The organism is Actinomadura parmotrematis (assembly GCF_019458805.1).
Classification (GTDB): Bacteria; Actinomycetota; Actinomycetes; order Streptosporangiales; family Streptosporangiaceae; genus Spirillospora; species Spirillospora parmotrematis.
The window spans coordinates 217066-271973 of record NZ_JAIBOA010000009.1; the positions used below are offsets into that span (position 1 = coordinate 217066).

Genomic DNA, 54908 nt, shown 5'->3' on the forward strand with positions numbered 1-54908 from the left:
GCAGGTCGTCCATGGTCATGCCTCCTCGCTCATCGGGTCGGTGCCGCCGAGCGCGGCGCGCACCTTGCGGCGGGCCCGGTGCAGCCGGGACCGGACCGTCCCGACCGGAACGCCGAGGGCCTGCGCGGCCTCGGCGTAGGACAGGTCGCCCCACGCGACGAGCAGCAGCACGTCGCGGTCGCGGCGCGGCAGCGCGGCGAGCGCCGCGGCGAGCGCCGGGCGGGACGCGCCCGCGGTGACGAGCGCGGCGACGTCGTCGGCGGGCGACTGCACGTGCGGCTCGACGGGGCTGCGGCGCAGCGCCCGGTAGCGGGCCGCTTCGCCGCGGTGGTGGCGGGAGACCAGCTTGGTCGCGATGCCGAACAGCCAGGGCCGCGCGTCCGTGTAGGCCAGGTCGTAGCGGTGGCGGCGGCTGAAGGCGACCAGGAACGTCTCCCCGACCACGTCCTCGGCCGGCTCGGGGCCGAGGCGGCGGGAGACGTAGCGGTAGAGCATCGCGGCGTAGCGGTCGAACAGCGCGGCGAACGCCTCGGGCTCTTGCAGCGACCGTTCGATGAGCCGGGCATCGGACTCGGCGGTGCCCAGGTCGGGGGGTGCGGTCATCGCGGACACCATGGCATGCGGACCGGCCTTCCCATGCGAGAGACAGTGATATGACGGACATGTCTCGCCACTCGGCCGCATTCGGGTTCACGCCGGCCCGCTTTTCTTGATCTCCAATTCATAACAAAGCGAACTTTCCGGCTAAGCTGCGCATCCTTCGAGAGGATGCGGGGGTCTCTTCCCGGGGCTCCCGGGTGAACGGACCGCCCCGCCCCCCGCCCGCACCGTCCGCGGTGGTGAACCACCGCGTTCAGGTCGTATCGGGCCGCAACCGAGCCGCAGAGCCGAGGAGGTCGCCGTGCGCGAACCGGGTTCCACCGATCCGTCCCGGTCCGGGGACGAGCCGCGGGAGCACTCGCGGACGGTCGAGTTCGGCGTGCCCGAGGGCGATCCCACCAAGACCTCGCAGGACATCAGCCCCTGGTTCACCCCGCGCCGCAGGCCGGCTGCGGCCGAGCCCGCGCCCGCCGAGGCCGAGGCGACCCCGCAGGCCCCGCCGAGCGCGCCCCCCGGGAACCCGGCCGACGCGACGGACCCCACAGACGCCGACGACGCGGCACGCGAGGACGACCCGGCGGACGAGGCCGGGCGACCGAACATCGAACTGCGCCTGGAGCAGCCGTCGGCCCCCGGGACCACTGAGCCCTCTGAGTCTGAGACCGCCGAGCGTGGCGACGCCGAGGAAGACCCGGCGCCCGCCGCTGAGCCCGCTCCCGAACCCCAGCCCGGCGACGGCGCGGAGAGCGTTCAGCACGAGCAGCCGGAGCCCGGCGAGGAGCAGCCCGGCGGAACACCCCGCGAGCCTCAGAACGAGCGGACCACACGCGAGAGCGACGAGCCCCAGCAGCAAGAGCAGCAGGCGGACGCCCCCGAGCAGCGCGCGCCGCTCGCCCAAGAGGACGCCCAGCAGTTTGGGCAGGAGCCGCATCCCGCCGGCGAACCGGCCACGAGAGCGGGTGCCGAGCGCCAAGCTGACGCTGAGCAGCCCGCACAACAGCCGGACGAGCACGCACAGCGCGCCCCGGCAGAAGACGCGCGACGCCCCCAGCAGGGACCGCGAGCCGACGAAGACCCGGTCATGCCGCAAAGCGACAAGAACGGCGCCGAGCCGCAGTCCGCAGATGAGCGGATCGTGCCACCGTCGAGTGACGAGCCTGAGCAGCCGGAGCGAGCGGACGGGCGTGCGCAGCGCGAGCCCGAGGAAGACGCGGCTACGCCGCAGCCTCAGAGTGGAGCGACCCGGCCGCACCGGCTTCCCGAGGAAGACGGCGCGCAGGAGCAGCACGCCGCAGACGCGCGGACGCCGCGTGGGAGCGAACCCTCAAGGCAAGACCAGCCGACCGACGAGCGCGCGCAACATGACCCTAGGGAGGGCGCGCAACGTCCCGGGCAAACGGGAACGCCAGGCGACGCGCTCCAACAAGGACGTCTGAGCGAAGCCAAGACCCCGCGCGAAAGCGAAGAGCCTCGCGCGGGCGAGCAGGAGCAGCGCGGACCCGAGGAAAGCGCGCAGGAGCGGCCTGCGCGCGAGCAGGACACGCGCGAAAGCGGGGAGCATCGCGCCGCGCCCCGGCCGCAGCAGCCGCACGGCGGCGAGCGTGAGCGCGAGCCTAGTGAGGGCACGCAGGAGCGGCGGCCTGCTCACGAGCAGGACACGCGCCAAAGCGGCGAACACCGCGCTGCCCCTCGGCCGCAGCAGCCGCACGCGGGTGAGCGTGAGCGGCGCGGGCCTGGGGAAGGCACGCAGGAGCGGCGTCCCGAGCAGGGACGAGAGCCGCAGCAGAGTGGAGAGCACCGCGCTGAGCCTCAGCGGCGTGAGCCGAGCGGGCCTGCGGGAGGTGCGCGAGAGAGGCGTCCCGAACAAGGGCGCGACGTGCGCCGGAGCGGGGAATACCGCACTGAGCCTCAGCAGCCGCCGCGTGACGGCGAGCAGCGCGGGCTTGGGGAAGGTGCGCGGGGGCGGCGGCCTGCACGTGAGCAGGACGCGCGCCAGAGTGGGGAGCATCGGGCTGACTCCCGGCCGCAGCAGCCGCGCGAGGGTGAGCGGCGCGGCCCCGGGGAAGGCGGGCGACGTCCCGGGCAGGGGCAGGCTTCGGGTGATGCGCTCGGACAGGGACGTCCGGGCGAGGCCAGGGCTTCGCGTGAAAGCGGGGAGTACCGCGCTGAGGCTCAGCGGCGGGGGCTTCCGGAGGGTGCGCAGGAGCGGCGGCCTGGGCAGCGGCAGAGCGGGGAGTACCGCGCCGGGTCTCAGCAGTGGCCTCGTGGGGGCGAGGGTGAGCAGCGCGGGCCTCGGCGTGGGGATGATGCGGCTGCGCGGCAGGGCCGGGAGTCACGGCCGTCCGCGGACGGGCGGGGCGCGCACGACGGTGGTGAGCCGCGGCGGAGTGGGGAGTTTCCGCCCGGGGCTCCTTGGGCCGCGCGGCGGGACGACGACGGACCGCGGGTCAGCGGGGAGCACCGGCAGCGGGGTCCGGAGCGCGGCCGGGAGGGGACGACCGAGTTCCAGGCGCAGCGGGACGCGACGCGGGAGGAGCTGCAGCGGCCCTGGTGGGAGATCGAGCAGGCCGCGCCTGGGAACGGGGCCGGGGACGACTGGGTCAGCTGGCGGGAGATGGACACCGGTCCCGCGCGGGAGGTGGTCGGGCGGCCGCATCCCGAGCGGCGGGCCGAGCGGGCCGAGACGCGCCTCGATCTGCCGCTGCCGCAGCGCGAGGACTCCGGCACGCGGACGCGCGAGGATCTGCCGCTGCCCGAGTTCCCGCTCGAACTGAAGCTGCCCAAGGCCGAGATCCCGACGTCCCGGACGTCCGGGCAGTGGAGCGTGCCGTGGGAGCAGCAGGAGCAGGGCGCGCACGCGCCGCAGGCGGCCCAGGCTCAGGCCCAGACCCAGGCGCAGGCCCCGGCGGAGGAGAAGCGGCGCGGCAAGCGGTGGCTGGTCGGGGTGCTCGTCGCGGTGCTGCTCGTGGCGGCCGTGGCCGCCGGGCAGTGGTTCCGGCCGGTGCCCGATCCCGAGCTGCGGATGGCGCTCGCCGCGCGCACCCACACGTTCGCGGGGACGGCGCCCGTGCTGCCCTGGTCCGGGCAGGGGCAGGCCGCGGTGTACGTGGACGGGCTCGGCACCATGGGGTCGTCCGGCGGCGCCGCGCCGACGCCGACCGCCAGCGTCGCCAAGGTCATGACGGCGTACGTGTACCTGAAGCAGCACCCGCTGCGGAGCGGTGAGGCCGGCGCCGACCGCACGGTCTCCGCGCAGGGCGTCGCCGAGCTGCCCGCCCGCAAGCAGCGCGGCGAGTCACTGCTCGGCATCACCGCCGGGCAGCACCTCACCGAGCGCAAGGCGCTGGAGGCGCTGCTCCTCATCTCCGCCAACGACGTCGCGCACGAGCTGGCCCGCTGGGACTCCGGCACCGACGCGGCGTTCGTGGCGAAGATGAACGAGGCCGCGCGCGGGCTCGGCATGGCGAGCACCACCTACACCGACCCGAGCGGCTACGACGCCGGGACCGTCAGCACCGCCGCCGACCAGGTGAAGCTCCTCACCGCGGCGATGAAGATCCCCGCGTTCGCCGAGGTCGTCAAGAACCGGGCGTACGTGCCGGACGGCGGCGGCGAGGCGCGGCCCGCCGGGAACCTGCTGCTCGGGCAGTACGGCGTGGTCGGCGGAAAGACCGGCTACACCGACAAGGCGGGCGGCAACTACGTGTTCGCGGCGAAGCGGCGCGTCGGCGGCGTTCCCACGATGATCGTGGGGGCGGTGATGGGGCAGCACTCCCCGAGCGCCGTCGGCGCGATGAGCGTCGGGCGGCGGCTGCTGGTCGCGGCCGAGCGGGCGCTCACCGCGGAGACGGTGGCGCCGGCGGGCGCGGTCGTCGCGAAGGTGGACGACGGGCTCGGCGGGACGACGCCGCTCGTCACCAGGAGCGCGCTGAACGTCGTCGGCTGGCCGGGCCTCACGGTGAACCTCGGCGTGGCCGGGGACCCGCCGGCGACGGCCGCGGCCGGCACGGCCGTCGGGCAGGTGGACGTCGGCGCCGCGAAGGTCCCGCTGGTGCTGCGGGGGGCGCTGGACGCGCCGTCGCCCGTCCAGCGCCTCACCCGGCTGTCCTGAGGGCCCGCTAGCCGGAGTAGAGCGCCGACAGGAAGCGGATCAGCAGCGCCTCGCGGGTGGCGGGCGGCAGGCCGTCGAGGATGGCGTTGACGGTCGCCATCCCGCCGCCCTCGCCGCCGACGGCGCCGAGCAGCCCGGCGAAGTCGGCGTCGGTGAGGGCGTCCAGGTCGAGGCTCTCGACGAGCCCGGCGGGGACGTCGGGCGGCCCGGCGGCGACCGCGTCCTCGGCGGACGCGGCGAGCGCCTCCAGGATGCCCGGCACCGACGACACGCTCGTCACGGTGAAGTGCAGGTTGGCGGGGATGCCCTGGTAGGCGAGCTGCGGCTGGAAGAACCAGCCGCGCTCGCGGGCCTTGTCGGCGAGGACGAACACGTCCAGCGCCGGGTCGGTGGAGGCGATCGCGACGAGCGGCGCGGCGGGCGCGCCGAGCACCGCGAGGCCCGGGATGCCCGCGACGCCGGCGACCAGCGCGTCCGCGGCGGCCTTGGCCTCGGTGGCGAGGGCCCGGTAGCCGGTGTCGCCGAGGGCCATGAGGGTCGTCCAGGCGGCGCCGAGCGGGCCGGCGCTCTTGCTGCTCTGCACGCCCGAGTTGATCACGGTGTAGCCGGGCCACTCGGCGGACGCGAAGTAGGCGGCGCGCCGCAGGTCCTCGCGCCCGTACAGGACGACCGAGGCGCCCTTCGGCGCGTAGCCGTACTTGTGCAGGTCGCAGGAGAGCGAGGTGACGCCGGGCACCGACAGGTCGAACGGCGGGACGTCCGGCAGCCACGGCAGCACCCAGCCGCCGACGCAGGCGTCCACGTGGCAGAGCACGCCGCGCGCCGCGGCGAGCGCGGCGATGTCGGCGACGGGGTCCAGGACGCCCTGCGGGTAGGACGGGGCGGACGCCACGACCAGCGCCGTGTCGTCGGTGATCGCGGCGGCGACGGCGTCCACGTCGGCGCGGAAGCCGGCGTCGACGGGCACCTGGACGACCGTCATCCCCAGGTAGTGGGCGGCCTTGTGGAACGCCGGGTGCGCGGTGATCGGCGCGACGATCGCGGTGCGGCCGGTGGTGTCGCGGGCCGCCTTGACCGCCAGCATGATCGACTCGGTGCCGCCGGAGGTGAAGATCCCGGGGGTGTGCGGGCCGCCGCCGAGCCGGGCCGCGACGGCGGTGACGATCTGCCGCTCCAGCGCGACGATGCTCGGGAACGCCGTCGGGTCGAGGCAGTTGACCTCCAGCATCTCCCCGAACGCGCGGGCGGCGCCGTCGTGGATCTCGGCGCGGCCGGTGTCGTAGACGTAGGCGGTGACCTTGCCGCCGCGCACCGGCAGATCGTCCGCGCGGAGACGGGCGAGCTCGGCGAGCAGGTCGGGAACCGGGCGCCCGTGTTCGGGAAGTCCGTTCTCAGGAAGCATGTGCGTGGGTGTCCTTCAGCTTTCGGTAGGCCAGCAGCAGCGGGACGCTCGCCAGCAGCAGCAGGGCGGGGACGAGGGTGAACCCGGCGGTGAGGCCGGTGAGGGCCGAGCCGGGCTGGTGGACCGGGTGGTCCAGGTCGGTGGAGCGGAACGCGGCGGCGGCGAGGATCAGCGCGAACAGGCCGGGTCCGAGGGCCAGCGCGCCGGTCTCGGCGGCCGTCCAGAGGCCGGTGAACGCGCCGGACTGGGCGTGGCCGGTGCGGGCGGCGTCGGCGTGCACCGTCTCGGGCAGCAGCGACAGCGGCAGGAGCTGGACGGCGGCGTAGCAGACGCCGACGGCGGCGGTGAGCGCGAGGACGTAGGGCGTCCCGGCGGCGATCGCCGGGTACAGCAGCGCCGCCGCGACCGCGAACGCGACGACGGCCGCGAGGTAGCAGGGGACGGCGCCGTGCCGGCGGGCGAGGCGCTGCCAGAGCGGAACGGCGAGCGCGCTCGGCCCGACCATGCAGACGAACATCGCCGAGGTGAGGCCGTAGGCGTCCAGCCGGTAGGTGGCGACGTAGGGGGCGCCCGCGAGCATCACCGCGACCGCGAGCGACTGCACCGCGAAGGCCCCGAGCAGCGCGAAGAACGGCCGGTTGCCGCGCGCGGTGCGGAGCGCGGCGGCCAGGCCGAGCGGGCGCGGCCCCGGCCGCGACGGGATCCAGCGGGTCGCGAGGGCGCTCGCGAGCATCGCCGCGAGGATGCAGGCGCCGACCGCGACGCCCATCACCGCGTAGCCGCCGCGCCCGTCCCCCGCCGCCTTGACGATGACGGGCGCGAGGCCGCCCGCCAGCAGGATGCCGACGGTGAGGCAGACGACGCGCCAGCCCATCGCCCGCGCCCGCTCGGCGGGCTCGGCCGAGATCTCGGCGGGCAGCGCGACGTACGGCACCTGGAAGCAGGCGAACGCGGTCGCGGCGAGCAGGAACGCCAGGCCGGCGAGCAGCGGCGACGGCGCGGCGAACATCGCCGCGAACAGCACCGGCAGCGCGAGCGCGCCGGCCAGCAGCAGCCGCGTCCGGCGGCCCGTCCGGACGGCCTCGCGGTCGCTGGCCGCGCCGACGACGGGGTCGAGCAGCACGTCCCACGCCTTCGGGACGACGAGGACGGCGCCGGCGAGCGCGGCGGGCGCGCCGAGCACGTCGGTCAGGTAGTAGAGCAGCAGCAGGCCGGGGACGGCGGAGAAGACGCCGGTGCCGACCGACCCGACGCCGTAGCCGAGCAGGCGGCCGCGCGTCACGGCGGGGGCCGCCGCGGGCGCGGCGGGCGTGGCGGAGGACGTCATGGGTGGCTCCAGGGCCGGGCTCAGAGGCCGAGCATGCGCTCGACGAGCTGGTGCAGGTGGGCGCGGAAGCGGGCGACCTCGGCGGGGTCGTCCAGGCGGCGGCGCTCTCCCCCGGCGGCGGGCAGGCCGCCCGCGCCGAAGCCGTGGGTGACCCAGATGACCGTCATGACGGCGTACTCGACGTCCACGCCGGCCGGGACCGCCGGGCCGATCGCCGCGATGATCGTGTCGATGAGGGGGCGGGCGTAGCGGGCCTCCAGGTCGGCGACGTCGGCGGCGTCCGACAGCCAGCGGTGCATCCAGAGGGCGGGCACCTGGGGGTGGGCGACGCAGAAGTCCAGGTAGCCGTCCACCAGGGCGCGCACCCCGGCGGCGTCGGGGGTGAAGGCGGCGAGGGCGCCCGCGAGCGCCTCCTGTTCCAGGCGGTGGGCGCGCTCCATGACGGCGAGGTAGAGCTCGCGCTTGCCGCCCGCGTGGTAGGCGACGGTCGCGACGTTGAGGCCGGCGGCCTCGGCGATCAGGCGGGTGGAGGTGCCGTCGTAGCCGAGGGCGGCGAACAGGCGGGTGGCGACGTCGAGGACGCGCTCGCGGCCGGACGCCGCGGCGCCGCTGCCGCCGTCCGGCGGCCCGGCGCCGTGGATGCTGCTGCTCATCGCCTCACGCTAGGCGCCGCCCGCCGCCTCCGTCAATCGTTTGATGGAGAACGAAATCACCCCCGCCTCCTCGTTGACTTGCGGCGTGTTGCGCTGCGGGAGCGCTCCCGCAGCGCAACACGCCACAAGTCAACGAGGGGTGACCGGGGGGTCAGGCGTCGGGGGCGGGGGCGGCGGGGCGGGCGCCGTCGAGGGCGATGACCTCGCCGCGGCGGTCGGCGGCGCCCTCGGGCTCGCTCAGCCAGACGGTCAGCACCATCTCCATCTCCAGCCGCGACTCGGGGTCGTAGAGGGCCTCGCCGAACAGCTCCTCCAGCTGGTGCAGCCGGTAGCGGACGGTCTGCGGGTGCACATGCAGGCGGCTCGCGACCTCGGTGGCGTTGAAGCCGCTCTGCAGGCAGGCGAGCAGGGTCCGCATGAGGCGCTCGCGGTGGCGGGGGCGGATCGCCTTCAGCGGCGCGAGGCGCAGGTCCGCGACGGCCCGCACCAGCTCCTCGTCCTTGAACACCACCAGCGTCGGCATGTGCTCGGAGCAGCGGATGAGGCCCTCGGCGGGCAGGATGCCGCGGCGCGCGAGCGGCAGCGCCTCGCGCGCCCAGCGCAGCGACTTGGCGGCGTCCTCGGTCCGCACGGTCGGGCCCATCGCGGCGACCCACTCGCGCAGCGCGCCGTCGAGGACGCGGGCGCGGCCGGGCCCGTCGGGGTCGGGCACGACGAGGCAGGGCTCGCGGCGGTTGACGTCGGCGAGGACGTCGGGCGGCAGCACCGGGTGCGCGAACCGCTCGGGGCCGCGCTCGGCGAGGACCACGACGGCGAGCGAGCGCGGCACCCGCCACTGGGCGAGGCGGGCGAGGTCGGCGACGGCCTGCGCGGCGGCGGGCGGCTCGGCGAGCATCAGGTCCAGCAGCCGGCGGCGCCGGTGCTCCAGCTCGCCGGCCTCCTGCTCGCGGGCCTTGGTGTAGCCGTCGGTCGCGGCGCGGGCGATCTCGTCCAGGAACGCGAAGATGGCCTCGGCGAGGCTGGCGAGGGTGGCGCGGGAGATGTTGTACCGGTCGGACTCGGCGGCGAGGCGCCGCCAGGCGACCCGGGCGCCGAGCCGCAGCGAGGTCTGCAGGACGTCCAGGCTGCGGCCCTCGCGGGCCTCGGCCCAGCCGATCTCGCGGTAGACGGCGGCGACCTGGTCCCAGGAGGCGTCGGGGTCGACGATGAGGTCGACGAACTGGGTGAGGGCGCCCTCCACGGCGAGCCGGACGAGCCGCGCGTACTCCTCGTCCTCGGGCCGGGCGTACTCGGGCACCCCGGCGAGGATCTCCTCGATCATCTCCTCGGCGAGGCCGTCCAGGTGCGGGCGGAAGACCTCGGAGATCTCCCCGGGCACCCCGGCCCACGGTTCGAGGGGCGGCCGCTCCCCGGCGGACGTGGACATCGCGCGTCACCTCCCGCCCCGGGCGGGCTGCCGTTCGGGGCGTTCCCGGAAGTTACCGCCGGTCGATCGAGAACACTGCTGGTTCACCGCAGCAATCGGCGGCCCCCGTTGTCACCCACTTGACAAGGTTCCCGGTGCGGTTCACCACGACGGGTCAGCCGAGCGCGGAAGCACTACCGTCCAACATGGGCAGGCGAGTGCGCGGGTACCGCTCGGGCGGAGAGCGCAGGCGGGTTCGTCAGCGCAGGTTCCCAACAGCGACCATGAAGAAGAAGGCACTGAGAAAAAACCCGCTCACCCACCACAACGCGCTGCGGTGCCCCCAGTCGTCGCGGCGATCGCGACCCCATTGGACGAGCAGGGCGACGGCCGAGCAGAACGTGATGACGCCTCCCACCCACGGGAAGATCTCCATCCGTTGAGCCCCTTCTGAGAGTGCATCGGATCCGCGACGACGAATATTCGGAAAGCGCCCCGTCCAGGCTGATCTTCAGGAACTCAACGCACCCCACACCGCACCGCCGACACCACCGATGACGCCACCGACCAGGGCCCCCTCTGGTCCCACTATTCCACCGATCGCAGTACCGATACCACCATAAGTTCCGGCACCCTTGACCATTCCACTATCTGTGATCTTACCAAAGAGCGACTTCTCGCCCCCTCCGGGGACGCTATCCTTCAAATCGTCTTCGACCTTCGACAGCGTCTTCTTGAGATCGGCGGCCACCAGTTTACTGTGCTTCAGGTCATCGAGTGCCTTGATCGCCGACCAGCCGCCTTTCTTTCCCATGTACAGCTCCTGGAGTTCGCCGGCCGCCTTGCGCTGGGCCTCCTGAACCTTCGCATCCACCTGCCTGCTCGCTTTGGCCTGCTCCTCGCGCAGCGCCATCTGCGCGGCGGCCGGGTTACCGCCGAAGTTACTGAGCGCAACCGTACGGTTCAGCTGATCGATGCGGTCATTGAGCTCTTTCTGCAGGTAGGACAGATGCAGCGCGAGTCCATCGATGACATCCGCCACCCCTCCCTCGAAAGCGGCGAGCTTGTCGGCGAACTGCGTGTCCTCGTCCCAGGCGTCCCGGAACGCCTGTGCCGTTTTTCCTTTCCAGCCCGCATCTTCGGCGATATCCGCTATAGAGTCGTTCACCGAAGCGATCACCGCCTCAGCAGCGGGTCCATAACGGTAGAGCACACCGGCCAGATTCGACAGCGCGATGAAATCAACGCCTATGGACCACTGCGGGTCGGAATGATTGACGGCTAGCAGGGAAGGCTGCTTCGCGTGGCGTTTCGGCGCCATCGGTTCTCACCTACTCGATCGCTTCCGGATTGCTGAGCGTTTTGGCCAGCCGAGCCACGAGTTCCTTGTTCTTCCGCTCCGTGTGCAGATAGACGTCGTGAGCGTGCTGCAGTTTGAGAGAATGTCCCTCCATACTCGACGCCACTGCGTCGTGCATGACGCCGATGGCCCGCAATACCTGCGGAAGCACCTTTGCCAGCAAGGGTTCGTTGACATGCGGAACCGGTGGTCCATCTTTGGGGGCGATGTCGCCGAAATCCTTGCCTCGAACATGAAATGCCTTCGATGCGCGGAGCAGATCCCTGAAGACGACCTCAAAACCGCCGCTCATACACCCCTCCCGTTCCGCTTCTTAAAGTTCTCGATGAAAACCGCCGAAATTTCTGCATTCCAGCGATCGGCGGCACCGTCGATGACAGGGTCCAAAACCAACTCCGGGCGACCGTCGATCCGCAGGAGGGATTGAACCTCTACTTCGACCCAGGGCTGTTCGTCGCCCAATTGGACAATGAGATCGTTCAAAGTAGAGAACACCGGAAGGACGGGAACACCGGCCTCTGACTCACGGATCTCATAGATCGGCACGGTCGCACCGTCCTGTACACCTGGATGGGCCGGAGCGAAAACCCATGCCGGCGCGGGGACCGCTCCGCGATCCCCGCCTTCTGGAGCGGCAGGGGCAAGCGAGTCGCCACGATCGCCTGCAGGAGGACCACCTCGCCCGCCGCTGCCCGACAGATGCACCAGTCCGTCAGGGTTCAGCAGCGAATCGATCCGATTCTTTTTTCTGGGAAGACAAGCCTCATCGACCGACTTATGTCGACAACAGAAGATCAGCAACAGTCATGTAAGCGGCCAGCAACAGTCATGTCAATATCTGTGCCCGACGATGTGAGAACCATCGGTGAAGCGGCTGGTCAGGTGTGGCGTGCTGAGGGGGTCGCCAGGAGGGTGAGGGCGCCGAGGGCAAGGTACACGAGGGCCGCCGCGTAGCCCTGGCGGCGGCGGAAGGACGGGCGGGCGCGCAGCCATCCGCCCAGGGAGTCGGCGGCGAGGGCGTAGACGACGTCGCTCGCCAGGCCGATGAGGGCGGTGACCAGGCCCATCGCGGCGATCTGGAGGGGGACGGCGCCCGCGTCGCGGTCCACGAACTGCGGCAGGAACGCCAGGAAGAACAGGATGACCTTCGGGTTCAGCACGTTGACGAGGACGCCGTCGAGGTAGACGCGCGGCAGGGACCGCGGCGCGAGGTCGGGCTCCTCGCCGCCGCCGCCGCGGAAGCTGCGGTAGGCCAGGTAGAGCAGGTAGGCGGCGCCCGCGTAGCGGACGGCGCCGAAGGCGGTCGCGGACGCGGCGACGAGAGCCGACAGGCCGGCGGCGGCGAACGCGATGTGGACGAGGGTGCCGGTCTCGATGCCGAGCGCGGACGCCAGGCCCGCGCGGCGTCCCTCGCCGATGCTGCGGGCGGTGATGTACAGGTGGTTCGGCCCCGGGATCGCGACGAGCGTGAGTGCGGCGAGCAGGAAGAGCAGGGGGTGCGTCATGGGCGCGACGCTACGGCCGTCCGCGCGGACGGCGACAGGTCCAAAACCGGCCCGCCGCCGGGGTCCACTCAGGCGGTGGTGAGGGCTCCCGCGAGGACGAGCCGCCCGGCCGTGCGGACCATCGACGCGACCTCCTCGACGGGCCGCCGCAGCGAGGCGAGGCTGACGAGGGCGGCGAGCAGGACGTGGCCGAGGACGACCTCGACCTCGTCGCGGTCGGGCAGCGGGTCGCCGATCGCGGCGGCGAGGCGGTCGCGCACGAACAGGAACAGCACGGTGCGGGCGTCGTCGACGCTGGAGTCGTCGGAGGTGACCGCCTGGATGATGGCCGAGGTGAGGGTGAGTTCCTCGGCGGCGACGAACACGATGCGCTCCAGCATCGCGGTCAGCCGCTCGGTCGCGGTGTCGCCGACGGCGAGCGCGTCGATGTCGGCGGTGACGCGGTGCGCCCAGGTCGCGGCGACCTCGGTGAGGAGGTGGTCCTTGGTGGCGAAGTAGCGGTAGACGGTGGCGCGCGCGACGCCGGCCCGGTCGGCGACGTCGTGCATGGTGACGGCGGCGTACCCGCCGTCCAGGGCGAGCACCCGGGCCGCCTCGATGAGCCGCTCCCGGCGCGCCTGCTGGTCCTTGCTCAGCGTGCGCGTCACGGTGATGCGGATGTCCCCGCTCAACGGGCCTCCTTCGTCAGCTGGGCCCATTGTCGCGCAGATCCGCGCCGCGGGACTCGTAGTCGGGCAGCCCGGGCAGCCGCCCGGCGGCGAGCGCGGCGCCCCGCTCGGCGAGGCCGGGCGCGTAGGCGGGGTGGGTGAGGACGAGGAAGCGTCCCGTGGCGATGGCGTCGACGACGGCGTCGGCGACGTCGGCGGGCGGGATGCCGCCCGCGACGGTGTCGGCGATGAGGCCGTCCACGAACGCCTGGTCGTCGGACGGCGCGACGGGGCCGCCCGGCCGGTTGCGGCCGGACTCGTGGATGCGGGTGGCGACGCCGCCGGGGCAGAGCGCCGACGCCCGCAGCTTCGCTCCGGTCAGCGCGAACTCGTGGGCGAGGACCTCGGTGGCGGCGTAGGCGGCGAACTTGGAGACGGTGTAGGGCCCGGAGAACGGCGCCCCGAACACCCCCGACACCGAGCAGGTGTTGACGACGTGCCCCTCGGTGTCCTGCGCCAGCATGCGGGGGACGAACGCGTGCGCGCCGTGCAGCACGCCCCACAGGTTCACCCGCAGCACCCACGCGAAGTCGGCCGCCGGGCGCGTCCACATCTGGCCGCCGCCGAAGACGCCGGCGTTGTTGCAGAGGACGTGGACGGCGCCGAACCGGTCGAAGGCGGCGTCGGCGAAGGCGTGCACGGCGTCCTCGTCGCCGACGTCGACGGCGCGGGTGAGCAGCTCGGCGTCCGGCAGCAGGGCGGCGGTGGCCGCGAGCGCGTCCGCCTCGATGTCGGCGAGGGCGAGGCGCATGCCCTCGGCGGCGAAGCGCAGCGCGAGGGCGCGGCCGATGCCGCTGCCCGCTCCGGTCACGACGGCCGTCCGGCCGGTCAGCTCGCGCATGGGGTGCCCGCCTCCCGATTTGTACCTACCGCTTGCTTGGTTGCGACGTTAGCCTAGACCGGTGTCGCGTACCCCCCGGATGGACCTGCACGAGGCTCTCTACACCACCCGCGCCATGCGGCGCGTCCGCCCCGACCCGGTGCCCGCGGACGTCCAGCGCCGCATGCTGGACGCCGCGATCCGCGCGCCGAGCGGCGGCAACCAGCAGAACTGGCGGTTCCTGCTGGTCGACTCCCCCGACGTCCGGGCCCGCCTCGCGCCCCTCTACCAGGACGCGATGGCGCAGCTCTACGCCACGATCTACAAGGACGCCATCGCCGAGGCCGAGCGGACCGGCGACCGCCGCGCCCTCGCGGTCTTCAGGTCGGCGCAGTGGCTCGCCGACAACTTCGCGTCCGTCCCGCTGCTGCTGTTCGGCTTCGCCCAGCACGACCCGACGGGCGGCTCGATCTTCCCGGCGGTCTGGAACGCCCAGCTCGCCGCGCGCGCCGAGGGCGTCGGCAGCTCCCTCACCGTCGTCCTCGGGATCTTCCATCCGGAGGAGAGCAACGCGATCCTCGGCGTCCCGCCGGGCGAGGGCTGGGTGCAGTCGTGCTGCGCCACGTTCGGGTACCCGCTCGGGCGCTGGGACGTGGCGCCGCGCCGCCCCGCGCACGAGGTCAGCCACCGCAACGCCTGGGGCGAGCCGGTCGGCTTCGAGATCGACGAACCCCTCTGGAGGCCGTGACATGGGAGCACTCGACGGGACCGCCGCGCTGGTCACCGGCGGCGGCAGCGGCATCGGCCTGGCCTGCGCGCGCCGCCTCGCCGCCGACGGCGCCGCCGTCACGATCTGCGGCCGCTCGGCGGAGCGGCTGAAGGGCACCGGCCTGCGGTACATCGCCGCCGACGTCACCGACGAGGAGCAGGTCCGCGCGGCCGTCGCGCACGCCGCCGCCGAGGGCCCGCTCCGCGCGGTCGTGCACAGCGCGGGCGGGACGACGTCGGTCGGGCCGGTGCAGGAGCTGGACGCCGACGCCTGGCGGGCCACGCTGGAGCTGAACGCGACCGGCACGATGCTCGTCCTCAAGCACGCGGCCCGCACGATGGCGGGCACGGGAGGCGGCGCGTTCGTCGCGATCTCCTCGATCGCCTCGTCCACCACCCACCGCTGGTTCGGCGCCTACGGCGTGTCCAAGGCCGCCGTCGACCACCTGGTGAGGCTCGGCGCGGACGAGCTCGGCGGCGTCGGCATCCGCGTCAACGGCATCCGGCCCGGGATCGTGCTGACCGACCTCGTCGCCGGCATCGCCGACGAGGGTCCCGTCCTGGACGACTACCTGGCCTGCATGCCGCTCGCCCGCCCCGGCGAGCCGGCCGACATCGCCGAGGCGGCCCGGTTCCTCGCCGGGCCGGAGTCGTCGTGGGTCACCGGCCAGGTCCTCAACGTGGACGGCGGCCACCACCTGCGGCGCGGCCCCGACTACCGGACCGTGTTCGAGCCCCTGTTCGGCGCGGACGCGCTGCGCGGCATCCCCTCGAAGGAGTGATCGCCATCCCCCCCGATCTGGTCATCAAGAACGCCCGCGTCGTCGACGGCACCGGCGCCCCCGCCCGCACCGCCGACGTCGCCGTCAGCGGCGGCCGCATCACCGCCGTCGGCCGCGACGCCGGCGCCGGCCGCCGCACGATCGACGCGGGCGGCGCGCTGCTCACGCCCGGCTTCGTCGACATCCACACCCACTACGACGGGCAGGCGACGTGGGATCCGGTGCTCGCGCCGTCGTCCTGGCACGGCGTCACGTCGGTCGTCATGGGCAACTGCGGCGTCGGTTTCGCGCCCGCCGCCCGCGACCGGCACGAGTGGCTGATCGGCCTGATGGAGGGCGTCGAGGACATCCCCGGCAGCGCCCTCACCGAGGGCATCAGCTGGGAGTGGGAGACCTTCCCGCAGTTCCTGGACGCCCTGGACGACCGCGCGTACGCCGTCGACATCGCGGCGCAGGTCCCGCACGGCGCCGTCCGCGCGTACGTGATGGGCGAGCGCGGCGCCCGCAACGAGCCCGCGACGCCCGACGACATCGCCGCCATGAAAGCCATCGTCAAGGAGGGAGTCGCGGCCGGGGCGCTCGGGTTCTCGACCTCCCGCACCCTCACCCACAAGGCCATCGACGGCGAGTACGTGCCGGGGACCTTCGCCGCCGAGGACGAGCTGTTCGGCATCGGCGAGGCGCTGAAGGAACTCGGCCGCGGCGTCTACGAGCTGGCGCCCGCCGGGGCCGCCGGCGAGGACGTCAACGCGCCCGCCCGCGAGGTCGCGTGGATGCGGCGCCTGTCGGCCGCCATCGACCGGCCGGTGTCGTTCGCGCTGCTGCAGATCGACGCCGTCCCCGACCTGTGGCGCGAGATCCTGGAGCTGTCGTCGGCGCCGGACGCGCGGCTGTTCCCGCAGGTCGCGTCCCGCCCGTTCGGGATGCTCATCTGCCTGGACTCCCTGCACGCCTTCGGCGACCACCCCACCTACGTCGAGATGGCGCTGCTGCCGCTCGCCGAGCGCGTCGCCCGCATGCGCGACCCGCAGGTGAAGGCCCGCATCCTCGCCGAGCGGCCCGCCCAGGAGGACATCCTCGCCGCGTCCGTCCGCGCGTTCCCCGACCGGCTCTACCCGCTCGCCGCCGAGAACCCCGACTACGAGCCCGACCCGCGCACCTCGGTCGCCGCCGTCGCCGCCGCGGCCGGCCGCGACCCGATGGAACTGCTCTACGACCTGCTGCTGGAGGACGAGGGCCGCAACGTCCTGCTGATGCCGCTGCTCAACTACGCCGCCGGGAACCTGGACGCCCAGCGCGAGATGCTGACGCACCCGCGCGCCGTCCTCGGCCTCGGCGACGGCGGCGCGCACTGCGGGTTCATCTGCGACGCGTCCCTGCCGACGACGATGCTCGCGCACTGGGCGCGCGACCGGCACCGCGGCCCGAAGCTGCCGCTGGAGCACGTCGTGCGGATGATGACCCGCGACACCGCCGCCCTGTACGGGCTGGCCGACCGCGGGACCATCGCGCCCGGCATGCGCGCCGACCTGAACCTCATCGACTTCGACCGCGTCGCGCTGCGCCGCCCCGAGACCGCCCGCGACCTGCCCGCCGGGGGCCGCCGCCTGCTCCAGCGGGCCGACGGCTACCTGGCGACGTTCGTCGCCGGCGTGCAGACCTTCGCGGACGGCGAGCACACCGGCGCGCTCCCCGGCCGTCTCGTGCGAGGAGGACAGTGATGGAGATCGACCTGCTGGACGGCGAGATGTACGCCACCGACCCCTGGTCGGTCTACGCGTGGCTGCGCGCCGAGGCGCCCGTCTACCACGACGCCGGCAACAAGCTGTGGGGCGTCTCCCGGCACGCCGACGTGTTCGCGATCGAGCGCAACCCGAAGCTGTGGACGAACTCCGGCGGGTACCGGCCGCAGCTCCCCGCCGACCCGTCCATGATCGGGCTGGACGACCCCGAGCACGCGCACCGCCGCCGCATGGTCTACCAGCGGTTCACCCCGCGCGGCGTCGCCCGCTACGCCGACCGCATCCGCGCCGTCACCGTCGAGTGCATCGAGACCGCGCTCGAACAGGGCACCGTGGACGCGATCCCGGCGCTCGCCGCGCCGCTGCCCGCGCGCGTCATCGGCTGGCTGCTCGGCTTCCCCGAGGACGCCTGGCCGCAGCTCGTCGACTGGTCGGCGACGGCGGTGTACGCGGGCGGCGGGCAGCGCTACGTCACCGACGAGGCCACGATCGCGAGCGGCGAGTTCGCGCTGACCGTCCTGGAGATGGCGGCCGAGCGGCGCGGCTGCCCCGCCGGCGACCTGCTGTCGGTCTGGTCCAACGCCGGCGAGGGCCAGCCCGAGTACGACGACCAGCACCTGGCGCACGAGGCGCTGCTGCTGCTCGTCGGCGGCGCCGAGACGACCCGCACCGTCATCGCGACCGCGATCGACGCGCTGATCCAGAACCCCGGCCAGTGGGCGCTGCTGCGCGAGGACCCGTCCCGCATCACCGACGCCGTGGAGGAGTTCGTCCGCTGGACGACGCCGATCCTCAACATGTGCCGGGTGCCCGTCCGCGATGCCGAGATCGGCGGGGTGACCGTGCCGGCAGGCGAGCAGGTGCTGCTCATGTACGGGTCGGCGAACCGGGACGAGGCGGTCTTCGACCGGCCGGACGCGTTCGACGTCGCCCGCGCGCCCGGCGACCACATCGCCTTCGGCCTCGGGCCGCACTTCTGCCTCGGCGCCTCGCTCGCCCGGCTGGAGTTGCAGATCTTCTTCGAGGAGTTCGTGGCGCGCGTCGGCGACGCCGGCCGCGCCGACGCCGAAGGGCCGCGCATACTGCGTAACGCGTTCGTGCGCGGCGTCACCGAGTTCCCCATTACGCTGACCCACCGTCGTTGAGTCGCGGAGCGCCGCCGGTTCGTCATTCCCTGCAACCCCCTTGCAACCGGCGGCGCGCCGCGCTCAACGCATGCTCCGAGGAGCCCGCGCATGCCCTCGTTCAACCTCGCCGACCTGTTCGAGGTCGTCGCCGACGCCGTCCCGGACCGGCTCGCGCTGGTCGCGGACGGCGGTCCGGCCGCCCGCCTCACCTACGCCGGGCTGGACGCGCGCGCCAACCGCGTCGCGCACCACCTGGCCGCCGCCGGGATCGGCCCCGGCGACCACGTCGCGATCCTCGCCCGCAACCGGGCCGAGTGGGTCGAGTCGATGATCGGCTGCTACAAGCTGCGGGCCGCGCCCGTCAACGTCAACCACCGCTACGTCGCGGGCGAGCTCACGCACCTGCTCGCCGACTCGGCGTCCGTCGCGCTCATCGCCGAGAAGGACCTGCTGCCCGGCGTCGAGCACGACCGGCTGCCTGCGCTGCGGCACGTCCTCGCCATCGACGGCGACTACGAGGACGCCCTCGCCGCCGCCTCCCCCGGGCGCGGCTTCGCGCCGCGCTCCTCCGACGACCCCTACCTGCTCTACACCGGCGGCACGACGGGCCTGCCGAAGGGCGTGCTGTGGCGGTGCGAGGACATCTTCGTCGCCGCGATGGGCGGCGGGAACTTCGGCGGCCCGCCGGTCGCCGACCCCGCCGAGCTCGCCGCCTGCCGCGACCGCGACGGGCTGCGCACCCAGGTCCACGCGCCGCTCATGCACGGCGGCGGCCAGTGGATCACCTGGATCACGCTGACGACCGGCGGCACCGTCGTGCTGTGGACCGGCGCCCGCTTCGACGCCGCCGCCGCGCTGGACCTCGCCGTCCGCGAGCGCAGCCAGATCCTCATGCTCGTCGGCAACGGCATGGCCGCGCCGATCGCCGACGTCCTCGACGCCGCCGGACCCGGCGGGATCCCGGGCCTTGCGGTGTTCGCGTTCGGGTCGGGCGGCGCGCCGCTGTCGGACGCCGTCAAGGCGCGGCTGCTCGCGGCCGTCCCGAACGCCTACGTCTCCGACAACCTCGGCGGATCCGAGACCGGCGCGATGGGCGCGTCGGAGGGCGGCGGCCGGTTCCGGCTCGGCCCCGAGTTCGCCGTCCTCGGCCCCGACCTGCGGCCCGTCGCGCCCGGCGAGGAGGGCGTCGTCGCCCGCACCGGCCACATCCCGTCCGCCTACTGGAACGACCCGGACAAGACCGCCGCGACGTTCGTCACCGGTCCCGACGGCCGCCGCTGGGCGCTCCAGGGCGACCACGCGCGCGCCGAACCCGACGGCTCGACGACGCTGCTCGGGCGCGGGTCGCTGGTCATCAACACCGGCGGCGAGAAGGTGTTCGCCGAGGAGGTCGAGACCGCCCTGCGCGCCCACCCCGGCGTCGCCGACGCCGTCGTCGTCGGCACCCCCGACGAGCGCCTCGGCCACCGCGTCACCGCCGTCGTCGCCCTGCAGCCCGGCGGCCCGTCCCCGGACGCCCTCACCGCCCACGCCCGCACGCGCCTCGCCGGCTACAAGGTCCCGCGCGCCTACGTCGTCGTCCCCGAGATCAGGCGCACGCCCGTGGGCAAGCCCGACTACGCCTGGGCGCGGGCCCAGACGTAGCCGGACCGGCGTTCGCACGGAACGCCTGCTCACACCGCACGGATCGCACACAAGCACCGGCGGGGCGCCGCCTAGGCTCGGCACCCCGCCGGGCGATCAGGGGCTCCCGTGCGGCGACGCGAGGGAGCAGGACCGTGAACGACGCCTTCGGCACCGTGGACAAGTACGTGAAGCTGTTCGGCGCGATCGGGGCCGTCGTCCTCGCCACGGTCGCGGCCATGGCGCTCACCGGCCACGAGGCGACCGCCTTCATGTGGATCCGCGGGATGATCCTGTTCGCCGCCTCCTTCCTGCTCCACCGGTACACCGTGCGGGCCGCGCGGGGCTCGGACAGGGCGCTCGACCGGCTGCGCACGCTGGCCACGATCCTGCCGATCGCGATCGTCGGCGTGGACCTGGTGCCGGGCCTCTGCCCGCCCTGGTACGCCGTGCTCCAGGGCCTGTCGGCCCTCGCCCTGGTCGGCGTCGCCGTCCTCACCCGCCGCCCCGCGCTCCGCTCCACCCGGGACTGACCGCCCGCGCCCGTCAGGCGGCGCCGAGTTCGCGGCGGCGCTCGGCCCACTGGAGGGAGTGGCGGATGGCGTCGCCGATGGAGTACTCGGGCTTCCAGCGGAGCAGCTCCCACGCCTTCGCCGGGTCGACGTAGGCGCCGACGACGTCGCCGGGGCGCGCCGGCGCCTCGACGGCCTGGAACGACTCCCCGACGACCTCGCGGAACGCCTCGACCAGCTCGCGGACGGTCGTGCCGTCGCCGGTCCCCAGGTTGATCACCTCGTAGCCGCCGGCCCGGCCGCCGGCCCCGATCGGCGGGATGATCGCGTCGAACCGGTCGGCGGCCTCGGCGAAGGCGCGGGCGATGTCCCAGACGTGGATGTAGTCGCGGATCGCGGTGCCGTCGCGGGTGTCCCAGTCCACGCCGGTGATGGTGAACGGGACGCCCAGCTCGTAGGACTCGATCATCTTGCCGAGGGCGTGCGTCGGCTTGGGGTTCTGGAGGCCGCTGCGGAGCCGCGGGTCGGCGCCGATCGGGTTCAGGTAGCGCAGCGACACGACGCGGAGGCCGTGGGCGGCCGCCAGGTCGGCGAGCATCGCCTCGGCCATCGCCTTGGACCGGGTGTAGGGGTTCTGCGGCTCCAGCTCGGAGGTCTCGGTGACCGACAGGTCGGCCCCGGGCCGGTACATGCCGGCGGTCGACGCGAAGATCATCCGGTCGCAGCCGTTGCGCACCAGCGCGGCGGCGAGCTCCAGCGTCTTCGCCAGGTTGACCTGGTAGTAGCGGTAGGGGTCGGCCACCGAGTCCGGCACTACGATGAGCGCCGCGCAGTGCACGGCGACGGTGATGTCCGGGTGCTCGCGGAAGACCCGGTCGATGAGCGCGCCGTCCCCGACGTCGCCCTGGTAGAAGATCTTCCCGGCGGCGAACTCGGGCCGGCCGGTGACGAGGTTGTCCAGCACCACCGGCGTCACGCCCCGTTCGGCGAACGCCGAGGCGATCGTGCTGCCGATGAACCCGGCTCCCCCTGTGATCAGCACTTTCACGGTGCATCCCCTGATCGCGTCGTACCCCATGGATCGGTACGCACAGGATCAGCAGGCGTGCGCGGACGGTCAACGCCGAGATCGGCGGCTGACCGGGTCCGGTCCGGTGACAACCCCGCGGCGCCCCCGCGCGTCCGCGCACGGCTCTCCCCGCGCGGGACGCGGAGGGCCGGAACCGGGCGCCGGCGGAGATCGGGTTCGGTGCCGCCCGCCGCGCGCCCGGCGGCCGTCCTTAACGAGTACAGCGTTTGCAGGATCCGTTCAGGCTCCGGCCGGTCCATCGTCGGGGCATGCAGCCGACCCGCGTCCTGATCGTGGACGACCACGCCCTGTTCGCCGAGGCGCTCGCGGCCCGCCTCGGCCGCGAGCCCGACCTCGTCCCGCTGCCGGTCGCCGCGGACGCCCGGCGCGCGCTCGCGCTCGCCGCGACCGAGGGCCCCGACGTGGTGCTGCTGGACCTGGTGCTCGGCGCCGAGAGCGGCCTGGACGTGCTGGACCGGCTCCGCGAGCGGCACCCGCGGGTGCGGGTGGTGGTGCTCACCGCGAGCGACGACCTGGACGCGATGGTGCAGGCGGTGCGGCGCGGCGCCGTCGGCTGGCTGTCCAAGACCGAGGGCGCCGGGCTCGTCGCGCAGGTGGTGCGCTCGGCGGCGCGGTCCGGGGGCTGGCTGCCGCCCGCCGTGCTCGGCGAGGTGCTGCGCCGGCTGCGCGCCGGCGAGCCCGAGCCGAACGGCGGCGCCCGGCGGCTCGCCGAGCTGACGCCGCGCGAGCGCGAGGTGCTCCAGTGCATGGTCGACGGCCTGAACCGCGCCGAGATCGCCGAGCGGCTCGGGCTGTCGGCCAACACCGTCCGCACCCACACCCAGAACCTGCTGGCCAAGCTCGGGATGCACTCGGCGCTGGAGGCCATCACGCTCGCGATGCGGGCCGGGATGCGCCCGAGCGCGTAGCGGTCGGGCCCCTGCAATTGACGTAGCGGACCATGGTCCCCTTGGGCGATTCGATCTCCACGGCGCCTTCCTACGCTCGGCGCAACGACGCCGGGAGGGATGACCGTGGAGATCGACGAGGTCGCGGCCAGGGTGGTCCGCACCTACTGGGCCCTGCTGCTGGCCGCACTGGTGCTCCCGGTGCTGGCCGTCGGCTGGGTCATGCACGGCCGGACGCCCCCCGAGGTCGCGCAGACCCGCGTCCAGGCGTCCTCGAACGCCGCCGACGCGGTCGCCGGGGACGCCGGCGTCGCCATCGTCGTCAGCCAGGTGAAGGCGTACGCCACCAGCCGCAACCTGCTCGACGGGGTGCTGCGCGACACCCGCCTGGACCGCGACCCGGTGAAGCTCGCCAAGAACATCTCGGTGACCGGGCTCGGCACCTCCACCGTCGTCGAGCTCAGCGTGAAGGACGCCGCCGGGCCCGCCGCCCGCACCCTCGCCGACGCGGTCGCCGCCGCCGTCGTCAAGGAGATCAACGACTCGAACCAGGGCGCCGCCAAGGCGCAGATCGCCGCCATCGACAAGCGCATCCGGACGCTGGAGGGGCGCCTCGGGCCGCTGTCGGAGCGGGCCGGCGCCGTCCCGCAGCCCGACATCGCCGCCGGCAACGAGCGCGAGCGGGTGCAGGCCGAGCTCACCGACCTGCGCACCAACCGGAGCGCGCTCGTCACCCAGCTCACCGCCGCGGGCAACGCGACCGTCGTGCAGCCCGCGGTGCTCCGGCCGAAGCAGAACCCGGTCGTGATGATGGCGGCGATCGCGGGCCTCGTCGGCCTGGTCGCGGGCATCCTCGTCGCGGTCGTGATCGAGATGTTCCGGCCGACGGTGCCGGGGCCGCAGCGGGTCGCCCGCAAGCTCGGCGTGCCGCTGCTCGGCTGGGCCGACCGGGGGGACGCCGAGCTCGCCGCGCTCGGCCGCCGCATCCGGCTCGCCGCCCGGCGCGCCGGCGTCGCGCAGGTCACCCTCACCGGGCCGGGCAGCGCGGCGCTGCCCGCCGACCTCGTCTCCAAGGTCGCCGCGGCGGTCTACGGCGACGACGCCAAGCTCGTCTCCGCCCGCCCGGTGAAGGGCACCGGCCCGGACGGCGACGGCGACGGTGGCGTCCGCACCGGCGGCGCCACCGACGAGAACGACGAGCCGACCGTCGTCACCCCCGCGATCGGCTCCAACAGCGCCGGCTCCAACAGCGGCAAGCCGTCGCCCGGCAAGGGTCACGGCACGTCGGTGGTGCGGGCCGGGGCGCGCACCTCGCTGCTGAACGCCACGTCCGGGGCGGTCGCCGCCGCCGCCGACGCCCCGACCGCGCCGCAGCGCGCGGTCTGCCACGTGCACGCCTTCGAGGACCTCGACCTCGGCGCGGGCGAGCGGGTCGGGCTGGTCGCGGTGGCCGGCCCGGTCACCACGGTCGCCGGGCTCGACTCCGTCCGCGACCTGGTGGCCGCCTCCGGGTGGCCGCTGCTCGGGGTCATCGCCACCTCCCGCAAGATCAAGGGGTAACCGACGCAATGAGCACCGTTCCGTTCAACGTGACCACCTTCGCGGGCGAGGCGTCCGACGCCGTGGTGAAGGTGCTGGACTCCGGCTGGGTCACCACCGGCCCGCAGACCGCCGGCTTCGAGCAGGACTTCGCCGACCACCTGGGCGCCGCGCACGTCGTCGCGGTCGCCTCCTGCACGACCGCGCTGGAGCTCTGCCTGCGCGCGCTGGACCTGCCGCCGGGCTCGCCGGTGCTGACGCCGAGCCTGACGTTCTGCGGGGCGATCAACGCGATCCTGCACGCCGGGCACCGTCCCGTCCTCGTCGACATCGACGAGGACACGCTCGTGCCGGGCCCCGAGACGGTCGCCGCGGCGGCGGCGCGGGTGCGGCCCGCCGCGATGGTCGTGCAGAACCAGGGCGGCTACCCGGTGGACGTCCCCGCGCTCGCCGCGGCCGCCGGCCTCGACCGCACGCGCGTCGTCGAGGACGCCGCGCACGGGCCGGGCGCCGGGCGGGACGGGCGGCACGTCGGCGCCGACTCGTTCGCGGCCTGCTTCAGCTTCTACGCCACCAAGAACATGCCGATCGGCGAGGGCGGCGCCGTCGCCACCAGCGACCAGGACTTCGCCGACCGGATCCGCGCGATGCGGCTGCACGGCATGAGCAAGGACTCCTGGCGCCGCTACCTGCCCGGCGGGTCGTGGCGCTACGACGTCCGGACCGTCGGCCTGAAGGCCAACATGACCGACATCCAGGCCGCGATCGGCCGCGCCCAGCTCACCGTCCTGCCCGAGTGGCAGCGGCGGCGCGGCGAGCTCGCCGCCCGCTACGACGCGCTGCTCGCCGGGCTGCCCGGCCTGGTGCTGCCGCAGCGCGGCCTGGACGGCGTCCAGCACGCCTGGCACCTCTACCAGGTGCGCGTCCCCGACCGCGACGCGATCATCGCGGAGCTGGACGCCGCCGGGGTGTCGACGTCGGTCCACTTCATCCCGGCGAACCAGATGACCGCCTACCGGGAGATCCTCGGCGCCGAGGAGTGCGGCAGCGTGCCCGTCACCGACCGGGTCGGCGAGGAGTTGCTGTCGCTGCCGCTCTACCCGGCGCTGTCGGAGGACGCGCAGGAGCGCGTCGCCGCCGCTCTCGCCGCCGCCCTGCGGGCGCGGGGCTAGCGACATGCGGTGGCTCCTGCGGCGGCGGCCGGCCCCCGCCCCGCCCCCCGCGCCGGCCGGCCCGCTGGCGGTGCTGATGGGGCGGGACGAGGTGGACGTCGCGGGGCGGCGGGGCCGGCACCTCGTCCGCGGGCGCCGGGTGCTGGTCACCGGCGCCTGCGGGACGATCGGGTCGGCGCTCAGCCACCGGCTGGAGCGGCTCGAACCGGCCGCGCTCTGCCTCGCCGACCGGGACGCCGTCGGCCTCGCCCGGCTCCGGCACGAGATGGCGGCCGGCGCCGGCGGCGGCCCGGTCGTGCTCGCCGAGACCGACGTGCGCGACCGCGCCCGCGTCGACGAGGTCTTCGACGACACCCGCCCCGAGCTGGTGTTCCACGCGGCCGGGCAGTACGGGCTCGGCCCCGTCGAGGCCGACCCGTGCCGCGGCGTCGCCACCAACGTCCTCGGCGCCCGGCACGTGCTGGACGGCGCGGTCCGCACCGGCGCGCACCGGCTGGTGCTGGTGTCCTCCGACCGGGCCGCCGAGCCGACGTCGGTGCTCGGCGCGACGATGCGGCTCGGCGAGCTGCTGCTGCACGCGGGCACCGGCGGGCCGACGTGCTTCGCCGCGGTGCGCGTCGGCGACGTCATCGCCTCGTCGGGCACGCTGCTGTCGGCGCTCGGCCGGTCCATCGCCGCCGGCGGCGCCGTCACCGTCGCCCACCCGCAGGCGGCGCGGCACTTCATGACGGCCGAGGAGGCGGCGGGGCTGCTGCTGGAGGCGGCGGTCCTCGCCGAGGAGGCCGAGACGTTCGCGCTCGACACCGGCCGCCCCGTCCCCGTCATCGAGCTCGTGCACCGCTACGCCGAGCAGCTCCGGCTGCCGGAGGTGACCATCCGGTTCAGCGGGCTCGGCCCCGGCGAGAAGCTCGCCGAGAAGGCGTTCGCCGACTCCGAGCGGCGGGTCCGCACCGCCCACCCCAAGATCTGGGCGACCCGCGCGACGCCGCCGCCCGCCGGCCTGCCGCCGCTGCTGGACGCGCTCGCGGCCGCCGCGCGCGCCGGCGACGACGCGCGGGTGCGGCTGCTGCTCCGCCGGCTGCTGCCCGAGTACCGGCCCGCGAGCCCTGTGAGGAAGCCATGAGCACCGCCCCCCGCAAGCTCCGCGTCGCCACGGTGATCACGCGCTTCAACGGCGGCGCCGGGCAGGTCGCGCTGAACGGCGCGCTCGCCCTGGACCCCGGCGCCTACGAGCGGGCCGTCGTCACCGGCGGCGTCGGCATGGACTCGGTCGCCGGCGAGGGCGGCGGCGCGGACGTGCTGTACGGGGAGGAGGCGGTCGCGAACGCCGCGACCGGCGACCTCACCCCGGCCGCGCACCGCGCCGGAATGGAGATCGTGCAGGTCCGGCCGCTCGTCCCGCAGATCGCGCCGCGCGACGACGTCGCCGCGCTCCGCACCCTCACCCGCGTCCTCGCCGAGGGCCGCTACGACGTGGTGCACACCCACAGCGCCAAGGGCGGCGTCATCGGGCGGGTCGCCGCGGCGCGCGCGGGCGTCCCGCGGATCGTGCACACCTGGCACGGGTTCCCGTTCCACGAGTTCCAGTCGGCGCTGCGGCGCCGCGCCTACATCCGGCTGGAGCGGGTCGCGGCCAAGCACACCGACGCGTTCCTCGCCATCGGGTCCGAGACGGTCACGACGGCGCTCCGCCTCGGCCTCACCGGCCCCGAGCGGGTCCGGCTGTCGTGGCCGGCGGTGGACGTGGACGCCTACGCGACCGCGCCCGGCTCGCGGGCGCAGGCCCGACGCCGCCTGGACCTGCCGCTCGGCGTGAAGGTCGTCGGCTCGATCGGCCGGCTCACCTACCAGAAGGGCCCGGAGATCTTCGTCAAGGCTCTCGCCGCGCTGCCCGACGACGTGTTCGGGCTCTGGGTCGGCGGCGGCACCATGCTGGCCGAGCTGGAGAAGCTGACGGCGCGGCTCGGCCTCACCGAGCGGATGCGCTGGCTCGGGCACCGCGACGACGTCGCCGACGTGCTGCCCGCCTTCGACGTGATGGCGATGGCGTCCCGCTGGGAGGGCCTGCCGTGCGTGCTCGTCGAGGCGATCGGCGCGGGCGTCCCGCTCATCGCGACGGCCGTCCCGTCCAACCAGGACCTGGTGCTCGCCGGGGAGACGGGCCTGCTCGTCCGCCCCGAGGACCCCGCGCAGCTGTCCGCCGCGATGGCGCACCTGCTGGACGATCCGGTCGCCGCGGCGCGGATGGCCGAGCGCGCCCGCGGCCGCGTCGGCGACTGGTTCTCCCCCGCGCACCTGGGCGTCCAGCTCGACGAGGTCTACCGCGGCACCTCGAAGCGGCCGTTCCGGCGATGACGGCGACCCGGGCCCCCGAGGCGGCGGCGGAGACGGACGCGCCGCCGCTGAAGCGGCGCTGGCCGCTCACCGCGCTGGCGCTCGTCTTCGGCATCGCGTCGCTGCCGATGCTGATGCCCGCCGGGATCGGCCCCGGCCCCGGCAACACCGGCCTGCCCGACGTCGCCCTGGTCGCCGTCACCTTCGTGACGCTGCTCTGGGCGGCGACGCGGCGGCAGGCGGTGCACTGGCCGTTCCTCGTCCCGACCCTGCTGACGATCATCGCGGGCGGCATCGCCGCGATCGTCAACGACGCGGGCGCGCTCACCCTGGTCAAGGACCTGTTCGTGCTGCTGTGGGCGGTCAGCATCGCCAACCTCGGCCGCGACCCCGGCCTGCTGCGCGTCGCCCTGCGCGCCTGGGTGTACATCGGCACGTTCTACGCCGCCGCCATGATCGCGGGGTTCGTCCTCGGCATCGAGGACCTGTCGGGCAAGCAGCTCGACGGCGACCGCGCGCAGTTCACCTTCGGCGACGCCAACTACGCCTCCAACTGGTTCATCTGCGTGCTCTTCGTCGCCCGCGCCGCGCGGGTGCCGTCCCGCACCGGCGCGCGGTGGGCGGTGTGCGGGGTGCTGCTGGCCGCCGAGATCCTGACCGGGTCGAACGGCGGCGCGCTCGCCCTCGGCGTCGCGGTCGTCCTCGGGTACCTGTTCCGGCTGTTCCGCGAGGGCAAGGCGCACCACGCCATCGCCGCCGGGACGCTCGCGGCGCTCGTCGGCGGCGCGGGCGTCGCGGCGCTGACGGTCGTGAACGTCCAGCCCGTGCTGGACCAGGCCAGCGCGATGTCGCCGATCCTGCGCGACTCGATCGGCCGCACGACCGGGGAGAGCACCGAGTCGCGGTCGTCGGTGCTGAACAGCACCATCAAGATGCTCAAGGAGCAGGAGCATCCGTGGGGCATCGGCCCCGGGCAGACCGAGACGGCCATGCGCGCCGGCCAGGAGAGCTACGTCCGCGAGGCCCACAACGACTACATCGCCGCCGTCCTGGAGCGCGGCTTCCTCGGCGGGATCGCGCTGATCGTGCTGCTGTTCACGCTGCTGCTGAAATGCGTCCGCATCGCCCGCCGGGACGCGCTGACCCCCGAGTACGCCGCGCTCGTCCCGCGCCCCGAGCTGTTCGGCGCGCTGGTGGCGGTGTTCCTGGTGTCCGGCCTGTTCTACGAGACCCTGCACTACCGGCACGGCTGGGCCCTCTTCGGCCTGATCGCCGCACTCGACCTGTTCGGCAGGCGCGAGTCGCCCGCGCAGACGCGGGAGACCCGAGAAGGTGAAGCCGCATGACCGAGACGCAACGGCCCGACGCCCCCGCCGAGCAGTCCGCCCCCAACCTGCGCAACCGGCTGGTGGCGCTCGTCGCCGGGAACATGGCCGGGCGGATCGGCGCGCTCGCCTCGCTCGGGATCGCGACGGTGCTCGTCGCGCGGATCGGCGGCCCGAAGCTCGTCGGCGCGTTCACGCTGGTGCGGATCCTGCCCGGCCTCGTCTGCCAGCTCTCCAACGCCGGGCTCCCGGGCGCCGCGCCGTTCTTCCTGGCCGGAGCGGAGTTCGACCAGCGGCGCGTCCGGCCCACCCTGGTGTGGATCACCGCCGGCGGGGCGGTGCTCGGCGCGCTCGCCTGGCTCGCCCTCAGCCCCGCCCTCTACCTGCTGTTCTTCAAGTCGTTCGGGTTCTGGATCGCGCTCGCCGCCGCCGCGCCCGCCTTCACCCAGGGGTTCGTGTCGGTCGGCAAGGGCCTCCTGCAGGGCACCGACGACCTGCGCGGCGCCGCCCTCGCCATCGCCGTCGAGGAGTTCGTCTTCCTGCCGATCTACCTGGCGCTGCTGCTCGGCTGGTACGGGCCGGGCGCGCTCGTCGCCGGCCTCGTCCTCGCCGACGTCGCCGCCACCGCGTGGATCGCGGCCCGGCTGCGGCGGCGCGGCTTCTTCGCCGGCTGGGGCCGCCCCGACGCCCGCCTCGGCCGCCGCATCGCCGCCTACGGGATGCGCGGCCAGCTCGGCCAGCTCGTGGACCTGCTGAACCTGCGCCTGGACGTGGCGTTCCTCGGCGCGATGGCCGGACCGGCCGTCCTCGGCGTCTACACGGTGGCCAGCAAGTTCGCCGAGCTCGTCCAGCTCCCCGGCCTCGCCGTCAACTACGTCCTCTACCCCGACTTCGCCAAGGAGGACCGGCGGACCGCCGGCGACCGCACGGCCCGCCTGATCCTGCCCGCCCTCGCGGTGTCGGCGGCGAGCGCGGTGCCGCTCGCGCTGCTCACCGGGACGGTGCTGCCGCTGGTGTTCGGCGACGCCTTCGACGGCGCCCGCACCCCCACCTACCTGCTCCTCGTCGGCCTCGTCACGTTCGGGGTGTCCGGCCTGGTCATGGCCTACCTGTACGGGGTCGGGCGGCCGGGCCTGACCTCGCTCGGCCAGGCCGCCGGGCTCCTCGTGACGGTCGCGCTGGACCTCGCCCTCATCCCCCGCTTCGGCGCGACCGGCGCCGCGCTCGCCTCCGTGGCCTCCTACTACACCACCACCCTCGTCCTCCTGCTCTTCTTCACGCGGCTCAGAAGGCGGTTCCGTCATGACGACCGACAGGTCCGACAGGGATGACCTGGAGACCCGGCCGATCGACCCGTCCGACGGCGTGCCGCCCTCGGCGGCGCGGCGGGCGCTCGACGTGGCGGGCGCGCTCGCCGGCCTCGCCGCGCTCTGCGTCCCGCTGCTGCTGATCTGGCTGACGGTGCGGCTGACCAGCCGGGGGCCCGGGATCTTCCGGCAGGTCCGCGTCGGGCAGGGCGGCCGGCCGTTCGTCATGTACAAGTTCCGCACCATGCGCCAGGGCGTCGGCGGCCTCACCGTCACCGCCAACCGCGACCCGCGCCTCACCCGCGCCGGCGCGGTGCTGCGCCGCTGGTCGCTGGACGAGCTGCCGCAGCTCGCCAACGTCCTGCGCGGCACGATGACGCTCGTCGGGCCGCGCCCGGAGACCTACGACCTGGCGGTGCACTACGACGCGCGCTCGCGCTGGGTGTTCGACCACCGGCCCGGCCTCACCGGCGTGTCCGAGGTGCGGTTCCGCGACTTCGACGTCCTCGGCCCCGGCGAGGAGGTCGACCTCGTCAACTACATCGAGCGGATCGTCCCGGCGCGCGTCGCGGTGGACGCCGTCTACCTGCGCGACCCGTCGATGCGCGCGACGCTGCGGGCGCTCTGGGACACCGTCAAGCACATGCTCGGCATGACGGTGCCGCCGCTTCAGGTCGCGGCGGACGGCAGCGTCCGCGAGGGCGACTCCTCGCACGCCCCCGACGGCGGCCTGTCGGTGCCCGCGCGCAAGGAGCGCGCCGGGGAGCCCGGTTCGGCGGCGTGACCGTGGACGCCCGGATGAAGGCCGCGGCGGTCGTCGCCGCGCTCGCGCTCGCCGCCGGGGTCGTGTTCTGGGCGCAGCGCGGCGCGGGCGGCGACGCCCCCTACCGCGGGCCGCTCGCCACGCCCGGCACGGCGCCGGCGGAGGCGCCCGCGACCCGCCACATCGCCCTCAACACCCAGCCGTCGGACTACCCGAGGCTCCGCGCGCTCGGCTACGACCTGGTGGACGTCAAGCCCGACCCGGCGCTGGTGGACGCGATCCCCGCCGGGATGCGGGGCCTCATGTGGGTCGGCAACTTCACCTGCGGCGCCTTCGAGCTCGACTACACCGCGTTCACCGAGGCCGTCCGGCGCCTCGCGCGCGACCCCAGGGTGTACGGCTGGTACCTGTCGGACGAGCCGAACCCCCGCGAGTGCCCCGGCATCGCCGCCGAGATCCGCAGGCGGGCCGACTTCATCCGCGCCCACGCGCCCGGCCAGGTGTCGTTCGTGTCGCTCACCGACTGGCCCATGAAGCCCGTCGCCCCGAAGCGCACCCACGTCGACCTCGTCGGCCTGGACCCCTACCCCTGCAAGGGCGGCACGAAGGCCGGGAAGGAGTGCAACATCGACGCCGTCGACCGGATGGTGCGGATGGCCGACGAGGCGGGCGTCCCGCGCCGCTCGGTCGTCCCGGTGTTCCAGACGTTCGGGCAGTCCTGCTCGGGCGGCGAGCGCGAGTACTGGCTGCCGACCGTCCCGCAGCTCCGGGCGATCCTCGCGCGCTGGGACCGGCTCGTGCCCCGGCCGCCGTTCGACATCTCCTACTCCTGGGGCCACCAGGGCGAGTGGGCGTGCCCGACGCTCGCCGACGCCGACGGGTCCGGCGGCCGCCCCGACCTGCAGTCGGTGTTCAAGGAGCGGCACGCCGCACGGCGCTGACGCCGGCGGCCCCCTCCCCGGAAGGAGGGGGCCGCCGGCGTCCCGTCAGCCCGCCTCGGACAGTCCCTCCTCCGTGAACTGCACGTCCATGTCCGGCGGAGCCGCCAGGACCTCGCGGGAGGCGAGCGCCGCCGACCGCGCGTTCACGCACGCGCCCGTCGCGAGGTCGAACGCGAAGTTGTGCGCCAGGCAGTGCACCTGCCCGTCCCGCACGACCGCGCCGATCGACAGATCCTCGCCCGCGTGCGGGCAGTAGCGCGGGATGTCGTAGGAGCGGCCGCCCCAGTCCACGACGATCCGCTCGGTCTCGTCGCGGCCGGTCTCGTACGCCTCCACGGCCTTCAGCGCGGGCGCGTTGGCGTGCTTGAGCAGGCCGACCAGGTAGTCGTTGTACACGTCGGGGTCGCGGAACAGGGTGAGCCGGAAGGAGATCAGCAGGTCCTCCCAGGCCAGCCGGCCGTCCAGCACGCCCTGCACCCAGCGGCCCGCGGTCGTGATGCGGTAGTGCGGGCGGGCGTCCGGCGCGGCCGGGGCGACCGTGACGCCGCCCGCCCGCAGGTCCACGTCCCAGGTGCCGCCGTGCGGGCCGGTGATCTCGAACCGGACGAGCATGTCGATCCGGGTGAGGAAGTAGTCGCTCAGCCCGCCGAGCAGCTCGAAGTGCCGGGCGAACCGCTCGTACAGGCCGGGGCCGGGCTCGGGGTGGGCGGCGAGCTCCCCGGCGATCGCGTCCGCGCGGTCGGCGGCGTACTTGTCGAGGTAGGCCGCGCGGTCCTCGTCGGCGAAGGAGAACGCCGCCGACACCGGGTCGCGGGTGACGCGCCCGGTGCCGAGGTCGATGGCGTCGCCGGGCCGGAAGGCGTCCCAGCGCTGCTGCGGCAGGTGCTCGCGGAACCAGTCCACGGCGGCGTCGGGGTCGCAGAACGCGCCGCCGTCGCGGTCCAGGACCCAGTCGAGCCGGCGGACCTCCTCGTCCAGGAAGCAGGGCGGCCCGGCGAACGGGACGGCGAGCGCGGGCCCGGTCTGGCGGACGAGGCGCTGCACCGACCGCAGCTTGGAGATCCGCTTGGCCGCCGCGACCCGCGCCATCTCCGCGGCCGGGTAGTCGTAGCAGATCGGATGCCAGGACGCGCCGGACGCCTGCACCGCCATGAGGTCCAGGGTCCCGCCCGCCAGGTGCTTGGCGCGCCGCGCCTGCGCGGCGGTGAGCCGGGCGTCGTTGCAGTGCAGCACGGCGCGGCCGTCGGCGACGATGAGGAATGCCGCGTCATGACACATCGGGGACAGCTCCGGAATCACCGTGATCCAGGAGCCCGCATTGTCCAGCGGGAATTTCTCCCAGGCCGGTATCTCGATTACCTGCCGGGAACCGGCGGCCGCCGCCATGCGTTCTCTGAAGGCGGGTCCCGGATAGCGCGGAATGAGGATTCGCGCGCGGGCGGGGAGGCGCCCGATGACCCAGGGGTCGAAATGATCTAGGTGTTCGTGCGAGACGGCGACCCAGTCGGCCTCGCCGAGCGCGGCGGCGTCCAGATGATCGTTCCTCGGGTACTGGTGCCAGGCCCCGAGAAAGGCCCCCGTGGGGGCGAGCCACGGGTCCGCGAGCAGGCGGAACGCCGCCGCGTCCAGCGCCAGTCCGGCATGTCCGATAAAGGTGACCTTCGGCATAGCGGAAGGATCCCCGACGCCCCCGCGCGCCGCACCCGGCCGAATGCGCAAGGCGGCTACGTCACGGGTATGAAAGAAATGGCGCGGCGGCGACCGGCAATCCCCGCTTCGACGCCCCGACAATGGACCGGGTTTACGCCGGGATATTGTTGTCCGCTTCCGGCCAGGGCGCGGCCACTTGGGGTAATTCATCTGGACACGGCCCGTTGTCCGGGCGACGTTCGTGGGGGTGCTGGTATGACGGACGGGGGTCCTCCATGAACCACGGGCAGTCACGGTCGTCACCGGTCGACACGCCCGCACAGCCCGCGGCTCCCGCCGCGCCGGACGGAGGGCGCCCGGACCCCGGGGATCCGGCCCTCCAGCGGCGGCGGCTGCGGCACGACATCCGGCACGAACTCGGAACGATCATCATGCTGGCCTCCGCGGTCGCCACCGCGAGCGACGTCGGCGCGGGCAGCCGGGCCCGCATCGAGCAGCTCCTCGGCGAGACCCGCTGGCTCGACCACCTGCTCCGCCGGCTGGAGGCGGACGGCGGCGACGACGGCGGCGCGCCGCCGCCCGCGCGGCTGCGGGTGGACGAGCTCGCCGCCGAGGTCGTCGCCGGCATGCGCCTCGCCACCTCCCGCGAGGTCGGCTTCACCGGCACCGAGGCGTGGGCGCTCATGGACGCGGTCGCGCTCTGGCGGGCGCTCCGCAACGTCCTCGACAACGCCTGCCGGGTCGCGGCCGGCCGGGTCGACGTGCGGGTCGCGGTCGAGGAGGGCCGGGTCGCGATCCAGGTCGACGACGACGGCCCCGGCTTCGGCGGCGGCGCGTCCGCGCCGCGCGGCCTGGCCTCCCTCGGCCTCGGCATCGTGCACGACCTCATCAGCGGCTTCGGCGGCAGCCTGGAGATCCGCACCTGCGAGATGGGCGGCGCCCGGGTGCGGATGCTGCTGCCCGCCGCGCCCGCCTTCGGCGGCGGGGCGTTCGAGGGCGGCGCGTTCGACGGTTCGCTGCTGGACGCCGCGCTCTTCGACGGGACCGCCTTCGACGATTGGCGGCCGCATCCATGAGGGTCGCCGTCTGCGACGACCACGCCGTCTTCGCCGACTCGCTGTCGCTCGTGCTCGGCGACGCCGGGCACACCGTGGTCGCCGTCGCGTACTCGCCGGCCGAGGTGCTCCCGCTGCTGCGGGCGCACCCGGCCGACGCGTGCCTGATCGACCTGCACTTCCCGGCCGGCACGGCGCTGGAGTGGATGCCGCGGCTCCGCGCCGCCTCCCCCGCGACGGCCTTCGTCGTCCTCACCGGGTTCCTGGAGAAGGACGTGCTGGAGGCCGGGCTCGCGCTCGGCGTCCGCGGCTTCGCGCACAAGGGCCAGCAGGCCCGCGACATCCTGACGGTGCTCCGGCGGGTCGGCGGCGGCGAGGTCGTCGCCGGCACCGCCGGGCCGGCCGCCCCGGACGGCGCGCGCCCGCGCAGCCAGGCGCAGCGCGTCGCGCGGTTCCTCACCCCCCGCGAGCGCGAGGTGCTGACCCGCCTCGCCCGCGGCGAGTCCACCCAGGCGCTCGCCCGGTCGATGGGCGTCACCCGCAGCACCGCGCGCAGCCACGTGCAGAGCGTCCTCAGCAAGCTCGGCGTGCACTCGCAGCGCGAGGCCGTGATCGAGGCGGCCCGGCACGGCCTGGTCAGCGTCGAGACCGGGGAATGGCTCGCGGGCTGACGGCCCCCGCCCCCGGAACGTCCTGATCCGGTCATTCCGGCGGACGGTCGGACGGGCTAGCGTCCGGCATGGGAGTCAAGGAGGTTTCCCATGCCTCAACGGCGAGGCGCCCTGCCCGTCTCCGACGCCGAGGCGCTCTGCTCGCCGGACGCCTACGCGCGCGGCGTCCCCTACGAGCGGCTCGACCGGCTGCGCGCCCGCACGCCGGTCGTGTGGATGAACGGGCTGCGCGGCGGCCGCGGCGCCTGGGCGGTGCTGCGCCACGCCGACGTCCGGTACGCGCTGGAGCACCCCGAGCTGTTCGCGCCCGAGTTCGGCGAGATGCTGCACGGCCCGACGGCGGGCGAGGAGCGCGGCCGTCCCGCCCACGACGACGCCCCCGCCGACGCGGAGGGCCCGGCGGCGCTCGACCTGCGCTTCGACATGGACCCGCCCGAGCTCGTCGGCCGGGTGGCGGCCGGCGGCGTCGACTTCGTCACCGACGTCGTCGCCGACCTGCCCGAGACGCTCCGCAACACCCTGGCGGGCGGCCTGTGGGCGCTGCTCCGCAACCCCGCCGCCCACGACCTGCTGCGCGGCGACGCCGCCCTCCTCGACGCCGCCGTCGAGGAGGTGCTGCGCTGGTGGACGCCGGTGCTGCGGGTGCCGCGCACCGTGCTGCGCCCCACGTCGCTCGGCGGCGTCCCGCTGCTGGCCGGCGAGCACGTCGCGCTCTGGCTGGCGGCCGCCGACCACGACGCGGCGGCGTTCCCCGACCCCGGCCGGTTCCTGCCCGAGCGGTTCGCGGACGGCACGGCGCCCCCGCACCTGGCGTTCGGGCACGGCGTCCGGTCCTGCCTCGGCGAGCGCCTCGCCCGCGTCCACCTGCGCGCCCTCATGGCGGCGCTGCTGAACCGCCCGGGGCGGCCGGTGCTCGCCGGCGAGCCGATCCCGCTGCGGTCCAGCGCCCGGCACGGCTTCGCCCGGCTCCCCGTCCGCTGGACCGGCTGACCGGACGGGGCCGTGGCGGGACACACCCGACCTCGGCCGATTCGCTGTCCTCACCGGCCCGGACGTGTCAGGGTGGGCGGTGCAGAGGCCCGCCACCGACGCGCGGAGGAGTCCGGTGCCGACGAACGCCACGAGGGTCCTGGCCGTCGACGACCGCGAGGAGAACCTCGTCGCCCTCGCCGCCGTGCTCGACGCGCTGCCCGTCGAGGTGGTCACCGCCTCCTCCGGCCGCTCCGCGCTGAAGGAGCTGCTGAACGACGACTTCGCGCTCATCCTGCTGGACGTCGTCATGCCGGAGATGGACGGCTTCGAGACCGCCGAGCACATCAAGAACCGGCCGCGCACCCGCGACGTCCCGATCGTGTTCCTCACCGCGGCGGGCGAGCCGGGCACCGGCCCCGAGGCGCTGCGCGGCTACGCGGCGGGCGCGGTCGACTACCTGACCAAGCCGTTCGACCCGTGGCTGCTGCGCGCCAAGGTGTCGGTGTTCGTCGAGCTGCACCGCCGCAACCTGCAGCTCCGCCACCAGGCGGCGATGCTGCGCCGCGCCCTCACCGGCGGCGGCCCGCCCGCCGGTGACGGCCTGCTCGGCGTGTTCGCCGAGCGGCTCGGCCAGGTCGAGGGCGACGTGCGGCGGCTGCGCGCCGCCGAAGCCCCGCCCGCGGGCGCCCTCACCGACCTGGAGGCGCACGTCGCCGACCTGCGCGTCGCCTTCGACGCCCTGTCCGCCGACGACTAGGGCGCGGCGCCCGCGCGGGCCGGGGCGCCGGCGGACGTCCCGGCGCTCGGGCCGAGGCCGCTGGTCGAGGTGAAGCGCTTGCGGACGATGACCGCGCCCGCGAGCACCGCGACGACCGCGAGGATCACCGCGATGGTGACGATGACGACCGTCCGCCGCCGCTCCCGCTCGGCGCGCGACGCCATGGCGTTCTCGTACGGGTTCCGCGTCCGCTGCTGCGGCGGGTATTGCGGGTGCTGCGCCGACGACCGGGACGCCTGCCGCTCGTAGCGCTGCCACGCCTCCTGCGGCTGCTCCCACGACGTCTGCGTCTCCGGCTCGTCCCACTGCACGGGGCGGGCCGCCTCGGGCGCCGGGCGCGGCTGCGGCGGCGGCTGGTAGGTCCGCACCGGCTCGGGGACGCGCGCGGGCGGCGGGCCGTCCGAGCGGGTGGCGGCCTCCAGCCCGGTGGAGTCCAGGACGGTCTCGTCGCTGCGGAACCGGGACGGGGCCGGGGCGGGGAACGCGCCGTCGGTGATCGTGGACGAGGCGGCGGGCGGCGGCGCGTCGGCGACCTGCTTCAGCAGCGGCTGCGCCTGCGCGCCCGTCATGCGGTGCCGGGGCTCGCGCGCCAGCAGGCCGTCCAGGACCGCCTTCAGCGGCCCGGCGTTGCGGGCGGGGGGCACGGGCTCCACCAGCGCCGCCTGGAGCGACGCCATGGCGTCGGACCGCTCGTAGGGGGACCGGCCCTCCAGCGCGGCGTACAGCGTCGCGCCGAGGGACCACAGGTCCGACGCGGGCACCGCCCGCTCGCCCTGCGCGCGCTCGGGCGGGATGTAGGCGGGCGACCCCATGACGAGGCCGGTCTGGGTGAGGGTGGAGTCGCCCTCGACCTGCGCGATGCCGAAGTCGGTGAGCACCACCCGCCCCGCGTCGGTGATCAGCACGTTGCTGGGCTTGACGTCGCGGTGCAGGATGCCCTTCTCGTGCGCGTGCCGGAGCGCGCCGAGCATCTGCACGCCGATGTCGGCGACCCGCCGGTGGTCCAGCGGCCCGCCCTCCAGCACCTCCTGCAGCGAGCGGGCGCGCACCAGCTCCATGACGATCCACGGCCGGTCGTGCGCCTCGACGACGTCGTGCACGGTGACGACGCCGGGATGGTTCAGGCGGGCCGACGCCCGCGCCTCGCGGAACGTCCGCTCGTACAGCACCTCGCGCTCGCGCTCGGTGAGGCCGGGCGGGAGCACGACCTCCTTGACCGCGACCTCGCGGTCCAGCGTGAGGTCGTAGGCGTGCCACACGGTGCCCATGCCGCCGCGGCCGACCACCGCGTCGAGGCGGTAGCGGCCGCCGATGCGCCGACCCTCGTCCATGTCCTGCCCGGTCCCCCGTCGCCCGCTCGCGGTCGTCCCCCGCCGGCGACCGCCGTCACTGGGACGTGCCGGCGCGCCGTACGGTTCATTGGCGCGCCCTTGACCGCCCCCCGCCCCGGTCATTGTCCCCTGCGGCGGCCCCGCGCTCCACCCGGACCCCCGATCGGCGGGTCACGCCGGCCGGAACCCGTCGAGCGCGGCGTCCTGCCGGGCCCGCACCGCCGCCTGGTAGCGGACCGGCGACGCCGCCATGATCACGTAGTTGCGGCCGTCGGCGGCGACGCCCCGGCTGCGGGCGTGCATGACGCCGTTCAGCCAGGTGTACTCCAGGTCCGCGGCGGGCGCGCCGCCGACGCTGGTGCGGGTGCGGCCGAGGCGCTGGAAGCCCTTCAGCTTGCCGTCGCGGATCGCCATCGGCTCCCACTCGACCCAGTGCTGGTAGGGGTCCTGGTTCTCCCAGGTGGTCGTGTCGACGAGGAGGTAGGCCTGCGTGACCGGGTCGGTCCACGACACCTGGTTCCCCTGGCTGGAGCGCCGCCACCCGATCGGGACGGGCATCCGGTAGCCGTCCTCCACCGCCCACTTCATGCCCGCGGGCGGTGCGGCCTGCGACGGCGGCGCGGCGGGCGAGGACGGCACGGCCGACGGCGTCCCGCTCTCCGCCGGCGTCGCGGACACGGCCGCCTGCACGGGCGGCTTCTGCGCGAGCGCGTCGTCGCCCTCGCCGCCGTCCGGCCAGAGCAGGACGGCGGCGGCGAGCGCCACGGCCGCCGCCACGCCGACCCCGGCGAGGACCGGGACGACCGGCCGGCGCCGCCCGCCGCCCGGCTGGTGGACGGGCGCGGTCGCCGGATGCGGCACCGGGATCTGCTGGTCAGGGATGCGTAGCGTCCCCTGCCCCGTCCCCCAGCCGCCACCCGGCGCCGGAACCGGGACGGGCGGGGGAACGTGCGCGGACGCGGCCGGCGGTGGCGCCGCCGCCCCCGACGCGACGCGGGCGAGGGCCTCCTCGGCCTCGGCGGCGCCCGTCCGGCGCGCCGGGTCGCGCTCCAGCAGCCCGTACAGGACCGGGCCGAGCGCGCCCGCGTTGCGCGGCGGCGGGGGCTCCTGCGTCATGACGGCGGCGAGCACCGCCATCGCGTCGGTGCGGTGGTGCGGCGGGCGGCCCTCGACGGCCGCGTACAGCGTCGCGCCGAGCGCCCACACGTCCGAGGCGGGCAGGGCGCGCTCGCCCTTCACCCGCTCGGGCGACATGTAGGCGGGCGAACCCATGATCAGGCCGGTGCGGGTGAGGGTGGCGTCGCCCGCGAACTGCGCGATGCCGAAGTCGGTGAGCACCGCCCGCCCGTCGCGGGTGACGAGCACGTTGGCGGGCTTGACGTCGCGGTGCAGGATGCCGATCGCGTGCGCGGCGCGGAGCGCGCCCATCACCTGCCGCCCGATGTCGGCGGCGCGGGCGGGCGGCAGCGGCCCGTCCCCGTCGATGATCTCCTGGAGGGAGCGGGCGTCCACCAGCTCCATGACGATCCACGGGCGGCCGTCCTCGTCCACCACGTCGTGGACCGTGACGACGCCCGGATGGCCGAGCCGCGCCGACGCGCGCGCCTCGCGGAGGGTGCGCTCGTGCCGGTCGGCGCGCTCCTCGTCGCTCAGCCCCCGGTCGAGCACGACCTCCTTGACGGCGACGTCGCGGTGCAGCGCCTCGTCGCGCGCGCGCCAGACCGTCCCCATCCCCCCGCGGCCGACCACCGACAGCAGCCGGTAACGGCCGGCCAGCAGACGGTGCCCCTCACCTGCGTTCCCCTCGGACATGCCTGCCGACATTACCGACTCGGAGTCACACACAGGCCGGGACGGCGCATCTTGCCGCCGACTTCACGTTCCGGCCGCCCGTCCCGGGAGTCAGGGAGCGCCCTTGAAGCTCTTGTAGAGCGGCTGCATCTCGGCGAAAGTCTTGTCCCACTCGGACTCGGGGGCGAACAGCAGGATCGAGTAGCCGTGGCCGTTCATGACGAAGCCGCGGTTGAGGGCGCGCATCCGGCGGCCGCCCTCGTCGTAGGTCCACGACCAGTCGGCGGCCTTCGCGCCGGTCGGGTCGGCGACGGGGTAGCCCTCGGTGACGGGGCGGATGAAAAGCTTCTTGTAGTTGCGGAAGTTGCCCTTGCCCGGCTCGCTCTGCCAGTCGTCCAGCGCACTCGGGCCCGCCTTCTCCTGGTAGGCGAGCTGGAGGTGCACCGAGCCGTCGGACGCGCGGAAGTAGTCGCCGTTGCTGTCGCGGCGCGGCTTGGAGCTCCAGTCCTCCGGCAGGTACATCGAGTAGCCCGCGCGGTCCTTGTAGGTCTTCCAGCCCGCCGGGACGCCGCCCGCGGACGGCGCCGGGGCCGACGACGAGGGCGGCGGGGTGCTCGGGGGCGCCGAGGACGGCTTGGCCGAGGACGGGGCGGCCTTGGACGTCGCCGGGGACGCGCCGCCCCCGCCGTCGCCGTCCTTCTTGCCGTCGCCCTTGGTGCTCGCCCAGGCGATGCCGACGACCAGCAGCAGCGCGACGAGCACGCCGACGCCGACCAGCAGGGCGTTGCGGTTCGGCGTCCAGCCCTCGCCGGAACGCGCCGGCGGGCGCGCCGCCGGGCTCGTCGGGTCCGACCCGAACGCCGCCCCGGCCGTCCCGGCCTCGGCGGGCCCGCCGGCGTCCGCGACGGCCGGGGTCACCCGGGTGCGCCCGTCGGTCGGCTCGGACCGCGCGGGCGGCGGGGCCGGCTCGTCCCGGACGGCCCGCTCGGCGCGGGTGGCGTCCGGCGGCGGGGGCAGCTCGACGGCCAGCGTGCGCTGGGTGTCGACGGACTCCTGCCGGACGATGTCGTCCAGCAGGGCGCCCGCCTCGATGGCGTCCATCCGCAGGTCGGGGTTCTTGTTCAGCAGCCCCTCGATGACGGGCGCGAGGCGGCCCGCGCGCGTCGGCGGGTCGGGGTCCTCGGAGATGACCGCGACGAGCGCGGCCATCGGCTCCGAGCGCTCGAACGGCGACTTGCCGTGCACCATCGCGAACAGGGTGACGCCGAGCGACCAGAGGTCGGACGCGGGCCCGGCGGTGCGCCCGCGCGCCCGCTCGGGCGCGATGTAGGCCGGCGAGCCCATGACGAGGCCGGTCTGGGTCAGCGTCGCGTCGCCCGAGGCGGTCGCGATGCCGAAGTCGGTGAGGACCGCGCGGTCGCCCGCCGGGCCGGTGGTGACGAGCACGTTGCTCGGCTTGACGTCGCGGTGCAGGACGCCCGCGTCGTGCGCGGCGTGCAGGGCGGCGAGCATCTGCCGGCCGAGCTCGGCGGCCCGCTTGACCTCGAACGGGCCCTCTTCCTTGATCACCTGGTCCAGCGAGCGGGCCTGGATGAGCTCCATGATGATCCAGGGCCGGCCGTCCTCCTCGACCACGTCGTACACCGTGACGACGTTCGGGTGGCCGAGCCGGGCCGCGGTGCGCGCCTCCCGGAAGGTGCGCTTGTACTGGACGGAGCGCTCCTCATCGGTGAGACCATGCGGCAGGATGACCTCCTTGACCGCCACATCCCGCCCGAGGACCTCGTCATGCGCCTTCCAGACCGTGCCCATGCCACCGCGGCCGACGTGGGTGACCAGCCGGTAACGGCGGGCGAGCAGCCGCTCGCCGGGGGTCTCGTTAGGCATATCCGCGACCATATCGACTTTTGCTGACAATCTTGGAACCCGCTTGCACGTCACATCCCTCTACCCGGTAGGACGTGCACCATAACGACCAGGTTCGGCGCACGCCGCGAGAACGAAGCGTGATGCAGGTGACAACCGGTACAAAGAAGAGAGCGCAGTTGAGCCGCGACGGGGGAACCATGACCGACGACGGGCTGGTCGGCAGGGGCCGCACCCTGATCGCCTCGGCACCGACGATCTTCTTCTGGTACACCCGGCTGTCGGGCGTGCTGTCCATCCTGTACTGGTTCTCCTCCGACCTGATCATCAAGATCGGGACGATCTGGGCGCTCCGCTGGATCTACCTGCTCGGCTTCTTCGCCAGCGTCCCCTGGGGCCTGCTGCTCATCCTGCTGTCGATGGGCATCAAGCGCCGCAAGAAGGCGGCCTGGCGCATCCTGGTGCTGCTGTTCGGGCTCTACTCGGCCTCCTCCGCGCTGTTCCTGCTGTCGGCGATCATGAATCCGGCGGACTACTCGGTGCCGCGCGCGATCGTGTCCATCGTCCTGCACTCCTCGGTCCTGCTGGTGCTCATCGCCGCGCGCGGCGAGTTCACCACGCTCCCCGACCGCGCCAACCGGCGCCTCGCCGCCCTCGTGTTCACCGTCCTGCTGGTGTTCAGCGGCAGCGTCGGCACCTGGATGGTCACCGCCACCGACCGCGACCCGGCAGGCGACTTCTGGACCCACCCCTGGTACGTGCTGCTGCAGACGGTGTTCGGCTCGGGCATCGACGGCGGCCGCATCCACGTCGACGTCCCCGGCTGGGTCGACATCATGATCACGGTGCTCGGCACCGGCGCGCTCATCATCACCTTCTGGGCGCTGTTCCGGCCCGGCCGCCGCGACCCCGTCCTCAGCACCGAGGAGGAGCTCGCCGCCCGCCGGCTGCTCGCCGAGTGGGGCGACGGCGACTCCCTCGGCTACTTCGCGCTCCGCCGCGACAAGGACGTCATCGTCGCCCCCAACGGCAAGGCCGCCATCGCCTACCGGGTCGACGGCAGCGTCTCGCTCGCCTCCGGCGACCCGCTCGGCGACCCCGAGTCCTGGGACCAGGCCATCGACACCTGGCTCGCCGAGTGCCGAGCGCACGCCTGGATCCCCGGCGCCGTCAGCGTCGGCGAGCGCGCCGCGCACATCTACAAGCGGCACGGCTTCGACGCGCTGGAGCTCGGCGACGAGGCGATCATCGACCTGACCGACTTCAGCCTCGACGGCCGCGAGATGCGCCAGGTCCGCCAGGCCGTCCGCCGCGTCGAGCGCGCCGGGTACACCATCCGCATCCGCCGGCACGCCCAGATCCCCGACTGGGAGATGGCCAAGCTCATCCGCAGCGCCGACGCCTGGCGCGGCGAGGAGACCGAGCGCGGGTTCTCCATGGCGCTCGGCCGCCTCGGCGACCCGACCGACGGGCGCTGCGTCATGGTCGAGGCGTTCGACGGCAAGGGCGAGCTGCGCGGCCTGCTCAGCTTCGTCCCCTGGGGCCGCAGCGGCCTGTCGCTGGACCTCATGCGCCGCGACCGCGCCGCCGAGAACGGCCTCAACGAGTTCATGATCGCCAAGCTCGCCGAGCGCGCCGCGCTCGTCGGCGCCCAGCACATCTCGCTGAACTTCGCCATGCTGCGGTCGGCGTTCGAGCGCGGCTCGCAGATCGGCGCCGGGCCGATCGCCCGCTTCTACTACCGGCTGCTGTCGTTCGCGTCCCGGTTCTGGCAGCTCGAATCGCTGTACCTGTCCAACGCCAAGTACCTGCCGCTTTGGCGTCCCCGGTTCATCTGCTACCAGCAGAGCCGCGACCTGCTCCGCCTCGGCGTCTCCTACGCCCGCGCCGAGGGGTTCGTCCCGAGCCTCAGCCGCCGCAAGCTCGACCGCGCCGCCAACATCGTGCCGTCGGCGGGCCTCGTCCAGCAGATCAAGGAGATCGAGGAGGCCGCGGACGCCGCCCGCGCCCCGCAGCGCCGCCTGTCCGAGCAGGAGCGCGTCCGGCACGCCAAGCTCGCCGAGATCCGCGCCGCGGGCCTGGACCCCTACCCGCTCGGGTTCGACCGCACCGACTACGCCGCCGGCGTCCGCGCGGGCTTCCCCGGCCTGGCCCCCGACACCCGCACCGGCACGGTCGTCGCGGTCGCCGGCCGCGTCGTGCTGGCCCGCGAGCACGGCCGGCTGATCTTCGTGTCGCTGCGCGACGAGACCGGCGACCTCCAGGTCATGCTGACCGAGGACGGCGTCGGCGCGGCCGCCCTGGACACCTGGAAGAAGATGATCGACCTGGGCGACCAGGTCGGCGTCACCGGCGAGGTCGTCACCTCCCGCACCGGCGAGCTGTCGGTCCTCGCCGACTCCTGGAAGCTCACCGCCAAGTGCCTGCGGCCGCTGCCCGACAAGCGGGCCGGCCTCGCCGACCCCGAGGCCCGCGTCCGCCAGCGCTACGTCGACTTCATCGTCAACGACGAGTCGCGCCGCATGCTGCGCATGCGCGGCGACGCCGTCGCCGCCGTCCGCGACACCCTCCGCGACCGCGAGTACCTGGAGGTCGAGACGCCGATGCTCCAGCCGGTGCACGGCGGCGCGACGGCCCGCCCGTTCACCACCCGCATCAACGCCTACAACATGCAGCTGTACTTGCGGATCGCGCCCGAGCTGTACCTCAAGCGGCTGCTCGTCGGCGGCGTCGGCAAGGTCTTCGAGCTGAACCGCAACTTCCGCAACGAGGGCGTCTCGCAGAAGCACAACCCCGAGTTCACGATGCTGGAGGCGTACGAGCCCTACGGCAACTACGACACCATGGCGACCCTGACCCGCGACCTCGTCGTCGCCGCCGCGCGGGCCGCGCTCGGCACGACCGTCGTCGTCCGCGACGGCGTCGAGTACGACCTCGGCGAGCCCTGGCGGGAGATCACCGTCTACGGGTCGGTGTCGCAGGCGCTCGGCGAGGAGGTCACCCCCGACACCCCGCTGCCCGCCGTGCACGCCCTCGCCGAGCGGGTGAACCTCAACTTCGACCCCGCGTGGGGGCAGGGCCGGCTCGTCCAGGAGCTGTTCGAGGCCCTCGTCGAGGAGGAGCTGAAGGCCCCCACCTTCGTCCGCGACTACCCCGCCGAGACCTCGCCCCTCACCCGCCCGCACCGCAAGGACCCGCGCCTCGCCGAGAAATGGGACCTCATCGTCTTCGGCCTGGAGCTCGGCACCGCCTACTCCGAGCTGATCGACCCGATCCTGCAGCGCCGCCGCCTCACCGAGCAGTCCCTCCAGGCCGCCGGCGGCGACCCGGAAGCGATGGAGCTCGACGAGGACTTCCTGCGCGCCCTGGAGTACGCGATGCCCCCGGCGGGCGGCATGGGCATGGGCATCGACCGGCTCCTGATCACCCTCACCGGCCGCTCGATCCGCGAGACGATCCCGTTCCCGCTCGTCCGTCCGGGCGGCTGACGCTCTTAGAGGGACCGCGACACGGCCCGCAGCCCGAGCCCCGCGAGCCACCGCCGCGCGCGCCCCCGCGCGGCCTCCTCGCCGCCGGGCTCGGGCCCGAGCGCCGGCACGGCCACATACCGCTCTCGCACGTCCCCGAGCCCGCCGTCTTCCAAGGGTTCATCGGGCTCCAGCAGATCCCCGCGCTCAAGGTCGAGGATCCAGGGCGCGGACCCGATCTCCTGCCCCAGCGCAACGGCGAGCGCCGTCAGATCCACCGCCAGCCCGGGCAGCGCGTCCCTCCTCGGGCACCCCAGCGCCGCCGCGACCTCAGCGGCGAGCTCGACGTCCCCGGGCTCCCCCCGCCCGTCCAGCTCCACCAGCGCCTTGCGCGCCAGCCCGGCAGCCCCCTCCGTCCCGGCCTCGACGGCAGCCACGAGGACGTCCCCGGCGTACTGGAGCACCGGCCCGAGCGGCCGATCGCGCAGCAGCGCCACCGCCGCCGCACCGTCACGGTGATAGGCGGCGGCGCGCAGACGGCTCAGAGCGCCGCTGTCCCACTGGCTCACACGTCCCTTTGTACCGTCCGTGTCCGACAGACGACCCCGGCACACCCCGATTCGGCCTCCATCACGGCGTCGAGCACCACCCACACGCTCTTGCCCCCACCCCGCAGAGGCACCCACCCGAGCTCCCGGACGAGGACGTCCAGCATGGCCAGCCCCCGCCCGTCCAAGCTGCCCAGATCCTCCCCCCGAATGACCGGCTCTCGATCACTCGCATCAATCACCTCGACCACCGCGCGCATCCCCTCATCGAGATAGATCCGAACCTCGATGGGACGGCTCCCCATCTCTCCATGCCGCAGCGCATTGGTGATCAGCTCGGAGACCACGACCTCCGCCCGATAGATCGACTCCTCCGCGAACAGATGATCGTAAAGCCAGTCCCCCACCCACCTCCGCCCGCACTTCACCCGCTCCGGTGAAGCCTCCACCTTCAGAATCGCCCGCCCATCCCTCGCCGCCGGCGGCGAGCCGATCTTGACCGGCCTGAAAAGTTCCCGCACGCCGCGCCCCTTCCCACTGCCGAATATCTGCCACTAGCCACATTCCTCGCCAGTGACGTACCGTGATAGACGAAACACGGAATGACACGATCAGCCTTAGAAGACCTCACCGGATCACCTCAGCTCCACCTCAGCGAAGGGATCAGCCATGGGCACTCGACAGGCGACCCCGGCACTCAGAAGGTTCGGCGACGTGGTCGACGGCTACCGGGTGGCCGCAAGCCTCACCCGCGCCCAGCTCGCAGCCCTGATCCCGCTCGCCCCCGGATACGTAGGGCAGATACTTCGGGGTATCAGTAAGTGCAGCAGAGAGGCGGCCGTGGAGCTCGACAAGAAACTAGGGGCGAACGGGGAGATCATTGAGGCATGGGACAAGTGGGTCGCCAAGTCCGACTCCCCCCGCTCCTTCGCCGACTTCTCCGAGTCCGAGCAGCGGGCGGCTACCATCCGCGCCGTCGACATCCTGCTGGTCCACGGCCTTTTCCAAACGGAGGACTATGCTCGCGCCCTACTGATCGATGATGAAGCGGTGCAGTACCGCATGCAGAGGCAGGCTCTCATCACCCGCGTGCCTACGCCGACCATCTTCTCCATCCTCGATGAGAGCACGCTCTACCGCATGGTCGATTCCAAAGCCATCATGCACGCCCAGATGGATCACCTGCTAGAACTATCTCACCACGACCACATCCGCATACAGGTGGCACCGCTCGCCTTCTACAGAGGAGTCAGCGGAACTTTCTCCATCGCCACCCAAGAAGACACGTCATCCGTCGCGTTCATCGAAAACACGATGCAAGGCGAGACGGTACGTGAAACCCGAACGGTGTTAAGACTCCTAGAGACATTCGGCAGGCTCCAGGCGGATGCTCTCAATACTTCAGAGACACGAGAGTTGATCAGAAAGGTTCAGGCGGAAAGATGGACATGAACAAGGCCACGTGGCGAAAGTCGAGCTACAGCAACGACAACGGCGCCTTGTGCATTGAACTGGCGGCCACTGCCGACCTGGTCGCCGTCCGCGACAGCAAGTCCCCCGAGACCGGCCACATCCCCCTCACCCGCGACACCTTCCGCAAACTCTCCGCAACCATCAAGTCCCTCTGAACCAGCCTCACCCCCACCGCACCCGCAAAGCGCAACCAAAGCCGCCCCCGAAAGTTGAGATGCGGCGTGTTGACCGCTTTCGATCTTCAAAACGGTCAACACGCCGCATCTCAACGTCCGGCGACCATGCGGTCACCGATGCTGATCCGACGCAGCGGGACTGCTAGCAGAGCGCGGTCGAGGCTTTTCGGCAAGCGAATCCGAGCGCGGCGTTAGGCCCCCGGATCATGAGGGCGCACCAACGTGGGCAAGCCCGAGGTCACCGCCGGCTATCGCGTCGGCAGAGCGCATCAGAAGGGTGCTGGAAGAAAGATGGACATGACAGAAGCCAACTGGCGAAAGGCGTCCCGCAGCCTGTCCAATGGCGGCGAATGCGTCGAACTGGCGGCCACCGCCGACCTGGTAGCCGTCCGCGACAGCAAATCTCTCGACACCGGCTACATTCCCCTCACCCGCAATACCTTCCGAAAGCTCTCCGCAACCATCAAGTCCCTCTGAACCAGCCCCATCCCCACCGCACCCGCAAAGCACAACGAAAGCCGCTCCCGAACGTTGAGATGCGGCGTGTTGGCCCCTTTCGATCTCCACAGACCCCAACACGCCGCATCTCAACCCCGCCGAACCGATATCCGCTGGCGTCCTCACTCGGTAGGGACACGAGCCCGTCAGAGAGGTGCAGGCAGAACGATGGACTTGAGCGATGGCGAGTGGCACAAGGCGTCTTACAGCACCGTTGAGAATGACAACTGTGTTGAACTCGCGGCGTTTCTCCAAACGGTCGCCGTCCGCGACAGCACGTCCCCCACGACCGGCCACATCCTCCTCACCCGCGACACCTTCCGCAAGCTCGCAGCGGTCATCAAAACCCTTTAATCCCCTCGGCGTTCCAGCGCTTCGGCGGGCCGTACCCGGAGCCACCGGAAATTCGGGATGCGGTGTGTCGGATACTTGCGATCCTCACGAACATCAGCACGCCGCGCCCCGGTTTCCCTGACCTGGCGGTCACCCGGCACCCGTCCGGCGTAGTAGGTCGGCAGGCGGCCGCCAGAGCGGGGGTGAGGCCCTACGGCAGGCGCATCCGAGCCTAAGCGGTCGTCCACCGGATGCAGTAGGGCCAGGCCGCTCCCCGCCGCCAGGGATGTTCCGCGGTCTGAGGCCGCGCGGATCTCGCGGCCGCCCGCCGCGCCGCCGTACCCGGAGGGCCGATCATGGGCGAAGGCCCCCCGGGCCATGGCGTCTCAGCAGCGCTTGACGAAGTCCAGCAGGTCGGCGTTGATCTGGTCCTTGTGGGTGAAGAAGATGCCGTGGCTGGCGGTCGGGTACTCCTTGTAGTCCGCGTCGGGGATCAGCTCGGCGGTGCGGCGGCCGGTGGCGTCGATCCGCGCGGAGGAGTCGAGCGTCCCGTGGATGACCAGGGCGGGGATGGAGATCTTTCGCAGGTCGTCCCGGTGGTCGTGGTGGAAGGCCGAGGCGAAGAACTCGGTGGTCGCCCGCGGGGAGGTCGCCAGGCACTGGCCGATGGTGTGCTCGACCATGGCCGGCGACACCTCGTTGAGATGGGTCGCGAACCAGAGCTGGGCCTGCCGGGCGAACCACTTGGGACGGTCGGTCCGGAACGCCTGGAGAATGCTCTGCAACGCGATTTCGGGAACGCCTTCGGGGTTGTCGTCGGTCAACTTGAGGAAGGGCAGGATGGCCGAGATGAACACGGCGCCGGCGACACGGTCCTCGCCGTGCCGGGCCAGGTAGCGGGCGACCTCGGCGCCGCCCATCGAGTGCCCGACCAAGATGACGTCGTCCAGGTCGAGGTGCTCCAAGAGCGCCGCGACATCGTCAGCGCTGGTGGTGAGGTCGTATCCGGTCGAAGGACGGTCGGAACGACCGTGACCGCGACGGTCCAGCGTCACGCAGCGGTAGCCCTGCTCCACCAGGAACGGGACCTGGTACTCCCACATGTCGCTGGACAGAGCCCAGCTCGACAGCAGCACGATCGGCCGCCCCTGCCCGTAGTCCTCGTACGCCAGGCGGGTGCCGTCGTTGACCTCGAAGAACATTGTCACTCCTCAGCTCGATGAGTCCATCTTGCCGGAGAAGATCAACAGTGGGCGATTACGTACGGGGTAATGGGGGCTCTTACATCACGACGCGTGGAAGGGCTTGGCGATCGGGCCGGCGATGCGGGGAGCGGCTTGGTAGCGGACGGCGAACTCGTCGTACCGGGTAGCCGCCGCGCGGTGGCTTTCGAGGCGGTAGGTGCTGCACTCCAACACGTGCCGGGCGCGGTGGCCGATCACGCAGAACGCCGGTGGCCGTCCGCAGGCGGCGCCCTTCGACCGGGTTCATGCGACGTGCGCGGTGGCGCGCGTGCCGTACGCGTGGGTGGAGCAGACCCGGCCGGGCGGGGTGATCGTGACCCCGTACGCCCCGGGCTTCGGGTCCAGCCACGAGTTGCGCTTGGTGGTGCTGCCCGGCGGAACGGCGGTGGGGCGGTGCACCGGCCACGCCTCGTACATGATGATGCGCTCGCAGCGCCACCCCGCCTGGGACGGCCCACGCTCGGGCGGAGCCGTCTCGACGACCGACATCGACTCCCGCACCATCAGCTACGCCCCTGCAGGCGCGGATCTGGCGATGGGCGCCGCGCTGCCCGGCGTCCAAGCCCACCACGACGGCCCGACCTACACGCTGCGCCTGTGGTCTCCCGACGCCTGGGCGACCGCCACCTACCGGCCCGACAGTGCGGACTACACCGTCGAGCAGTCCGGCGACCGTCCCCTCTGGGACCAGGCCACCACCGCCTACTTCGCGTGGATCGCTCACGGCAGCCCCGGCCGCGACCGCTTCACCCTCACCGTCACCCCCGACGGTGACCGCGTCCATCTCGACCGCGCTTGAGGGTGGTTCAGGCGGGTTTGCGGGCGATGATGACGCCGAAGCTGGTCCAGCGGCCGGCGTCGACGCGGAGGGTGGCGGGGTCGCCGTCGGGGTCGGCCTTGGCGAAGGGGTCGTGGCGGGCGAACTCGTCCCACCAGGCGGTGGCGTCGGCGGCGTACTCGGCGTGCAAGATCTCGAAACCGACCGCTGCGACGTGGGCGACGGTGCTGTCCAGGTCGCTGAAGCACTCGGCCCAGGAGAAGTCTCCCCTGGTCACGTAGGGGCGTAGGTCGTCGGGGATGGGGACGTCCAGGTGCATGGGCTCACCGAGGCCGAACACGCCGCCGGGCGCCAGGACGCGGTGGATCTCGCCGAGCGCGTCGCGGTAGCCGGCCTCGCCCTTCATCGCGCGGATCATCTCCAGCGCGGTGGTCGAGTAGGCGAAGTCGAAGGAGCCGGTGGCCAGCCCGGTGTCGGGGACGCCCGCCTTGAGGGCGAGGACCCGGTGCGCGACGCCCCACGCGCGGGCGTTGCCGATGACGTGGTCGACCATGGGGCGCCCGTCCTCGCGGTCGTCCCACGGGTCGAGCGCGAGCGCGGTGACCCCGTACTCCCGGGCCAGGAAGCAGGTCTGCAGCCCGCGGTTGGCGCCGACGTCCAGCAGCGTCGCGCCCTCCCGCAGCCCCATCGCGTCCGCCATGTGCTCGGCCAGCCGCAACCCGCCCGGCCCGCTGCACTGGGCGTAGACGTGGTCGAGGTCGGGATGGGCGGCGGCGCGGCGACCGCCGCGATCAGAGTGGCGCATGAACCAAGCCTGTCCCACCGCCCTCCCCGCCCCCATCGTCGCCCCCGGCCCGTCGCACCCCGTGCGAGCGCGGGCTCCACTGCCCCCGCCCGGATGACCGATCGGTCACCGAGCGTTGACTTGCGGCGTGTTGTGTGATTGAAACGTTTCAATCACGCAACACGCCGCAAGTCAACGAAGAGCGACCAGGTGGTCATGGCGAGGAGGGGCCGACCGGCGGTCAGGGGGCGAGGCGCCGGGTCGTGGGCCGGCCTTTGAGGTTGGGGAGACCGCGCAGGTACTTCTCGCACTGGGTGGCGAAGTCCTCGCCCGGGTCGTGCAGGCGGGTCCGCTCGATGAAGCGGTGGGGGTCGGTGATGGGTGCGGGCAGCAGGGGGATCTCGGCGATGAACTCGCCGTGGCCCTCGATCGCCGCGGCGAGGGCGATGGCCGCGGCGAGGACCACGCCCACGCAGGTGCGGGTCGGGCTCGCGGAGAGTTCCACCGGGTCCTCGGGACGGTGGGCGAGCAGCAGAAGACTCGTGCGTTCCCGATAGCCGTCCGCGATCAGGTCGAGGGAGTGGGCGGAGAGTCGCTCGCCGAGCAGGGTTCCGGGCGGGGCGGCGACCGTCAGTGCGGGCGGGGCGAGGGCCGCCGGCAGGGTTCCCAGGACGTCGTGCGCGGTGCGCAGCAGCGCGGTGAGGGCGATGGGTCCGGGGACGGTCGCGATGAGGTCTACCGACATGCCGGTCGACCGTCCGGCGTCCGGTGGCGGCCGGCGATGGCGCGGGCCGTCTGGATGATGTCCGCCAGCAGGGCGGCCGGGACGTCGCCGCTTCGCGGGGCGATGCTCGCCACGGCGTCGTTCCGATCGCCGCCGTCGGGAAGGGCGACGGCGACGAGACCCTCCCGTCCGCCCAGGCCGGCGAAGTGGAACTCGATGAGGTGTTCGCTGCCGGGCGCGTCGAACGTCTCGATCACTTCGACCTTCCGGTCTCCGATTCTCATCGCATCACGCTAGGGCCTCGGGTGGGTCAGAGGTCGATGAGGTCGAAGGTGCCTTGGGCCGCTTGGGCGCGGAGGGTTTTCTTGTCGGGAGCGCCGGTCGTCGTCTTGGGGACTTCGGGGACGAAGGCCCAGCGTTCCGGGAGGGTGCGGTACGGGACGTGGGTGGCCAGGTAGGTGCGGAGGAGGTCGGCGGTCTTCTCGGCGGGGTAGCGGAGGCCGTTGTGGAGGGCGACGACCGCGAGGGGGCGCTCGCCCAGGCGGTCGTCGGGGACGGCGACGACGGCGGCCTCGGCGACCGTGGAGTGGCGGAGGAGGTGCCGCTCCAGCTCGGCGGCGGGGATGCGCTCGTTGCCGGACCTGATGACGTCGTCCGCCGGGACGTCGGCGGGGACAGGGGCGGCGTCCGGGCCCGGGAGGTGCCGGAGGGTGACGCCGAGGGCGTCGTAGCCGCGCACCAGGGACGCCGGGCAGGTCGCGCCGAGGACGGCGCCGGAGATCAGGGAGGAGAGGTCCGCGGACGGGTCGGTGCGGACGTGGTCGAGGAGGGCCTCCCAGACGGCGGCGGTCGCCACTCCCCTGGTGGGGCGGGCGGCGGCGACGAAGGCGGCGAGGGCGGCCGGGGCCAGGAAGCGGTCGGGGAGGGCCAGGGACGCGCCGGTCAGGAGGGCCGCGTAGGGCAGGCTCCAGGCCGGTTCCGCCGAGTGCGGGACGGCGACCAGGAAGGTGTCGCCGCTCGACAGCGCGAGGGCGTCGGGCAGCACGGACGACAGTGCCCGCAGGTAGAGCGAGCGGTGGCTGTGCACGACCCGTTCGAGGTCGCCTCCGGTGTCGCGGACGTGGCAGAGGGCCGCGGCGGCGCGCTCGTCCTGGTCCGGCCAGGCGTACTCGCCGGGACGGTCCGCCAGCAGTTCGGCGTAGGCGTGGACGGTGACGCCGGCCGGCGGGTCGAGGGGGGAGCCGCCGGTGACGACGACGTGGCGGAGCACCGGGATGCGGGGCAGCAGGGGCGCGGCCAGCGGGGCGAGGGAGCCGTCCAGGACGAGCACCTCGGCGCCGCCGTCGCGGGCGCTGCGGCAGAGCGGCCCGGCGGGCAGGCCGGCGTCCAGGGGGTGCAGGACGGCGCCCATGGCGGGCACCGCGAGGGCGCATTCCAGGTGCTCGCGGTCGCTCCACATGAGGGTGGCGACGCGGTCGCCGGGGGCGACGCCGAGCGCGGTGAGCGCGTGCGCGAGGCGGGCCGCGCCCGCGCGCAGCAGCGCTCCGTCGGCGGTGCGGGCGCCGTTCCCGGCGGCGGTCGTGACGGTGCCGCCGGGGAGCCCCAGGAGCCGGGTGATCAGCAGCGGGGCGTCCTGCACGGTGCTCAGCATCGGCGATCCATCCGTCGGCGCGAGGTTGTTACCAGTGGGTGTTACCGGTCAGTACCGGAATGGGCGCGAGCGTAGACCATGGGGCGGGTTCTGTCACGGGGTCAGGCGGGCGGGGGCTCCTCGCCCGCGCGGAGGTCGCGGCGGAGGTCGTCCATCTCCTTGGCGACGCGGCGGTCCATGGCCCGGTTGAAGTGCTCGTCGGCGACGGTGCGGGCGACCGGCCGGAGCCGGTCGACGACGGCCGCGAGGCCCTCCAGGTCGGCGCCGGAGGGGTGCGTGCCGGGTCCGGCGACGCGGTCGATCAGGTGGGTGCGGATGAGGCGGACGAGGCCGTAGGCCATCCGGTCGAAGGCGGCCTCCAGCTCCCAGGCGACGGGCAGGATCGCCGTCAGCGGGATGCCCGCCCGGACGAGCTCGGCGGTCGCCTCCAGCAGCCGGGCGCTCGTGTGCAGGACGCGGCCGCCCTCGACGCGCAGGTAGCCGAGCTCGACGGCCTCAGCGAGGGTGGCGTCGGTGACCTGGTCGCCGAACAGCTCGACGAGCCGGTCCCGGCCGATCTCCACCGGGGTCTGCTCGGCCCAGGGCGCGGTCACCGCCCGCTCGAAGCCGAGCAGCTCGACGACGCCGCGGCCCTCGCCGGCGGCGGCGAGCAGCTCCTCGATGCCGTCCAGCCGGTGGCCGCGCTCGACCAGCTCGGCGATGAGCCGCAGCCGGTCCAGGTGGGCGGACGAGTACCAGGCGGTCCGGCCGCGCCGCTCGGGCGGCGGCAGCAGCCGGCGCTCCTGGTAGTAGCGGAGCGTGCGCACCGGGACGCCGGCCGCCGCCGCCAGCTCCTCGACGCGGTACTCCTCGGCCGGCTGCTCGTCCATGTCCCCCCTCGTTCCGGGCACGACCCTCCCATTACGGGCCGGGACGGTCCACCGGTTCGGGTCAGCGCGCGCGCAGCCCGCCGAGGATCAGCTCGATGAGCCGCTCGCGGCGCGCGGCGAGGACCGGCGACTGGTCGACGACGGTCGCGACGCCCCCGGCCAGCGCGAACAGGTCGCCGCCGTCCACGTCGGGGCGGATGTCCCCGGACGCCTGCGCGCGCGCGAGGAGCCGCCCGCCCGCTTCCCGGAAGGCGTCGCAGGACGCTTTGAGGGGCGAGTCGCCGTCCGCGCTCGCCATGAGCGACGGGGCGAGTCCCCGGTACACCGTCGTCCCGGCGGTGAACTCGTCCAGCCAGGCGGTGAGCGCCTCCAGGGGCGGCAGTTCGGCGGCGAGGGCGTCCGCGCGGGCGGCGAGCCGGTCGAACCGGGCGCCGAGCAGCGCGCCGA

At 73.8% G+C, this 54908-nt stretch carries 56 protein-coding genes (2 of these 56 only partly in view); 26 read left to right on the forward strand and 30 right to left on the reverse strand.

All coding sequences use genetic code 11. The annotated features are described in order from the left end of the window. The 4 genes from K1Y72_RS16395 to K1Y72_RS16410 all read right to left on the reverse strand — a co-directional run. Positions 1 to 19: the beginning of an LCP family protein gene (locus tag K1Y72_RS16395; RefSeq protein ID WP_220167195.1), read on the reverse strand. Its footprint begins 1016 nt before the window's first position; the window shows 19 of its 1035 coding nt (coding positions 1-19); its start codon is at positions 17 to 19; the stop codon falls past the left edge of the window. Next, positions 16 to 603: an RNA polymerase sigma factor gene (locus tag K1Y72_RS16400; RefSeq protein WP_220167196.1), complete on the reverse strand. Its 588-nt coding sequence runs from the start codon at positions 601 to 603 to the stop codon at positions 16 to 18. Before K1Y72_RS16400 ends, K1Y72_RS16395 begins: the two co-directional genes overlap by 4 nt. Positions 604 to 853: 250 nt before the next feature. Continuing rightward, positions 854 to 1888, reverse strand: coding sequence for a hypothetical protein (locus K1Y72_RS16405; protein ID WP_220167197.1), 1035 nt, complete (start codon positions 1886 to 1888; stop codon positions 854 to 856). A 36-nt stretch (positions 1889 to 1924) separates the two neighbouring features. Beyond that, entirely contained in the window at positions 1925 to 2398 is a 474-nt protein-coding gene (locus tag K1Y72_RS16410; protein ID WP_220167198.1) for a hypothetical protein, read from the reverse strand. An 816-nt stretch (positions 2399 to 3214) separates the two neighbouring features. Between K1Y72_RS16410 and K1Y72_RS16415 the strand changes: the two genes are divergently transcribed. Further along, entirely contained in the window at positions 3215 to 4711 is a 1497-nt protein-coding gene (locus K1Y72_RS16415) for a D-alanyl-D-alanine carboxypeptidase family protein (RefSeq protein ID WP_220167199.1), read from the forward strand. A gap of 7 nt (positions 4712 to 4718) precedes the next feature. On the opposite strand, the gene K1Y72_RS16420 is transcribed toward K1Y72_RS16415, so the two are convergent. From K1Y72_RS16420 to K1Y72_RS16470, 11 genes are all read right to left on the reverse strand, one after another. Next, positions 4719 to 6113 (reverse strand): pyridoxal phosphate-dependent decarboxylase family protein, encoded by a 1395-nt coding sequence (locus tag K1Y72_RS16420; RefSeq protein WP_220167200.1) that lies wholly within the window; start codon positions 6111 to 6113, stop codon positions 4719 to 4721. Then, positions 6103 to 7440: an MFS transporter gene (locus tag K1Y72_RS16425; RefSeq protein ID WP_220167201.1), complete on the reverse strand. Its 1338-nt coding sequence runs from the start codon at positions 7438 to 7440 to the stop codon at positions 6103 to 6105. The genes K1Y72_RS16420 and K1Y72_RS16425 overlap by 11 nt, the downstream gene beginning before the upstream one ends. A gap of 20 nt (positions 7441 to 7460) precedes the next feature. Continuing rightward, positions 7461 to 8093 (reverse strand): TetR/AcrR family transcriptional regulator, encoded by a 633-nt coding sequence (locus K1Y72_RS16430; RefSeq protein WP_220167202.1) that lies wholly within the window; start codon positions 8091 to 8093, stop codon positions 7461 to 7463. A 151-nt stretch (positions 8094 to 8244) separates the two neighbouring features. Next, positions 8245 to 9519: a PucR family transcriptional regulator gene (locus K1Y72_RS16435; RefSeq protein ID WP_220167203.1), complete on the reverse strand. Its 1275-nt coding sequence runs from the start codon at positions 9517 to 9519 to the stop codon at positions 8245 to 8247. 238 nt (positions 9520 to 9757) lie between these two features. Continuing rightward, positions 9758 to 9934, reverse strand: a complete 177-nt coding sequence (locus K1Y72_RS16440) for a hypothetical protein (protein WP_220167204.1) — start codon at positions 9932 to 9934, stop codon at positions 9758 to 9760. A 75-nt stretch (positions 9935 to 10009) separates the two neighbouring features. Continuing rightward, entirely contained in the window at positions 10010 to 10819 is an 810-nt protein-coding gene (locus K1Y72_RS16445; protein ID WP_220167205.1) for a hypothetical protein, read from the reverse strand. 10 nt (positions 10820 to 10829) lie between these two features. Beyond that, the gene (locus K1Y72_RS16450; RefSeq protein ID WP_220167206.1) at positions 10830 to 11150 is read right to left on the reverse strand and encodes a DUF6317 family protein; all 321 of its coding nucleotides are present in this window, start codon (positions 11148 to 11150) and stop codon (positions 10830 to 10832) included. After that, positions 11147 to 11404, reverse strand: a complete 258-nt coding sequence (locus K1Y72_RS16455; RefSeq protein WP_220167207.1) for a hypothetical protein — start codon at positions 11402 to 11404, stop codon at positions 11147 to 11149. Before K1Y72_RS16455 ends, K1Y72_RS16450 begins: the two co-directional genes overlap by 4 nt. 332 nt (positions 11405 to 11736) lie before the next feature. Beyond that, positions 11737 to 12363, reverse strand: coding sequence for a LysE family translocator (locus tag K1Y72_RS16460; RefSeq protein WP_220167208.1), 627 nt, complete (start codon positions 12361 to 12363; stop codon positions 11737 to 11739). Between the two features lie 68 nt (positions 12364 to 12431). After that, entirely contained in the window at positions 12432 to 13034 is a 603-nt protein-coding gene (locus tag K1Y72_RS16465) for a TetR/AcrR family transcriptional regulator (RefSeq protein ID WP_258572510.1), read from the reverse strand. Between the two features lie 13 nt (positions 13035 to 13047). Continuing rightward, the gene (locus K1Y72_RS16470) at positions 13048 to 13911 is read right to left on the reverse strand and encodes an SDR family NAD(P)-dependent oxidoreductase (protein WP_220167210.1); all 864 of its coding nucleotides are present in this window, start codon (positions 13909 to 13911) and stop codon (positions 13048 to 13050) included. A 61-nt stretch (positions 13912 to 13972) separates the two neighbouring features. Between K1Y72_RS16470 and K1Y72_RS16475 the strand changes: the two genes are divergently transcribed. The 6 genes from K1Y72_RS16475 to K1Y72_RS16500 all read left to right on the forward strand — a co-directional run bounded on the left by K1Y72_RS16475 (position 13973) and on the right by K1Y72_RS16500 (position 20465). Continuing rightward, positions 13973 to 14638, forward strand: a complete 666-nt coding sequence (locus tag K1Y72_RS16475; RefSeq protein WP_220167211.1) for a nitroreductase family protein — start codon at positions 13973 to 13975, stop codon at positions 14636 to 14638. Position 14639: 1 nt separating this feature from the next. After that, on the forward strand, positions 14640 to 15440 hold the full coding sequence (locus K1Y72_RS16480) for an SDR family oxidoreductase (RefSeq protein ID WP_220167212.1): 801 nt from the start codon (positions 14640 to 14642) through the stop codon (positions 15438 to 15440). After that, positions 15437 to 17161, forward strand: a complete 1725-nt coding sequence (locus K1Y72_RS16485; protein WP_220167213.1) for an N-acyl-D-amino-acid deacylase family protein — start codon at positions 15437 to 15439, stop codon at positions 17159 to 17161. The genes K1Y72_RS16480 and K1Y72_RS16485 overlap by 4 nt, the downstream gene beginning before the upstream one ends. Beyond that, positions 17161 to 18327: a cytochrome P450 gene (locus tag K1Y72_RS16490; protein WP_220167214.1), complete on the forward strand. Its 1167-nt coding sequence runs from the start codon at positions 17161 to 17163 to the stop codon at positions 18325 to 18327. Before K1Y72_RS16485 ends, K1Y72_RS16490 begins: the two co-directional genes overlap by 1 nt. 90 nt (positions 18328 to 18417) lie before the next feature. Then, positions 18418 to 19953, forward strand: coding sequence for an AMP-binding protein (locus K1Y72_RS16495; protein ID WP_220167215.1), 1536 nt, complete (start codon positions 18418 to 18420; stop codon positions 19951 to 19953). Positions 19954 to 20087: 134 nt separating this feature from the next. Further along, complete coding sequence (locus tag K1Y72_RS16500) at positions 20088 to 20465, forward strand: hypothetical protein (RefSeq protein ID WP_220167216.1); 378 nt, start codon at positions 20088 to 20090, stop codon at positions 20463 to 20465. Between the two features lie 13 nt (positions 20466 to 20478). On the opposite strand, the gene galE is transcribed toward K1Y72_RS16500, so the two are convergent. Beyond that, positions 20479 to 21492: a UDP-glucose 4-epimerase GalE gene (gene galE / locus K1Y72_RS16505; RefSeq protein ID WP_220167217.1), complete on the reverse strand. Its 1014-nt coding sequence runs from the start codon at positions 21490 to 21492 to the stop codon at positions 20479 to 20481. A gap of 290 nt (positions 21493 to 21782) precedes the next feature. On the opposite strand from galE, the gene K1Y72_RS16510 reads away from it, so the two are divergent. From K1Y72_RS16510 to K1Y72_RS16550, 9 genes are all read left to right on the forward strand, one after another. Next, entirely contained in the window at positions 21783 to 22442 is a 660-nt protein-coding gene (locus K1Y72_RS16510; RefSeq protein WP_220167218.1) for a response regulator transcription factor, read from the forward strand. Between the two features lie 99 nt (positions 22443 to 22541). Beyond that, positions 22542 to 23981: a hypothetical protein gene (locus tag K1Y72_RS16515; protein ID WP_220167219.1), complete on the forward strand. Its 1440-nt coding sequence runs from the start codon at positions 22542 to 22544 to the stop codon at positions 23979 to 23981. An 8-nt stretch (positions 23982 to 23989) separates the two neighbouring features. After that, the gene (locus K1Y72_RS16520) at positions 23990 to 25132 is read left to right on the forward strand and encodes a DegT/DnrJ/EryC1/StrS family aminotransferase (RefSeq protein WP_220167220.1); all 1143 of its coding nucleotides are present in this window, start codon (positions 23990 to 23992) and stop codon (positions 25130 to 25132) included. Positions 25133 to 25136: 4 nt separating this feature from the next. Then, positions 25137 to 26255: a polysaccharide biosynthesis protein gene (locus tag K1Y72_RS16525; RefSeq protein ID WP_220167221.1), complete on the forward strand. Its 1119-nt coding sequence runs from the start codon at positions 25137 to 25139 to the stop codon at positions 26253 to 26255. After that, on the forward strand, positions 26252 to 27487 hold the full coding sequence (locus tag K1Y72_RS16530; protein ID WP_220167222.1) for a glycosyltransferase: 1236 nt from the start codon (positions 26252 to 26254) through the stop codon (positions 27485 to 27487). Before K1Y72_RS16525 ends, K1Y72_RS16530 begins: the two co-directional genes overlap by 4 nt. Further along, positions 27484 to 28812: an O-antigen ligase family protein gene (locus K1Y72_RS16535; RefSeq protein ID WP_220167223.1), complete on the forward strand. Its 1329-nt coding sequence runs from the start codon at positions 27484 to 27486 to the stop codon at positions 28810 to 28812. Before K1Y72_RS16530 ends, K1Y72_RS16535 begins: the two co-directional genes overlap by 4 nt. After that, positions 28809 to 30122, forward strand: coding sequence for an oligosaccharide flippase family protein (locus K1Y72_RS16540; protein WP_220167224.1), 1314 nt, complete (start codon positions 28809 to 28811; stop codon positions 30120 to 30122). The genes K1Y72_RS16535 and K1Y72_RS16540 overlap by 4 nt, the downstream gene beginning before the upstream one ends. Then, positions 30094 to 30882 carry a sugar transferase gene (locus K1Y72_RS16545; RefSeq protein WP_220167225.1) on the forward strand — a complete coding sequence of 263 codons (789 nt, stop codon included), beginning with the start codon at positions 30094 to 30096 and terminating at the stop codon, positions 30880 to 30882. Before K1Y72_RS16540 ends, K1Y72_RS16545 begins: the two co-directional genes overlap by 29 nt. Next, positions 30879 to 31802 carry a hypothetical protein gene (locus tag K1Y72_RS16550; RefSeq protein ID WP_220167226.1) on the forward strand — a complete coding sequence of 308 codons (924 nt, stop codon included), beginning with the start codon at positions 30879 to 30881 and terminating at the stop codon, positions 31800 to 31802. The genes K1Y72_RS16545 and K1Y72_RS16550 overlap by 4 nt, the downstream gene beginning before the upstream one ends. A 45-nt stretch (positions 31803 to 31847) precedes the next feature. On the opposite strand, the gene K1Y72_RS16555 is transcribed toward K1Y72_RS16550, so the two are convergent. Next, positions 31848 to 33470: a Rieske 2Fe-2S domain-containing protein gene (locus K1Y72_RS16555; RefSeq protein ID WP_220167227.1), complete on the reverse strand. Its 1623-nt coding sequence runs from the start codon at positions 33468 to 33470 to the stop codon at positions 31848 to 31850. A 413-nt stretch (positions 33471 to 33883) separates the two neighbouring features. Between K1Y72_RS16555 and K1Y72_RS16560 the strand changes: the two genes are divergently transcribed. From K1Y72_RS16560 to K1Y72_RS16575, 4 genes are all read left to right on the forward strand, one after another. Continuing rightward, positions 33884 to 34528, forward strand: coding sequence for an ATP-binding protein (locus K1Y72_RS16560; RefSeq protein WP_220167228.1), 645 nt, complete (start codon positions 33884 to 33886; stop codon positions 34526 to 34528). Further along, positions 34525 to 35178 (forward strand): response regulator transcription factor, encoded by a 654-nt coding sequence (locus K1Y72_RS16565; protein ID WP_220167229.1) that lies wholly within the window; start codon positions 34525 to 34527, stop codon positions 35176 to 35178. Before K1Y72_RS16560 ends, K1Y72_RS16565 begins: the two co-directional genes overlap by 4 nt. A 90-nt stretch (positions 35179 to 35268) precedes the next feature. Continuing rightward, positions 35269 to 36168: a cytochrome P450 gene (locus tag K1Y72_RS16570; RefSeq protein WP_220167230.1), complete on the forward strand. Its 900-nt coding sequence runs from the start codon at positions 35269 to 35271 to the stop codon at positions 36166 to 36168. A gap of 115 nt (positions 36169 to 36283) precedes the next feature. Continuing rightward, complete coding sequence (locus K1Y72_RS16575; RefSeq protein ID WP_220167231.1) at positions 36284 to 36907, forward strand: response regulator; 624 nt, start codon at positions 36284 to 36286, stop codon at positions 36905 to 36907. Here K1Y72_RS16575 and K1Y72_RS16580 read toward each other — a convergent pair. The 3 genes from K1Y72_RS16580 to K1Y72_RS16590 all read right to left on the reverse strand — a co-directional run bounded on the left by K1Y72_RS16580 (position 36904) and on the right by K1Y72_RS16590 (position 41937). Further along, positions 36904 to 38259, reverse strand: coding sequence for a serine/threonine-protein kinase (locus K1Y72_RS16580; RefSeq protein WP_220167232.1), 1356 nt, complete (start codon positions 38257 to 38259; stop codon positions 36904 to 36906). The two genes, K1Y72_RS16575 and K1Y72_RS16580, sit on opposite strands and share 4 nt — an antisense overlap. A gap of 171 nt (positions 38260 to 38430) precedes the next feature. Then, positions 38431 to 40071: a serine/threonine-protein kinase gene (locus tag K1Y72_RS16585; protein WP_220167233.1), complete on the reverse strand. Its 1641-nt coding sequence runs from the start codon at positions 40069 to 40071 to the stop codon at positions 38431 to 38433. A gap of 90 nt (positions 40072 to 40161) precedes the next feature. Further along, positions 40162 to 41937, reverse strand: a complete 1776-nt coding sequence (locus K1Y72_RS16590) for a serine/threonine-protein kinase (RefSeq protein WP_258572511.1) — start codon at positions 41935 to 41937, stop codon at positions 40162 to 40164. 179 nt (positions 41938 to 42116) lie between these two features. Between K1Y72_RS16590 and lysX the strand changes: the two genes are divergently transcribed. Further along, positions 42117 to 45404 carry a bifunctional lysylphosphatidylglycerol synthetase/lysine--tRNA ligase LysX gene (lysX, locus tag K1Y72_RS16595; protein WP_220167235.1) on the forward strand — a complete coding sequence of 1096 codons (3288 nt, stop codon included), beginning with the start codon at positions 42117 to 42119 and terminating at the stop codon, positions 45402 to 45404. 5 nt (positions 45405 to 45409) lie between these two features. Here the strand turns inward: lysX and K1Y72_RS16600 are convergent, their stop codons facing one another. Both K1Y72_RS16600 and K1Y72_RS16605 read right to left on the reverse strand, forming a co-directional pair. Continuing rightward, positions 45410 to 45952 carry a hypothetical protein gene (locus K1Y72_RS16600; RefSeq protein ID WP_220167236.1) on the reverse strand — a complete coding sequence of 181 codons (543 nt, stop codon included), beginning with the start codon at positions 45950 to 45952 and terminating at the stop codon, positions 45410 to 45412. After that, complete coding sequence (locus tag K1Y72_RS16605) at positions 45949 to 46452, reverse strand: ATP-binding protein (RefSeq protein WP_220167237.1); 504 nt, start codon at positions 46450 to 46452, stop codon at positions 45949 to 45951. The genes K1Y72_RS16600 and K1Y72_RS16605 overlap by 4 nt, the downstream gene beginning before the upstream one ends. A 148-nt stretch (positions 46453 to 46600) precedes the next feature. On the opposite strand from K1Y72_RS16605, the gene K1Y72_RS16610 reads away from it, so the two are divergent. From K1Y72_RS16610 to K1Y72_RS16625, 4 genes are all read left to right on the forward strand, one after another. Further along, positions 46601 to 47383, forward strand: a complete 783-nt coding sequence (locus K1Y72_RS16610; RefSeq protein ID WP_220167238.1) for a helix-turn-helix domain-containing protein — start codon at positions 46601 to 46603, stop codon at positions 47381 to 47383. Beyond that, positions 47374 to 47559, forward strand: a complete 186-nt coding sequence (locus tag K1Y72_RS16615) for a DUF397 domain-containing protein (RefSeq protein ID WP_220167239.1) — start codon at positions 47374 to 47376, stop codon at positions 47557 to 47559. Before K1Y72_RS16610 ends, K1Y72_RS16615 begins: the two co-directional genes overlap by 10 nt. Positions 47560 to 47802: 243 nt before the next feature. Next, the gene (locus tag K1Y72_RS16620; protein WP_308287108.1) at positions 47803 to 48057 is read left to right on the forward strand and encodes a DUF397 domain-containing protein; all 255 of its coding nucleotides are present in this window, start codon (positions 47803 to 47805) and stop codon (positions 48055 to 48057) included. A gap of 189 nt (positions 48058 to 48246) precedes the next feature. Next, positions 48247 to 48432, forward strand: a complete 186-nt coding sequence (locus K1Y72_RS16625) for a DUF397 domain-containing protein (RefSeq protein ID WP_220167240.1) — start codon at positions 48247 to 48249, stop codon at positions 48430 to 48432. Between the two features lie 365 nt (positions 48433 to 48797). Here the strand turns inward: K1Y72_RS16625 and K1Y72_RS16630 are convergent, their stop codons facing one another. Together K1Y72_RS16630 and K1Y72_RS16635 are read right to left on the reverse strand one after the other, a co-directional pair. Further along, a complete protein-coding gene (locus tag K1Y72_RS16630) occupies positions 48798 to 49613 on the reverse strand; it encodes an alpha/beta fold hydrolase (RefSeq protein ID WP_220167241.1) in 816 nt (271 codons plus the stop codon). Between the two features lie 84 nt (positions 49614 to 49697). Continuing rightward, a complete protein-coding gene (locus K1Y72_RS16635; RefSeq protein ID WP_220167289.1) occupies positions 49698 to 49853 on the reverse strand; it encodes a hypothetical protein in 156 nt (51 codons plus the stop codon). Between K1Y72_RS16635 and K1Y72_RS16640 the strand changes: the two genes are divergently transcribed. Then, complete coding sequence (locus K1Y72_RS16640; RefSeq protein WP_220167242.1) at positions 49813 to 50454, forward strand: methyltransferase domain-containing protein; 642 nt, start codon at positions 49813 to 49815, stop codon at positions 50452 to 50454. The two genes, K1Y72_RS16635 and K1Y72_RS16640, sit on opposite strands and share 41 nt — an antisense overlap. 7 nt (positions 50455 to 50461) lie before the next feature. Here K1Y72_RS16640 and K1Y72_RS16645 read toward each other — a convergent pair whose 3' ends face one another. The 6 genes from K1Y72_RS16645 to K1Y72_RS16670 all read right to left on the reverse strand — a co-directional run. Continuing rightward, the gene (locus K1Y72_RS16645) at positions 50462 to 51238 is read right to left on the reverse strand and encodes an SAM-dependent methyltransferase (protein WP_220167243.1); all 777 of its coding nucleotides are present in this window, start codon (positions 51236 to 51238) and stop codon (positions 50462 to 50464) included. A 220-nt stretch (positions 51239 to 51458) separates the two neighbouring features. Further along, positions 51459 to 51962: a hypothetical protein gene (locus K1Y72_RS16650; protein ID WP_220167244.1), complete on the reverse strand. Its 504-nt coding sequence runs from the start codon at positions 51960 to 51962 to the stop codon at positions 51459 to 51461. Beyond that, the gene (locus tag K1Y72_RS16655; RefSeq protein ID WP_220167245.1) at positions 51953 to 52225 is read right to left on the reverse strand and encodes a hypothetical protein; all 273 of its coding nucleotides are present in this window, start codon (positions 52223 to 52225) and stop codon (positions 51953 to 51955) included. The genes K1Y72_RS16650 and K1Y72_RS16655 overlap by 10 nt, the downstream gene beginning before the upstream one ends. A gap of 26 nt (positions 52226 to 52251) precedes the next feature. Beyond that, on the reverse strand, positions 52252 to 53592 hold the full coding sequence (locus K1Y72_RS16660; RefSeq protein ID WP_220167246.1) for an AMP-binding protein: 1341 nt from the start codon (positions 53590 to 53592) through the stop codon (positions 52252 to 52254). Positions 53593 to 53693: 101 nt separating this feature from the next. Next, entirely contained in the window at positions 53694 to 54461 is a 768-nt protein-coding gene (locus tag K1Y72_RS16665) for a MerR family transcriptional regulator (protein ID WP_220167247.1), read from the reverse strand. Between the two features lie 61 nt (positions 54462 to 54522). Beyond that, on the reverse strand, positions 54523 to 54908 hold the 3' portion of the coding sequence (locus K1Y72_RS16670; RefSeq protein ID WP_220167248.1) for a TetR/AcrR family transcriptional regulator. The gene runs 178 nt beyond the window's last position; the window shows 386 of its 564 coding nt (coding positions 179-564); its start codon lies off the right edge, out of view; its stop codon occupies positions 54523 to 54525.

What these genes read in the sequence shown, in the direction of transcription:
- K1Y72_RS16400 (WP_220167196.1), bottom strand. Translation starts at nt 603, where the DNA reads ATGACCGCACCCCCCGACCTGGGCACCGCCGAGTCCGATGCCCGGCTC.
- K1Y72_RS16415 (WP_220167199.1), top strand. Translation starts at nt 3,215, where the DNA reads ATGGACACCGGTCCCGCGCGGGAGGTGGTCGGGCGGCCGCATCCCGAG.
- K1Y72_RS16420 (WP_220167200.1), bottom strand. Translation starts at nt 6,113, where the DNA reads ATGCTTCCTGAGAACGGACTTCCCGAACACGGGCGCCCGGTTCCCGAC.
- K1Y72_RS16425 (WP_220167201.1), bottom strand. Translation starts at nt 7,440, where the DNA reads ATGACGTCCTCCGCCACGCCCGCCGCGCCCGCGGCGGCCCCCGCCGTG.
- K1Y72_RS16430 (WP_220167202.1), bottom strand. Translation starts at nt 8,093, where the DNA reads ATGAGCAGCAGCATCCACGGCGCCGGGCCGCCGGACGGCGGCAGCGGC.
- K1Y72_RS16435 (WP_220167203.1), bottom strand. Translation starts at nt 9,519, where the DNA reads ATGTCCACGTCCGCCGGGGAGCGGCCGCCCCTCGAACCGTGGGCCGGG.
- K1Y72_RS16440 (WP_220167204.1), bottom strand. Translation starts at nt 9,934, where the DNA reads ATGGAGATCTTCCCGTGGGTGGGAGGCGTCATCACGTTCTGCTCGGCC.
- K1Y72_RS16445 (WP_220167205.1), bottom strand. Translation starts at nt 10,819, where the DNA reads ATGGCGCCGAAACGCCACGCGAAGCAGCCTTCCCTGCTAGCCGTCAAT.
- K1Y72_RS16450 (WP_220167206.1), bottom strand. Translation starts at nt 11,150, where the DNA reads ATGAGCGGCGGTTTTGAGGTCGTCTTCAGGGATCTGCTCCGCGCATCG.
- K1Y72_RS16460 (WP_220167208.1), bottom strand. Translation starts at nt 12,363, where the DNA reads ATGACGCACCCCCTGCTCTTCCTGCTCGCCGCACTCACGCTCGTCGCG.
- K1Y72_RS16470 (WP_220167210.1), bottom strand. Translation starts at nt 13,911, where the DNA reads ATGCGCGAGCTGACCGGCCGGACGGCCGTCGTGACCGGAGCGGGCAGC.
- K1Y72_RS16480 (WP_220167212.1), top strand. Translation starts at nt 14,640, where the DNA reads ATGGGAGCACTCGACGGGACCGCCGCGCTGGTCACCGGCGGCGGCAGC.
- K1Y72_RS16490 (WP_220167214.1), top strand. Translation starts at nt 17,161, where the DNA reads ATGGAGATCGACCTGCTGGACGGCGAGATGTACGCCACCGACCCCTGG.
- K1Y72_RS16495 (WP_220167215.1), top strand. Translation starts at nt 18,418, where the DNA reads ATGCCCTCGTTCAACCTCGCCGACCTGTTCGAGGTCGTCGCCGACGCC.
- K1Y72_RS16510 (WP_220167218.1), top strand. Translation starts at nt 21,783, where the DNA reads ATGCAGCCGACCCGCGTCCTGATCGTGGACGACCACGCCCTGTTCGCC.
- K1Y72_RS16515 (WP_220167219.1), top strand. Translation starts at nt 22,542, where the DNA reads ATGACCGTGGAGATCGACGAGGTCGCGGCCAGGGTGGTCCGCACCTAC.
- K1Y72_RS16520 (WP_220167220.1), top strand. Translation starts at nt 23,990, where the DNA reads ATGAGCACCGTTCCGTTCAACGTGACCACCTTCGCGGGCGAGGCGTCC.
- K1Y72_RS16525 (WP_220167221.1), top strand. Translation starts at nt 25,137, where the DNA reads ATGCGGTGGCTCCTGCGGCGGCGGCCGGCCCCCGCCCCGCCCCCCGCG.
- K1Y72_RS16530 (WP_220167222.1), top strand. Translation starts at nt 26,252, where the DNA reads ATGAGCACCGCCCCCCGCAAGCTCCGCGTCGCCACGGTGATCACGCGC.
- K1Y72_RS16535 (WP_220167223.1), top strand. Translation starts at nt 27,484, where the DNA reads ATGACGGCGACCCGGGCCCCCGAGGCGGCGGCGGAGACGGACGCGCCG.
- K1Y72_RS16540 (WP_220167224.1), top strand. Translation starts at nt 28,809, where the DNA reads ATGACCGAGACGCAACGGCCCGACGCCCCCGCCGAGCAGTCCGCCCCC.
- K1Y72_RS16545 (WP_220167225.1), top strand. Translation starts at nt 30,094, where the DNA reads ATGACGACCGACAGGTCCGACAGGGATGACCTGGAGACCCGGCCGATC.
- K1Y72_RS16555 (WP_220167227.1), bottom strand. Translation starts at nt 33,470, where the DNA reads ATGCCGAAGGTCACCTTTATCGGACATGCCGGACTGGCGCTGGACGCG.
- K1Y72_RS16560 (WP_220167228.1), top strand. Translation starts at nt 33,884, where the DNA reads ATGCTGGCCTCCGCGGTCGCCACCGCGAGCGACGTCGGCGCGGGCAGC.
- K1Y72_RS16565 (WP_220167229.1), top strand. Translation starts at nt 34,525, where the DNA reads ATGAGGGTCGCCGTCTGCGACGACCACGCCGTCTTCGCCGACTCGCTG.
- K1Y72_RS16570 (WP_220167230.1), top strand. Translation starts at nt 35,269, where the DNA reads ATGCCTCAACGGCGAGGCGCCCTGCCCGTCTCCGACGCCGAGGCGCTC.
- K1Y72_RS16580 (WP_220167232.1), bottom strand. Translation starts at nt 38,259, where the DNA reads ATGGACGAGGGTCGGCGCATCGGCGGCCGCTACCGCCTCGACGCGGTG.
- K1Y72_RS16585 (WP_220167233.1), bottom strand. Translation starts at nt 40,071, where the DNA reads ATGTCCGAGGGGAACGCAGGTGAGGGGCACCGTCTGCTGGCCGGCCGT.
- K1Y72_RS16590 (WP_258572511.1), bottom strand. Translation starts at nt 41,937, where the DNA reads ATGCCTAACGAGACCCCCGGCGAGCGGCTGCTCGCCCGCCGTTACCGG.
- lysX (WP_220167235.1), top strand. Translation starts at nt 42,117, where the DNA reads ATGACCGACGACGGGCTGGTCGGCAGGGGCCGCACCCTGATCGCCTCG.
- K1Y72_RS16610 (WP_220167238.1), top strand. Translation starts at nt 46,601, where the DNA reads ATGGGCACTCGACAGGCGACCCCGGCACTCAGAAGGTTCGGCGACGTG.
- K1Y72_RS16615 (WP_220167239.1), top strand. Translation starts at nt 47,374, where the DNA reads ATGGACATGAACAAGGCCACGTGGCGAAAGTCGAGCTACAGCAACGAC.
- K1Y72_RS16625 (WP_220167240.1), top strand. Translation starts at nt 48,247, where the DNA reads ATGGACTTGAGCGATGGCGAGTGGCACAAGGCGTCTTACAGCACCGTT.
- K1Y72_RS16630 (WP_220167241.1), bottom strand. Translation starts at nt 49,613, where the DNA reads ATGTTCTTCGAGGTCAACGACGGCACCCGCCTGGCGTACGAGGACTAC.
- K1Y72_RS16645 (WP_220167243.1), bottom strand. Translation starts at nt 51,238, where the DNA reads ATGCGCCACTCTGATCGCGGCGGTCGCCGCGCCGCCGCCCATCCCGAC.
- K1Y72_RS16650 (WP_220167244.1), bottom strand. Translation starts at nt 51,962, where the DNA reads ATGTCGGTAGACCTCATCGCGACCGTCCCCGGACCCATCGCCCTCACC.
- K1Y72_RS16655 (WP_220167245.1), bottom strand. Translation starts at nt 52,225, where the DNA reads ATGAGAATCGGAGACCGGAAGGTCGAAGTGATCGAGACGTTCGACGCG.
- K1Y72_RS16660 (WP_220167246.1), bottom strand. Translation starts at nt 53,592, where the DNA reads ATGCTGAGCACCGTGCAGGACGCCCCGCTGCTGATCACCCGGCTCCTG.
- K1Y72_RS16665 (WP_220167247.1), bottom strand. Translation starts at nt 54,461, where the DNA reads ATGGACGAGCAGCCGGCCGAGGAGTACCGCGTCGAGGAGCTGGCGGCG.